The following is a 55,169-nucleotide window of genomic DNA, read 5'->3' as shown; positions in this document are numbered from 1 at the left end:
CAGGACGGTGCCGCCGGGAACGGCGCAGGGCTCCATCCGCCCCCGCAGCGCCGTGGCGGCGGCGTCGTCGAGCCCGTCGAGGAAGGGGACGCGGTAGGCGGGATCGGCGGCGGTCATGGGCGGCGCCGGCCGACGATGCGGGTTGACGGCGGCGGCAACTCGGCACGGATCATGGCACCCGACAGCCCACGCGACGCCTCGCTGGCGTGCGGAGCCGTTGGCGGCTTCCGGCCGAGGCGCGGGCGAGTGTATCAGCCCCGCGCCGGGATCGTCGGAAAAGAATCGGCCGCCGGCGGCCGACCCCGGCGGCCATGCGCGGCATTCCCGCGACGGACCTGTGGCCCGAACCTCGCTATGCACCGCTCAGGCGCCGCCGCCGCACCGGCCTTCTCAGCTCCGTCACATGGCTGTGATCCAAGGGCCGTGATCGAATGGAAAACACGGATCGGGACATGGACGGGCAAGGCGCGGACGGGCACGGGGCGGCGGTGGAGGCGATCCGGCGCGATCTCATGGACAGCTTCGACGAGGAGCTGGAGATGGAGATGGAGGAGGAGCGTCTCGAGCGCCTCGCCCTCGAACATGCGGCGGCCGGACGTGAGGCCGGGCTCGATCGCAAGACCTATTTCCGCGAGCTGCTGCGCCTCCAGCACGAGCTGGTGCGTCTCCAGAGCTGGGTGCAGGCGCAGAAGCTGCGCGTGGTCGTGATCTTCGAGGGGCGCGATTCCGCCGGCAAGGGCGGCGTCATCAAGCGCATCACGCAGCGTCTCAACCCCCGCGTCTGCCGGGTAGCGGCGCTGCCGGCGCCGAACGAGCGCGAGCGCACACAGTGGTATTTCCAGCGCTACGCGGCGCATCTGCCGGCCGCCGGCGAGATCGTGCTGTTCGACCGCTCTTGGTACAACCGCCCCGGCGTCGAGCGGGTGATGGGCTTCTGCACCGAGGCCGACGTGGAGGAGTTCTTCCGCTCCGTGCCCGAGTTCGAGCGGATGCTGGTCCGCTCCGGCATCGTGCTGCTGAAATACTGGTTCTCGATCACCGACGAGGAGCAGGAATTCCGCTTCAACATGCGCATCCACGATCCGCTGAAGCAGTGGAAGCTCAGCCCCATGGACGTGGAATCGCGCCGCCGCTGGGAGGACTACACCCGCGCCAAGGAGGACATGCTCGCCCGCACCCACATCCCCGAGGCGCCCTGGTGGGTGGTGGAGGCCGTCGACAAGAAGCGCGCCCGCCTCAACTGCATCAGCCACCTGCTGAAGCAGATCCCCTATGGCGACGTCGAGCATCCGGCCGTGCACCTGCCGGAGCGGATGCGGCACGACGACTACGCCCGTCATCCGGTTCCGCCGGAGATGTACGTGCCGGCGCTCTTCTGAAGCGCCGCGAGGGAGAGGGATCGGCGTGCCGCATCCGAACAGCCTGCGGCGCGCCGTCCTCGGCGCGGCCCTTCTCCTGCAAGCGAGCGCCCTGCCGGCGCTCGGGCAATCCCTGACCCTCCCGGTCGGGGCGGCGCCGAGCTTCTTCGCCTCGCTGCCGCCCTCGACCGGCGCCGGCGGCGATCCCCAGACCGCCGTCGCCCAGTCGCAGACCTCGGATCAGGTCTCCGTCACCATCGGCGGCTCGATCCAGTCCTCGCTCGGCCCCTACGGCGACCCGTTCGGGCTGCGCGCCTATCTCGCGCAGCGCGGCATCACCTATGTCGTGACCTATATCGGCGAGGGGCTCGGCAACGTGCATGGGGGCCTGCGCCGGGGCGCGACCTATGGCGGCCGCCTCGACACCTCGCTCGACATCGATCTCGAACAGTTCGCCGGCTGGACCGGCGCCCGCTTCCATACGGATTTCTTCCAGATCCACGGGCACGGCATGTCCCGGCGCTACGTGGACAACCTGACCACGATCAGCGGCATCGAGGCCCTGCCGGCCACCCGGCTGTTCGAGCTCTGGATCGAGCAGCGCTTCCTCGACGACCGTCTCTCCGTGAAGGTCGGGCAGGTCTCCGCCGATACCGAGTTCGCCATCGCGCAGTCGGCCGTGGTGTTCCTCAACGCAGGCTTCGGCTGGCCCAATATCGGCGCCGTGGTGCTGCCGAGCGGCGGCCCGATCTATCCGCTGGCGACGCCGGCCGTGCGCGTGAAATACGTGCCCACCGACAGCCTCTCCTTCCAGGCCGGGATCTTCAACGGCGACCCGGCGGGAGTGCCGGCGCAGGGTGACGACACCGATCCGCAGCGGCGCAACCGCCACGGCACCAGCTTCCGGGTCGACGATCCGGCCCTGGTGATCGCGGAGGTCGCCTACGCCTACAATCACCAGTCCGGCGCGACCGGCCTGCCGGGAACCGCGACGCTGGGCGCCTGGGGGCATTTCGGCCGCTTCGACAGCCCCCGCTTCGACAGCGTCCAGGGCCGCCTGCTGGCCGATCCGGCGGCGAGCGGCATCGCCCGGCGGTTTCGCGGCGACCACGGCCTCTACGCGATCCTCGACCAGACCATCTATCGCGAGCCGGACAGCCCGAGCGAAGGTGCCAGCGCCTTCCTGCGCTTCTCCAGCGTGCCGGGCGACCGCAACCTGATCGACCTCTACGTGGATGCCGGCATCGCCTACAAGGGGCTGCTGCCGGGGCGGCCGAACGACACGGCGGCGGTGGGCGTGATCCATTCGCGCATCGGCCCGGCCGCGCGCGCCTACGATCGCGACACCCTGATGCTGGGGCAGGGGACCGGGCCGATCCGCAGCAGCGAGACCGTGATCGAGGCGACCTATCAGGCCGAGGTGGTCCCCGGCCTGACCGTGCAGCCGGATTTCCAGTACGTCTTCCGCCCCGGCGGCGGCATCGCCGACGATGCCGGGCGCCGCATCCGCAACGCCGCCGTGTTCGGGCTGCGCGCGACCGTCAACTACTGAAGGCCCAGGCGCCGCGCCGCCTTCGGACCGATCGCGTCGGTCCGAAGGCGCGCCGGTCTCAGTCCTTGGGCGCCCGGATGCCGAGCACGCGGATCACCACGAAGACGAGGACCGCCGAAATCACGGCGACCGCGATGGCGATGTTCGAGCCGGCCTCGTTGTCGGCGAGCGGCAGCCCCTTGGTGTTCATGCCGAACAACCCCGTGATCAGGGTCGGCGGCAGGAACAGGGCGGTCAGCACGGAGAGCGTGTAGAGCTGCCGGTTCGACTGCTGGGCGAGGTTTGCCGACAGCTCCTCCTGCATCAGGCGGCTGCGGTCGGCGAGCACGATCATATCGCGGTCGAGCGCGTCGAGCCGCTGCGCGATCCGCGCCGCCGTGGCGAGCGCCGTGGGTGACAGCCCCTCGTCCTCGCCGTCAGCCTCCAGACGATGAAACACGGCGCGCAGCCCGAGGAGCTGCCGGTGCAGCCGCACGGCGTCGCGGCGGATCGGGCCGAGGCGGCGGCGGTCGTCGCGCAGCCGCTCGTCGAGGATGTGGTCCTCGATGGCGTCGAGCTCGTCGGCGAGGCGGCCGCCGGTCGCGGACATCGCCGCGACGACATGGCCGACGAGAGCCTCCAGCAGCACGATCGGCTCGGCGATGCTGCGGCCCTCGGCTGCCGCCTCGCGCGCCGCTTCCGGGGCGAGGATGGGATGGCGCCGGCCGCTGGCGAGGAAGCTCGGCCCCATGACGAAATGCAGCCGGCCGCCCGCGTCGGCGTTGGCGCTCTCGCAGAAGTCGCGCACGAGATCGGCCACCACCCCGCCGACATAGCCGTCCTCGACGGTGATGCGCTGGTGCGGATCGGGGGCGAAAGCGGCCGCCGCGAGCGCCTTGGGCCCGAGCCGCCCCTCCGCCACCATCTCCATGAGCCGCGCGTCGTTCAGGTTGAAATGCAGCCAGAAGAAGCCTTCGCCGAAGGTGCCCGGCAGGGGGATCTCCTCGCCGTGCTCGACGAGGCGGCCGCTGCCGCTCTCGTCGAAACGCATGGCCCAGAGCAGGCCCGGCAGCGCGGGAGGATCGCTGAGAAGCTGGGTCATGTGGCCGGAACGGGCTCCTGCAAGATGCGCGATGCGAGCGATCTCGGATCGACGGCGCCGCCGAGGGCGGGCCGAGCACGAAGCGGACCGCTCGGGATCCCGGAAGCGCCCGGAGCCGTTACAGCCCGCCTGCCTCACCACTGTGACAGCCGGACCGGCGAACGGGATTTCTCCGCGGTCCTCCAGTTGGGTGACGGAAAGGAAACGGATCGAGGCCGCCTTCGTCCGCGTGGCGGGCGGTTCCGTATCGCTCGGCCGCCGCGTGCCTCACGCAGCCTCGTCGGCTTTCCGCGAACCGGACTCGAGGACATGGGCCTCGCCCCATGCCTTGAGGGCCAGGATCACCGGCTCGAGGCTGCGGCCGCGTTCGGACAGGCTGTATTCCACCTTCGGCGGGACCTCCGGATAGACGGTGCGGATGACGAACCCGTCGCTTTCCAGCTCCCGGAGCTGATTGGTCAGCATCCGCTGGGTGACGTTCGGCAGGCGGCGGCGGATCTCGTTGAAGCGCAGCGTGCCCTGAAGCAGGTGCCAGAGCACGATGCCTTTCCACTTGCCGCCGATCAGCACGAGCGTGGCCTCCACCGGACATCCGGGGCTGCAATCGAAACGATCGTGGCGGGTGCGGGGCACGAGCGGTATCCTTTTGGGTACTATATGCGCTTTATGTGCGTTCTTGCGAAGAATACGCCAGGGCTTAACTCGTTGCGGGACGAGACGGTCCGAATCGAGCGGGAGTCTTCCCCTTGCACCCCGATACCCCGATCCGCGTGGGACATATCGCGCTCAGCTTCCACGACGCCAGCGCACGGCAAGTCGAGCAGGTGCTGGAAGCGCATGGTCACGGCGTCGAGCGTTCCGCCGCCTCGCACGAGGAGATGTTCCGGCGGTTGGGCGCCGGCGATGTCGACATGCTCGTGTCGGCCTGGTTGCCGTCGAGCCACGGACGGTATCTCGCTCCGATCGAGGACCGGGTCCGCAAGGTAACGATCCTCTACGAGCCCTACTGCATCTGGGGTGTGCCCGAGCATGTCCCGGAGGAAGCCGTGGCGAGCGTCGCGGATCTCCTCAAGTCGCCCGCCTCCGAGCGAATGGAGCGCCTGATCCAGGGAATCAATCCGGGCGCCGGCATCAGCCGCTTCTCCGCTGCGATCGTCGAGCGCTACGGCCTGGCTGACGCCGGTTATCACTTCCGCAGCGGAACCGAGGCGGATTGCTTCGACCGCTTCGAGGACGCGGTGCGCGAGGGCCGCTGGATCGTCGTGCCGCTGTGGCATCCGCAATTCCTCCATGCCCGGTACCGCATACGGGCGCTGGAGGAACCCCTGGGTCTTCTCGGTGGCGTCGACCATGCGACGTTGCTGGTGCGCCGCGACGCGGAAGAGCGGATCGGGGGGGCCGCGCTCGACGAGTTGTCCCGGCTCCATCTCGGCAACGTTCGAGTCAGTGAGCTCGACGACAAGATCGTGAAGGAGAACGTCGCATGAAAGCCGTTGGCTATTCCGTGCCGGGCCGTATCGACCGCCCGGATTCACTGGTCGATCTGGATCTGCCCGTGCCGACGGCGGGCCCGCGCGATCTGCTGGTCCAAGTGAAGGCCATCTCGGTCAACCCGGTGGACACCAAGGTCCGCGCCAACGCGAAGCCGGACGGCGAGGCCTGGAAGGTGCCCGGCTGGGATGCCGCCGGCATCGTGGCCGCGACCGGGGCGGAGGTGACGGGGTTCGAGCCCGGCGACGAGGTCTTCTACGCCGGATCGCTCACGCGGCCGGGGAGCTATGCCGAGTTTCATCTGGTCGACGAGCGCATCGTCGGGCGCAAGCCGGCGACGCTCGGCTGGGCGCAGGCGGCGGCGCTGCCGCTGACCGCCATCACGGCCTGGGAGGCGCTTTTCGACCGCCTCGACGTCAAAGGCCGCGCCGTGCCGGGGGCCGCGCCGGCGATCCTCGTCGTGGGCGGTGCCGGCGGCGTCGGCTCGATCGCGATCCAGCTTGCCCGCACGCTGACGGACCTCACCGTGATCGCCACGGCCTCCCGTCCTGAGACCGCCGCCTGGGCGACCGATCTCGGCGCGCACATGATCGTCAACCATGCCAAGCCGCTGGCGCCTCAGGTCGCGGCGCTGGGGCTGGGCGCACCGGCTTTCGTCTTCTCCACCACGAACACGATCCGTCACCTCGCCGACATCGTGGAGATGATCGCCCCACAGGGCCGCTTCGCGCTGATCGACGATCCGCCGTCGCTCGACATTATGCCCTTCAAGCGCAAGAGCGTGTCGGTGCATTGGGAGTTCATGTTCACGCGCTCGATGTTCGGCACCCCCGACCTTGCGGAGCAGGGTCGCCTCCTGAACGAGGTCTCCCGCCTCGTCGATGCCGGCGCGCTCCGCACGACCCTGGCCGAGACGCTCGGCCCGATCGACGCCGCCACCCTCAAGCGCGCTCACGCGCTGATCGAAAGCGGGCGTGCCCGCGGGAAGATCGCGCTGGAGGGGTTTTGAGAGGCCGAGCACGCGGGATTCGATCGCCGGACGTCCCAAGCCGATCGACCGACTTCCGAGAACAACGAATAACGGCCCTTCCGGCAGGTAGCGGCAGCCGGTGCCCGGACCGTGAACTCGGATGCACCGGCGGGTGAACGGATGCGGTGGCATCGTCGGGATCGGCGCCCCGATCGTCCCGCTCCGACCGCATGTGTACCGGGGCGGCGATATACCGGGATCGACCCAGGAGCCGCCGGCACCGGCACCCGCCCCGCACCCGTGGTAATCGCCGGTCGACGACGAGGCGCGATATATCGGCCTACTCGCTGGTCTGCCCCGCCGGATCGCTCATCAGTATCGCCTGGTCGCGGCGCATGGTGTCGTTGATGAAGGTGATGGCGGCCCGGATGCGGGGCACGTTCTGGAGATCCGCGTGCACCACCAGCCACCAGTCGCGGACGAGATCGATCTGCGTCGGCATCACCCTGACCAGCCCCCCGCGCCGCCGTGCCATGAAGGTCGGGAGCATGGCCAGTCCCGCTCCCTCGACGGTGGCCTCGTACTGCGCGACGAGGCTCGTGCAGGCGAAGCGGGATCTGGGATCGGCGATGATGTCGGGGAGCCAGCGGACATGGGGTACGGAGATCAGTTCGTCGACATACGTCACGAACTCGTGCGACCGGAGGTCCGCCAGAACCGACGGCACGCCGGCGCGCTCGAGATACGCGGGCGATCCGTAAAGCCCGACGCCGAAATAGCCCGCTCGGCGCACAATCAGGCGTCCTCGCCGCGGCCGAACCATGTTGAGCGAGATGTCGGCTTCCCGCTCCGACAGGTTCAGGATCGTCTGGGACGCGACCAGTTGGATCGACAAGCCGGGATATTGTTGGATGAACTCGTTCAGGCGCGGGGCCAGAAAGTAGCTTCCGAAGCCCTCCATCGTCGAGACGCGGACGACGCCGACCAGATCGCGTGACGCATCCGTCACGTCACGGGAGATGGCACGGCTGAGCTCTTCCATCTGCGAGACGATGGCGAAGATGCGTTCGCCGTCCCCGCTGAGCTGCGAGACCCGCCCGGACCGCACGAAGAGGCTGAGGCCGAGCGCGTCCTCCAGCGACGCGACCCGCCGCCGGACCGTGGTGGCATCGACGCGCAGCATCTCGGACGCCCGAGTGGCGCTGCCGCCGCCGCGAGCGACCACGAGGAAGGTGTGCAGACTCGTCCAATCGAAGGCGGTGAGCGGGTTCGCGATCATCACATGCCCAGGACGTGAGCAGATTGTCGTAAGCTGCAAATTTGCATCGAACGAACGCGAAAATCTACATTTTCAAGCGTTTTTGCGCTGTTCATCCTCCGCTCCGCACTCGGACGTCGGCCCGTGCACGGCCACTGTCCCGACAGGGGAGCACGGTGATGCGGATGTGGTGGCAGGACCTGACGAAGCGTGAACGGCGGACGATGACGGCCTGCTTCGGCGGCTGGGCCCTCGACGCCTTCGACGTTCAGATCTACTCGTTCGCGATTCCGACGCTGATCGCGACCTGGGGGATGACCCAGGTCCAGGCCGGCTATGTCGGGACTGTGGCGCTCCTCTTCTCCGCGATGGGGGGATGGATCGCCGGTGCCCTGAGCGACCGTTTCGGCCGGGTGCGCACGCTGCAGATCACTGTGGTCTGGTTTGCGTTCTTCACATTCCTGAGCGGGTTCGCGACCGACTACTGGCACCTCCTCGTTCTGCGCAGCTTGCAGGGGCTGGGCTTCGGGGGTGAGTGGGCAGCCGGCGCGGTCCTGATCTCGGAGGTGATCCGGCCGGAGTTCCGCGGCCGGGCCGCCGGCACCGTCCATAGCGGCTTCGCCGTGGGGTGGGCGGGGGCGGCCCTCCTGTTCGCGCTGCTCTTCTCGCTCCTGCCACAGGAGCAGGCGTGGCGGGCCATGTTCTGGATCGGCGTCCTGCCGGCCCTGCTCGTCATCTTCATCAGGCGCTACGTGACGGAGTCGGATGTCTTCGAGGCCTCGGCCCGCGCCAGGTCCGCGACCGAGCGCCGGTCGGGGGGACGACAATTCCTGCGGATCTTCCACCGCGACCTGCTGCGGACCACCGTGCTGTCGTCAGTGTTCGCCGTCGGTCTCCAGGGCGGCTACTACGCCGTCGTCACCTGGTTGCCGACCTACCTGAAGACCCAGAAGGGCTTGTCCGTCCTCGGGACCGGATCCTATCTCGCGGTGATCATTCTCGGCGCCTTCTGCGGCTTCCTGGCGGGTGCCCATCTCGCGGACTGGATCGGACGCCGTCGCACGTTCCTGCTGTTCGCCGTGCTGTCGACGATCGTCGTCTGCCTCTACACCCTCGTGCCGATCGACAACGGGCTGATGCTCGTCCTCGGCTTCCCGCTCGGCTTCTGCGCGAACGCCATGTTCGCTCCCACGGGCGCCTATTTCGCCGAACTGTTCCCCACCGAGGTACGGGGCACCGGGCAGGGCTTCTGCTACAATATCGGCCGCGGCATCGGCGCGCTCTTCCCGGCGCTCGTCGGCCTGCTGAGCACGTCTCTGCCTCTCGGCACGGCGATCGGCCTCTACACGGCCGGGGCATACGGCCTCGCGATCCTCGCCCTGCTGTTTCTGCCCGAGACGCGCGGTCGCGACATCACGCAGGCGGCGCCTTCGACGAGGGACGAACTGCCTCCGCTGCCCGCCGCCGCCACGAGCGCCTGACGCGGCGCCGTCGGCCTCGCCTGCCTTAGCCCGGCAATTCCCCCTTTCTCGACACTGCGAGACGAACGCCCATGATCGCCGCCCCTATCGGCCTGGAGCCCCCGATGCCGATCGACCACGCTACGCTGAGCCCTCAGAAGGAGGTCGTGCGAAAATTCTACAAGGATATGTGGGACCATGCCGACGTCCGGCTGATTCCCGAGATCTTCCACGCCGACTTCAGCTTTCGCGGCTCCCTGGGGCCGGTCCTGATCGGCCATGCCCAGTTCGCCGAGTACGTGCGCTGGGTGACGGACTCCCTGGAGCACTACACCTCCGACATCCTCGACCTCGTCGAGGAGGGCGATCGGGTCGCGGGCAAGCTGCGGTTCCACGGCATCCACCGCAAGCCGCTCTTCGGTCGGCCGCCGAGCGGTCGCCACGTCTGGTGGTACGGCGCGCCGGTCTTCACCTTCGCGCAGGGCAAGGTCCGGGATCTATGGGTGCTGGGCGACATCCACGGGCTGATCGGACGCATCGAGAGCGGTGCGGTCGAGCATCCGGAGTTCGGTCTCGCATCCTGAGAGTCTGTCCGGGAGAAGCGGGTCCCGGCTCTCCGTCCGGACAGGCGGCAGACCTTGGATCGCTCCTCGCCGAAGGGGCTACCGGTTCGGCGCAAAAGAGCGCACCAAGAAAAGAGCGCACCAAGACTTGGAGCCGCGCCTGATCGCGAGGTGTCTGGCACGGCTCTGGCGCGGGGGGCACCACACTCGTCACCGTATGGATGACGCCGGGATCACAGGTTCGGGACGGCGTCCGCGCTGGCCGAGCTCGGCGCGCCGGCGGCACGCGACGGCCCTCGAGAAGGATAGCCGATGCAAGACGACCACAAGCACGATCATCACGGTCACGACGACGGTCACGGCAGCGCCCTGTCGGACACCGAGCTGCGGGTCCGCGCGCTCGAGTCGCTGCTGGTGGCCAAGGGCTATGTCGATCCGGCTGCGCTGGCAGCGATCATCGAGACCTACGAGACTCGTATCGGACCGCGCAACGGCGCCCGCGTCGTGGCCAAGGCCTGGAGCGATCCGGCCTACCGCGACTGGCTCCTGCGGGACGCCACCGCCGCGATCGCGGCCCTCGGCTTCGGCGGCCGGCAGGGCGAGCACATGGTGGCCGTCGAGAACACCGAGGCCACGCACAACCTCGTCGTGTGTACGCTGTGCTCCTGCTACCCCTGGCCGGTGCTCGGCCTGCCCCCGACCTGGTACAAGAGCCCGGCCTACCGGTCGCGCGCGGTCATCGACCCGCGCGGCGTGCTCGCCGAGTTCGGGGTCGGCGTGCCGGCGGACCGCCAGATCCGGGTATGGGACTCGACCGCCGAGACCCGCTACCTCGTCATCCCGCAGCGCCCCCCCGGCAGCGAGGGACTCGACGAGGCGGCGCTCGCCGACCTCGTCACCCGCGACGCGATGATCGGCGCGGGCCTCGCCCGCCAGCCCGGAGGCGACGCGTGAACGGGCCGCAGGACGTCGGCGGCATGATGGGTTTCGGTCCCGTCGTGCCGGAGCCCGAAGCGGTGCGCTTCCACGCGGACTGGGAGAAGCGGGTGCTCGCCGTGACGCTGGCGGCCTCGGCCGCCGGCGTCTGGACCATCGACGCCATGCGCTTCAGCCGGGAATCGCTGCCCCCGGCGGAGTATTACGGCTCGTCCTACTACCAGATCTGGTTGAAGGCCCTGACGAACCGGCTGATCGCGGAGGGGCTGGTCACACCCGAGGAGATCGCGACAGGCACGCCGATGGAGCCGGCCAAGCCGGTGCCGCGGGTGCTGCGCGCGGACCGGGTCGGGCCGGCGCTCGCGGCAGGGACGCGCTACGCGCGGGAGCCGGACGCCGCGGCGCGCTTCGCGGTGGGCGATGCGGTCCGCGCGCGGGTGATCAACCCGCCGACCCACACGCGCCTGCCTCGCTACGTGCGCGGCAAGGTCGGGGTGGTCGAGCGGGTTCAGGGTGTGTTCGTGCTGCCGGATACCAACGCGCACGACCTGGGCGAGACGCCGCAATGGCTGTTCACGGTCCGCTTCAGCGGCACCGAACTGTGGGGGCCGCAGGCCGATCCGACGCTGGACGTCTCGGTGGATGCTTGGGAGAGCTATCTTGACCCCGTCGATTGACCGCGCCGGAGGCGCCGAGGCCCAGGCGTTCCGGGAGCCGTGGGAGGCGCAGGTCTTCGCGATGGCGGTGTCGCTGCACGAGGCCGGGCTGTTCACCTGGCCGGAATGGACCGAGGAACTGGCGGCGGCCATGCGCACCGACCCGTCGGCGGGGCCTTGCGGCGAGGCGAGCTATTACGCTTGGCTCATCGCCCTGGAGGCGATTCTGGTCCGCAAGGCGGTGACGGACCGGGCGGCCCTTGCCGCGCTTCGCGACGCCTGGGACACGGCCGCCCGCGCCACCCCCCACGGGCAGCCCATCGCCCTGGCCGCAAGCGGGACGCGCGGCTGAGCCCACACCGTCCGGCCGTCTGTTTCAGGTCAGAAGGGCCGACATCAGTCTCCCAGGTCGAGAGCGTTCGGTGATCCTCCCCTGGCTCCCAACGGTCCCGAAGTCTCCGCGAAGATGAGCCTTCAAGATTCCCTGTCCGGCGGAGTGGGCGCTCCTCGGTGATCCAACGTTTGCGTGACCGGGCAGCCGCTTGTCCAGCCGGTTGGCCGCCGCGCTCGAGAGCGGACAGCTCCGTCGCGGGCCAGCCGTCGCGAGCGCGCGCAATCCCGGCCCTATGGCGGGATCATCACGCCGGCTCGCAGAAAGAATGAGGGTGGTCGCACATGAGTGGCGGAGACGGAGGGATTCGAACCCTCGATACCCATTTCTGGGTATGCTCATTTAGCAAACGAGTGCCTTCAGCCGCTCGGCCACGTCTCCACAGTGCCCGGCTCTAGAATTTCGCGTGGGGCGGGTCAACCCGCGTCGTGGGCTCGGCGACAGCCGTCGTGAGGCGGCGGCGCTCGTAGTGCTTGGCGACGCGCAGGTGGCGCGAGATCGCGTAGTTCATCGCCGTCAGGAATCCGTAGACGCCGCGCACGAAATGGCGCCGGCCGATATACGCCTTCAGGAAATTCCCCGGCAGTTCCACGAAAACCCGCCACGCCGGGATCTCCACCCCGCGCGCGGAAAGATCGTCGGCCTGCTGGTCCGAGTAGCGGTTCAGCTTGTCGAGCTGGTCGCCGAGCGAGCGCACCGAGAAATGGTGGATTACGCCCTTGAGCCGCCCCGTCGGCGTCCCCGCCGGCAGCTCCACCCGGTCGTGGACAGGGGAGGGCGAGTAGCGGCCGACATCCTTGCGGTAGAGCCGCACCGGCGTCAGCGCGTAGGCCCAGGGATGCGGACGGGTCTCGCCGGGAAAGATCTCGGCGATGGCAAGCCGCCAGGCCGGGATGCTCGGCTCGCCCTCGGCGAACAGGGCGCGGATGCGGGCGGCAAGATCGGGGGGCACGACCTCGTCGGCATCGAGGTTGAGCAGCCAGACATGCCGGCACGCCTCCTCGGCGAAGCGCTTCTGCGGCCCGTAGCCTGGCCACTCGTTGTGGATGACCCGCGCGCCGAGGGAGCGGGCGAGGTCCTGGGTGCCGTCCGTCGACCCGGAATCGACCACCACGAGATCGTCCGTCAGGTCGCGCACCGCGCGGATCGTCGCGCCGATCCGGTCGACCTCGTTGCGGGCGATGATGAAGACGGAGAGCGGCAGGGCGGTCATGCAGGGGTCCGGCCAGCGTCGGGACGCGTCTGAGGCCGCGTCCGGCCGCCCATGGACCGACCCGCGCGCGACAACGCGAGCGGCGCCCCGGACGATGGAACACGCGCGGGCCGCTCTATCGGCTGCTCGCCGCGCGCACAACCGAGGGCGGCACGCGGCTTGGGGAGCGACCCCGCGGATCAGGCGTCGACGGGGGAGCCGCCGCCGGACAGCGCGGACAGGGTCAGGCGGTCCGCGCCGACCTCGTCGGCGGAGTAGCCGAGCAGATAGGCGAGCTGGTCGCGCGCCCGCCAGACCCGGCTCTTCACGGTGCCGATCCGGCAGTTGAGCACCTCAGCCGCCTGCTCGTAGCTGAGGTTCTCGATGGCCACCAGCACCAGGGCCTCGCGCATGGGCGCCGGGAGCCGGGCGAGGGCCTGATGCGCGTCCTGGAGGTCGAGATGTCCGCTCTGCTCCGGCACCGTGCCGACGCGGGCAGCGTAGCTGCCATCGGCATCGGAGACCTCGCGCCCCTGCCGGCGATGGCTGCTGTAGAAGGCGTTGCGCATGATGGTGAAGAGCCACGCGCCCATGTTCGTGCCGACGGCGAAGCTGTCGCGGCTGCGCCAGGCGCGCAGCAGCGTGTCCTGCACGAGATCGTCGGCGGAGGCCGGGTTGCGGGTCAGCGAGAGCGCGAAGTTCTGGAGGCTCGGCACCGCCGCGAGAAAACCCTTGCGGAAATCGGCCTCCGCGCGCGCCTGCGCCCCCGAGAGGGCGCCTTCCAGGCGCGCGATGAGAGCGGTGAACCGCGACGGCGTCTCGGGCTGGCGCTGTCCGGCATAGGCGGTCCTCAGCGCCTCGCCGAGATGCTCCCGGATCGCGGCGGTGAGCTCCGGGCGGCGCGTGAGGGCGGACGCGGCGCCGGGCTTCGGTTGAGGCATGGATGTTCCGCTGACAGAAACGGCGGGAGACGGAGAACGGCCCGTCCCAGGGCCTCGTTCTTGCGGGAGCCGCCGATGGCGCGCTTCAACATGGATCAATGCCGCGCCACGATCGGGACGCGCGGGCAGCCGTGAGGTGCCTCCCCGGCCGACGAAATGCGCCCATGCCGCAGCGCACAAGAAACAGCGCGGGAAATTCGCGTCGCAAAATCGATATGCTCAGGTTCAGCATATCTGGACTCGCGACCCCTTCGCTCCTAAGTTAGGCGGCACAATGCTCAAAGTGAGCATAAAGGAGGACGCCATGGCGGCCACCACGATCCCGCTCTCCCGACCCGGCGCCGCGACCGCCCCGGCGGCCTTCCCGCTGCCCGAGATGTACGAGCGGGTGAGCCGGCACATCCTCCCGATGGAGTGGCCGGCCCTGGCCCCGGACATTGAGGCGATCCTGCGCCTCAAGAAGGAGCGCAACGCCGTCATCCTGGCCCATAACTACCAGGCGCCGGAGATCTTCCACACGGTGTCCGACATCGTCGGCGACAGCCTCGCGCTCGCCCGCGAGGCCGTGACTGTCGATGCCGACGTGATCGTGCTCGCCGGCGTGCACTTCATGGCCGAGACGGCGAAGCTCCTGAATCCGTCGAAGACCGTGCTGATCCCGGACATGGGCGCCGGCTGCTCGCTCGCCGATTCGATCACGGCCGAGGACGTGCGCGGGCTACGCGAAAAATATCCCGGCGTGCCGATCGTGACCTACGTCAACACCTCGGCCGCCGTGAAGGCGGAGTCGGACCTCTGCTGCACGTCGGGCAACGCCGTCGACGTGGTGCGCTCGCTGAACGCGCCGCGCGTGCTGATGATCCCCGACGAGTTCCTGGCGCAGAACGTCCAGGCCGAGGTGCCCGAGGTCGAGATCCTCACCTGGGCCGGGCATTGCGAGGTGCATGAGCGCTTCACCCCCGCCGACATTCGCGAGGTCCGCGAGAGCTATCCGGGCGTGACCGTCATCGCGCACCCGGAATGCCCGCCTGAGGTCGTCGCGGAAGCCGATTTCTCGGGCTCCACCGCGCTGATGATGAACTACGTCGTCGAGAAGCGGCCGCCGCAGGTGGTTCTCGTCACCGAATGCTCGATGGCCGACAACATCGCGGCGGCAAACCCCGACATCGAGTTCATCAAGCCCTGCAACATGTGCCCGCACATGAAGCGCATGAGCCTGCGCAACATCCGCCGCTCCCTGGAGACGCTGACGCACGAGGTCACGGTCGATCCGGCCGTCGCCGACCGCGCGCGGCTGGCGGTGGAGCGCATGCTCGCGGTGCGGCCGCGATGAACGCGCTCTCCCGCAATCCCGCCGACCGGATCGTCGTCGTCGGGGCCGGCGTCGCGGGTCTCGCCACGGCGCTCCGTCTGGCGCCCCGCCCGGTGACGCTGGTCGCCGCCGCGCCGCTGGGAATCGGCACCGCCACCGGCTGGGCGCAGGGCGGCATCGCATCCGCCATCGGGGCGGACGACGCGCCCGCGCTCCACGCCGCCGACACGCAGGCCGCCGGCGCCGGGCTGACCGAGCCGGAGGTGGCGCTGCGCGTCGCGCAAGCCGGCCCCGGCCTGATCGGCTGGCTCGTCGGGCTCGGCCTGCCCTTCGACCGCGACCCGGCCGGCGCCCTGGCGCTCGGGCTGGAGGCCGCCCATTCCCGACGCCGCATCGTGCGGGCCGGCGGCGATGCCACCGGCAAGGCCGTGCTCGACACCCTGAGCCGGGCCGCCGCTCTGGCGCCGTCCGTCGAGGTGGTGGTCGCCACCGCCGTCGATCTCCTGCGCGACGAGAACGGCGCCGTGGCCGGCATCGTCGCCGAGCGCGACGGGGCGCGCTTCCGCATCCCCGCCCGCGCCGTCGTGCTGGCGACGGGCGGCGTCGGGGCGCTCTACGCCTCGACCACGAACCCGCGCGGCGCCACCGGGCGCGGCCTCGCGCTGGCGGCACGGGCCGGCGCGACCTTGCGCGACATGGAGTTCGTGCAGTTCCACCCCACCGCCATCGCGGCCGGCGCCGATCCGATGCCGCTCGCCACCGAAGCCCTGCGCGGGGAGGGGGCGTCGCTCATCGACGAGACCGGCGCGCGCATCATGGCCGGCATCGACGGCGGCGATCTGGCGCCGCGCGACGTGGTGGCCCGCGCGATCTTCCAGGCGCTCGGGCGGGGCGCCACCGTCTTCCTCGACACGCGGGGCGATCTCGGCGCGCGCATGCCGGCGCGCTTCCCCACGGTGGCAGCGCTCTGCGCGGCGGCCGGCATCGATCCGGCCCGGCAGGCGATTCCCGTGCGGCCGGCGGCCCATTACCACATGGGCGGCGTGCTGGTGGACGGCGCCGGCGCGAGCAGCGTGCCGGGGCTCTACGCCTGCGGCGAGGTCGCCTCGACGGGCCTGCACGGCGCCAACCGGCTGGCCAGCAACTCGCTGCTGGAGGCCCTGGCCTTCGGCGGCTGGATCGCGGACGGGCTCGATCCGCCGCCGCCCGGCCGCATCGGCCCGGAGACCACGGTCGCGCCCGCGACCGGCGACATCGCCCCGATCCGCGCGGTGATGGAGACGCATGTCGGCGTCGTTCGCGATGCCGCCGGCCTCGCGCGAGCCGTCGAGACCCTGGAACCGCTGGCCGGGGCGGGATGTCCGGCGGCCCTCACCGGGCTGATGATCGCCCGCGGCGCCCTGGCGCGTCAGGAGAGCCGCGGCGCCCATTGGCGCAGCGATTTCCCTGAGCAGGTCGAGGCGCGGCATTCGCGGATGACGATGCCCGACGCAGCCGTCGCGAAACGGACGGAGCAGGTCCCATGAGCACGTCCAGCCCCAGCACACTCAGCCCCCTGCCGAGGCTCCTGGTGGAGCCCATCGTGCGCGCCGCCCTGCTGGAGGATCTCGGCCGGGCCGGCGACATCACCACCGACGCCATCGTGCCGGCGGATGCCCGGCTCGAGGGAGTCATCGCCGCCCGGCAGGCGGGGGTCGTCGCCGGCACGGACGCGGCCCGCATCGCCTTCGAGCTGATCGACCCGGCGGTGTCCGTCACCGTCGAGCGCGGGGAGGGCGCGCGCATCGCGCCCGGCGACGTGGTGATCCGGCTGTCCGGCCCGGCCCGCGCCATCCTCACCGCCGAGCGCGTGGCCCTCAACCTGCTCTGCCGCATGTCCGGCGTCGCCACGGCCACGGCCTCCCTGGTGGAAGCGGCGCGGCCCCACGGCAAGGCCCGGATCGTCTGCACCCGCAAGACCACGCCGGGCCTGCGGGCGCTCGAGAAGCACGCCGTGCGCGCCGGCGGCGGCTCGAACCACCGCTTCGGCCTCGACGACGCGGTGCTCATCAAGGACAACCACGTCGCGGTGGCCGGCGGCATCGTGCCGGCCATCGAGCGGGCGCGGGCGAATACCGGGCATCTCGTGAAGATCGAGGTCGAGGTCGATACCCTCGACCAGCTCGCCGAAGCGCTCTCCGTCGGCGCCGACGCCGTGCTCCTCGACAACATGACGCCCGACCAGCTCGCCCGCGCGGTGGCGATGATCGACGGCCGCGCCATCGCGGAAGCCTCGGGCCGCATCACCCGCGAGACCGTGGGCGCCGTGGCGGCGTCCGGCGTCGACCTGATCTCCTGCGGCTGGATTACCCACAGCGCCGCGATCATCGATCTCGGCCTCGACGCGCGATAAGGAAAGGCGCGTTCCTCCGGGAGAAGGAACGCGCCCTGGGAAGGTGGCCCATGGTCTCAGGGCACGGGCACGCACAGGTTATCCCCAGCCGGCAGGCTTCCGCATCAGCCTATGCGGAATAATTCATACAATACCGCCCGATTGTTTCGGGGACCGCCCTCCGTGCCGCGACCGCCATGGCCGCGCGCCTGAGGCCGCAGCGAACGCGACCCGCCTCCCGATCTCGGCCCATACTGGTAAAGCCTTGAATCGACAGGGAAGCCGGTCCCTTGCATCGCCGGCTTATGGCAAAGCTGACACAGTGTTGCCACAGCGTCACGACGGCGGCCGATCCGCGCCGTGCGGGCGTTTTGGGCTTGGCTTTGGACGCCCCTCGTTTACCCCTTGGCGACATCCCGCACGGCATCGTGCGTGAGTTGTCCACCGTGTTTCCGCAGATGCCCGCCTGCCTACGAGAGGCTTTGATGCGTCCCTACAGCTCAGTCCTGGCCGGGGCTGCCTGCGCGCTCGTCGCGTTGGTCTCGCCTGTTCTCGCCTACGAGATCGATCCGCTGACCCGTCAGCCGCTCGACAACGCGCTCACCGTGCGCGTGCGCCCGCAGGCCGCCGCCGTCTCTGTGCCGACGGCGAACGCCTCGCTCAACACCGCCGATCCGATGGCCGCCGCCTCCACGGTGCCGCAGATGTCGGCGATCAAGAAGGAGACCGTGGCCTATGACGGTCCCTACGGCGCCGGGACGATCATCGTCTCCACGGCCGAGCGGCGGCTCTACTACGTGCTCGGCGGCGGCCAGGCCCTGCGCTACGGCGTTGGCGTCGGCCGTCCGGGCTTCACCTGGGGCGGCGTGCAGACCATCACCATGAAGCGCGAGTGGCCCGATTGGCGTCCGCCGGCCGAGATGCTGCGCCGCCGGCCCGACCTGCCGCGTTTCATGAAGGGCGGCATCGAGAACCCGCTCGGCGCCCGCGCGATGTATCTCGGCAGCAGCATCTACCGCATCCACGGCTCCAACGAGCCGGAGACCATCGGCACGGCGGTCTCCTCGGGCTGCATCCGCATGACCAACGAGGACGTCGCGGACCTCTACACCTACGCCAAGGTCGGCACGAAGGTGATCGTCCAGCGCTGAGGACGCGTCGCACCGCTTGAGGGGGCGGGAAGGGCCGGCGGCGACGCCGGCCCTTTTTCATGTTGGTTTTGCGGGCGGGCGTCGCGTCCGGCCCGCGCGGCCGTCGATGGCCGGACCCGGCATGGGCCGGCGCGGACCGTCAGTGGCAGCCGCAGCCGCTGCCGCAGCTTCCGCCGCCATGTTCCTTTTGGGGCGCCGCCCGGCCGGGCTCGCGCGCCAGCCCGCGCTCCTTGAGCTCGTCGAGATAGATCGCCCAGCGGTGGCGGTACTCGCGGCCGAGATCGTAGAGGTAGCCCCAGCCGTAGATGCCGGTGTCGTGCATGTCGTCGAAGCGCAGCTTCACCGCGTAGTTGCCGATCGCCTCGACCGCCAGGATCGCCACCTCGCTCTTGCCGCCGATGACCTTGCGCTCGGCGGGCGAGTGCCCCTGCACCTCGGCGGACGGACTCTGCACCCGCAGGTATTCCGCCGGCAGCGCGAAGCGGCCACCGTCCTCGAAGGCCACGTTCAGGGTCCGCTTGTCGCCCGACAGCCTGATCTCCGTGGGCCAGCGCTCGGTGCTCATCCGCGACTCCTCGACACGATCCAACGCCAGGACGGCATGCGCGCTTGCCCGCGCACGCACAAGGCATCATATCGCATGGTATGCCAACGTTGCTACGAGACCGTCCGTCCGTCGTTGCGCCCCGCTATGACGCCGATGTCGCGCGGCGGGCGGCCCCCGCTCCGCTGATCGACCCGTTCCAGCGGGCGATCACCTATCTGCGCATCTCGGTGACGGATCGCTGCGACCTGCGCTGCATCTACTGCATGTCGGAGGAAATGAGCTTCCTGCCGAAGCGCGACCTGCTCACGCTGGAGGAGCTCGACAGGCTCTGCGGCGTGTTCATCGATCGCGGCGTCAGGAAGCTGCGCATCACCGGCGGCGAGCCGCTGGTCCGGCGCGACGTCATGCATCTCTTCCGCCGGCTCTCGCGCCATCTCGACAGCGGCGCGCTCGAGGAGCTGACGCTCACCACCAACGGCACCCGGCTCGCGCTCTTCGCCGACGAGTTGGCGAGCCTCGGCGTGAAGCGCGTCAACGTCTCCCTCGACACGCTCGACCCGGAGAAGTTCCGCGCGATCACGAGACGGGGCGACCTCTCCGTGGTGCTCGACGGCATCCGCGCCGCTCGCGAAGCCGGCATCAAGGTCAAGATCAACGCGGTGGCGCTCGCCGGCGTCAACGAGCACGAGATCGCCGACATGATCGCCTGGGCCCATGGCGAGCAGATGGACATGACGCTCATCGAGGTCATGCCGCTGGGCGAGATCGAGGGCGACCGCACCGAGCAGTTCCTGCCGCTCTCGGTGGCGCGCGCCCGCCTGGAGCAGCGCTACACGCTGACCCCGCTGCCCGACCGCACGGGGGGGCCGGCCCGCTACGTGCGGGTGGAGGAGACCGGCGGACGGCTCGGCTTCATCACCCCGCTGACGCATAATTTCTGCGAGAGCTGCAACCGGGTGCGGCTCACCTGCACGGGCAAGCTCTACATGTGCCTCGGGCAGGAAGATGCCGCCGACCTGCGCGCCGCGCTGCGCGCCTCGCCGGACGACGCGCTCGTCACCCAGGCGGTGATCGACGCCATCGCCCGCAAGCCCAAGGGCCATGATTTCGTCATCGAGCGGGCGCGGGCCGCCGCCGTGCCCCGCCACATGAGCGTCACCGGCGGCTGAGGCCGCGCTCAGTCGGTGATGACGACGCGGTTCGGCAATTCGTCGGGGTTGTCTGGCCCGGCGGGCAGCTTCTCGGACAGGATCCGCCCGACCCGCTCCACGGTTCCGACGAGCCCCGCCTCCGTGTCGCCCCGCGCCAGCGCCGCGACCAGATCCGCGAGCGCGGCGTTCCAGCCTTGGGGATCGACCAGGGCCAGGACGCCCTCGTCGGCGACGATCTCGGCATGCCGCTCGGCCAGGGCGAGATGGATCAGCACCCCCGTGCGCCCCCGCGTGCGGCTGAGGCCCCGCGAGCGGAACGCGCGCCGGGCGGCGTCCCGCGCCTGGGCGCGGCGCGTGCCGGGGGGCGTGAGGACGACGCGGAGGGGGCGGTAGAGGCCCACGGCCAGGACGACGGCGGCGACCAGCACCTGCGCCAGCGCGATGCCGCCCGCGCTCCAGCGCGTCAGCCAGATCAGCGGCCAGGGCAGCGCGAGGCAGGCGAGGAGCGCCGCGAGCAGCGTCGCGGAGCGGTACTGCCCCGCCCGCGCGGCGACGACCACGACGATCTCGGCCGAGGTCGTCGCCTCGGCGCGCCCGATCGCATCGGCAACGCGCTCGCGGGCGGCGGCATCGAGGACGGCGCGTCTACCAGTCACCGGATGCTCCCCCGCCGCCGGACGAGCCGCCGCCGCCCGAGAAGCCGCCGCCCCCTCCGAAACCGCCCGAGGTGCCGCCGCTCCAGCCCCCCGAGGAGGGGCCGGGCAGGACGATGAAGCCGCCCCCGCGCCCGCCGCGCCCCATGCGCGAGAAGATGATCAGGACGATCACGATCAGGACGACGAAGAGCACGACCTGCATCGGGTCGGCCGAGTCGTCGCGGATTTCCGCCTTGCGGTGCCATTCCTCGGCGTCGCCCGCCAGGATCGAGAGCATCGCGTCGACGCCCGCGTTGATGCCGCCGGCATAATCGCCGGTCTTGAAGCGCGGCGCGATCGCGGTGGTGATGATGACCTTGGAGAGCGCGTCGGTGAGCGCGCCCTCAAGCCCGTACCCGACCTCGATGCGGACCTTGCGCTCGTTCGGCGCCACGAGCAGCAGCGCGCCGTTATTCGTCTTCTTCTGTCCGAGCGCCCAGGCGCGGAAGAGCCGGTTGCCGAAATCCTCGATGCTGGTGCCCTGGAGGCTCGGCACCGTCGCCACGACCACCTGGTCGGAGGTCTTGTCTTCATACGCCTTGAGCTTGGCCTCGATCGCCGCTCGGTCCTCGGGCTTGAGGATGCCGGCGGCATCGACCACCCGGCCGGACAGCGCCGGGAAGTCGAGCTCGGCGGCCAATACCCGCGCGGGCACGAGTGCCAGCAGCGCGGCGAGGAGCAGCCACGCGGCCAGCGCCGCGCGAAACCGCGCCGGGATATGCAGAACCGTCGCGCGCCGCGCGGGCATGGCGATTCGAGCCGGAGGCTAGAACTTCACGTTCGGCGGGCGCTCCGAGTTCGGCGTCGCCGTGAAGGTCTCCATGGGCTTCGCCTCGGGATAGAACCACGCGGCGATCCAGCGGCCCGGAATGGTGCGAACCTCGGTGTTGTAGGCCTGGACGGCCTGGATGTAGTCGCGACGCGCAACGGCGATGCGGTTCTCGGTGCCCTCGAGCTGCGATTGCAGGGCGAGGAAGTTCTGGTTCGACTTCAGGTCGGGATAGCGCTCGACGGTGACGAGCAGCCGGCCCAGCGCGCCGGTGAGCTGGTTCTGCGCGTCCTGGAACTGCTTGAACTTCTCCGGGTCGCTCACCGTCGAGGCGTCGACCTTGACGCTCGTCGCCTTGGCCCGCGCCTCGATCACGGAGGTCAGCACGTCCTTTTCCTGCTGGGCGTAGCCCTTCACGGTCTCGACGAGGTTCGGGATCAGGTCGGCGCGGCGCTGGTACTGGTTCTGGACCTCGCTCCACGAGGACTTCGCCTGCTCCTCCAGGGTGGGCACCCGGTTGATCGCGCCGCAGCCCGATAGGCAGGAGGCGACCAGCATGGCGGCGAGGGCGCCGAGGATCTTCGCGATGAGCGGGCTGCGATGAAGCGTTCCGGCGTCGGCGCCTGTCGGCATGGGGTGTCTCTCCTCGGGGCCAGCGTGGCGGTGGGCCGGCCTCCGCGACAGATAGGCACGCGCGCGCCCCGGAACAGCCCCTTGCGCCACGCCGAAAGGGTGGGGCAAGCGTCGAATGGTTGACAAGCGCCGGAGGCCGGGGCCTCTGGCGGCATGGATGAGACGCCGGAAGCTGCGGGCGGCAAGCCGCGGGTCGCCATCACCTACTGCACCCAGTGCAACTGGCTGCTGCGGGCCGCCTGGATGGCCCAGGAGCTGCTCTCGACCTTCCGCGACGACCTCGGCGAGGTGGCGCTGATCCCCGCCACCGGCGGCGCCTTCGAGATCGTGATGGGCTCCGAGAGCGTCTGGGAGCGCAAGCGCGACGGCGGCTTTCCCGACGTGAAGGCCCTCAAGCAGCGCATCCGCGACCGCCTCGACCCGGAGCGCGATCTGGGCCATATCGATCGGCCATGACGCCACCCGCATCCGACCATGCCGGAGGCCGGGACGCCGGCGGACCCGTGCCGCGCGCGGGAGCTTCCGTGGCGGCGTCGTCCGTGATCGAGGGCGCGGACGGGGGCGGCGCGGGGCGCCCAGCAGCCGACCGCGTGCCCCGCCGCGCCAAGCGGCTGGCCCAGCGCGGATTCTCGACGCAGGTCTATCTCGTCGCCCTCGTCGTGGCGCTGATCGGGCCCGGCCTGATCTTCACCGCGATCCTGCTCATGCGCTACGCCTCCACCGAGCGGGCGCGCTTCGAGCAGGACGCGCGCGAGAACGTGCGCGGCATCGCCCTCTCCATCGACAGGGACACCGCCGGCCTCGTCTCGGTGCTCCAGACGCTGGCCACCTCGCCGCGCCTGCGCGAGGGCGAGTTCGACGCCTTCGACGCCCAGGTCAGGCTGGTGCGCGAGGCGATCGACCTCGACATCACGCTGCGCCGGCCGGACGGCCAGCAGCTCGTCAACACCACGATGAAGCGCGGCGGCCCGCTGCCGGTCTCGGCGCTGCCGTTCGACGCCGAGATCGCGTCCGGCAAGCAGCGCGCGATGGTCTCCGGCCTCATCGCCGGGCCGAGCCCGGAGCAGTCCACCTACGCCGTGGCCGTGCCGGTGATGGCCAACGGCGAGGTCGCCTACATCCTCAGCTTCTCCGCGCCCGTGAGCCGTCTCCAGGGCATCCTCGCCCGCGAGTCGGTGGAGGGCTGGACGACGGGCGTCTCCGACCGCGACCACATCGTGCTGGCGCGGCTGCCGGAGATGCCGGGGCTCGTGGGGCAGAAGCGGCTCGCGAGCCTGCGCCAGACGCAGACGGACACCCCCGGCGTCTGGGAGGGCAAGGATCGCCAGAACCGGCCCGTGGTGGTGATCGAGGCGCGCTCCCGCCTCACCGGCTGGACGGTGGGGACGGGCATCCCGCAGACCCTCGTCAACGCGCGCCTGCACCGCTGGCTCTGGGCCTTCCTCGGCTTCGGCCTCTTGGTGCTCGCGACCTCCTCGGCGCTCGCCGTGAGCCTGTGGTCGCGGGTCTCGCGCCCCCTGCGCCAGCTCGCCGCCTCCGGGCCTGCTTTGGCGCGTGGGGAGGCGATCCCGCGCATCGCCTCGCCCGTCCACGAGATCGGACGGCTCGGCGAGGTGATCTCCGACGCCTCGCAGCGCCTGCGCACCCGCGTGGAAGAGCGCGACCGGGCGCTCGCCGACACGCGGCGCGGCCTTTCCGCACTGCGCGAGAGCGAGGCCCGCTTCCGCCACATGGCCGATTCCGCCCCGGCCTTGATCTGGATGACCGACGAAGAGGCCGAGGTCAGCTTCGCCAACCTGCATTTCGACCACATGTTCGGGCTCTCAGCGCCGGACCTGCGCGATTCCGGCTGGCGGCGGATCATCCACGCGGACGATATCGAGGGGTTCTCCGGGATCTTCACCGAGGCTTTCGCCGCGCGCGTCCCCTTCAGGACCGAGGTCCGCGTGATCGACCGCCACGGCGACGTCCGCTGGCTGCGCTGCGAGGGCGTCCCGCGCCTCGACGATGCCGGCACCTTCCTCGGCTATACCGGCTGCAACGTCGACATCACCGACGCCAAGCTCGCCGAGGAGCACCAGCTGCTCCTCATCCACGAGCTGAACCACCGCGTGAAGAACACGCTCGCCACGGTGCAGTCCATCGCCGGGCAGTCGCTGCGGCGGCTCGAAGGGGAGGAGGCGGACGCCGCCCGCGCGGCCTTCGAGGCCCGCCTGCTGGCGCTCGCCCGCGTCCACGACGTGCTCACCCGCGAGAGCTGGGAGGGCGCCGAGCTCGGCACCGTCGTGGCCGACGCCATCCGGCCCCTCGAAGCCGGCGACGGCCAGCGCTCGCGCTTCGGCATCTCCGGCCCGGCGCTGCGCCTGCCGCCGCGGCTGGCGCTCTCCATCGCCATGGCGCTGCACGAGCTCGGCACAAACGCGGTGAAATACGGGGCGCTCTCGCGCGAGGGCGGCACCGTCGACATCACCTGGACGGTCCGGCGCGAGGACGAGATCCGGCTCCACCTGCGCTGGACGGAGAGCGGCGGCCCGCCCGTGGTCAAGCCGACCCGCACCGGCTTCGGCTCGCGCCTGATCGAGCGCAGCCTCGCCCGCGAGCTGGCGGGCGAGGTGCAGCTCCTGTTCGCGCCCTCGGGCGTGGTCTGCACCATCGAGGCGCCTGTGCCCCCTCCGGGGCTGCTGGAGCGCCGGGGTGGAACCCAGGCGCCGCGCGCCACGCCGCTGCCGATGCCCGGCTGAGCCGCGATGCAGGCGGCCGGCCCCTCGACTTCGCTCGCGGGCGGCATCGGCCGGCCGCATCCAGGTGACGGAGGCCGTGCGTGCGGCGCTCGCCGGCCGCTACGCCTTCGACGGCCCCCATCTCGTCGAGGTGAAGGGCAAGGGGCCGGTGCCGGTCTGGCGCCTGCCCGCCTGAACGCTCACTGTACCAGGGTGTTGCGCAGGGTGCCGATGCCGTCGATGACGATCTCGACCACGTCGCGCGGCCCCTTCATCGTGCCGACGCCGACGGAGGTGCCGCAGCAGATCACGTCGCCGGGCTCCAGCGTCATGTCCCGCGAGATCAGGCTGACGAGCCTGGCGGCCGGGAAGACCATGTCCGAGATCGGATAGTTCTGCCGCTCCTGCCCGTTGAGGATCGTGCGCACGCTGAGCGTCTCCGGGCGCAGGTCCGTGGCGACCGCCGGGCCGAAGGGGCCGAAGCCGTCGAAGCTCTTTGCCCGCACCCATTGCGGGAAATTCGGGTCCTTGTTCAGGACGTCCGAGGCGGTGAGGTCGTTGATGCAGGTATAGCCGAAGATGGCCCGTTCGGCCTCGGCCTCGGAGGCATCCCCGCAGCGCGTGCCGATGACGATGCCGAGTTCGCCCTCGTACACGATCCGGCCCTGGTAGGAGGCCGGGCGGCGGATCTCGGTCTCGGGGTCCTGGAAGGAGGAGGCCGCCTTCAGGAGGTAGAGCGGCTCCTCGGGCGCAGCCACGCCGAGCTTCTCCCCGAGCGCCCGGAAGTTGTTCCACAGGGCGATCATCTTGGTGGGCCGCGTCGGCGCCAGCAGCCGCAGGCCGGCGAGCGCGAGCCGCTCCCCGGTGGGCTGGGGCGACGAGAACATGTCGCCTTCATGCACGAGGACGGTCTCGCCCTCCAGCGTGCCGAACCCCGTGCGGTCGGCCTGCGCGAACCTGATCCAAAGCGCCATCTTGTCCTCCCCGTTGTTGTTGTGATGTCCGGCTTACGCCGTCACGGCGCCCGCCGCGAGGGCGTCAGCCGCAATCCCGGCGCCGGGCGTTCCAGCAGGACCTCCCGGCGGAAGCGCACCAGCCGGGCCGGGCGTCCGGCCGCGCCGCTGGTGACGTCCTCCGTCTCCTCGACGAGACCCTGCTGGGCGACGAGGCGCCGGAAGTTCTGCTTGTGCAGCAGCGTGCCCGACAGCGCCTCCACCGTGCGCTGGAGCTGGAGCAGGGTGAAGGTCGGCGGCATCATCTCGAACACCACCGGGCGGTATTTGATCTTGCCGCGCAGGCGCCCGATCGCGGTCGCCAGCACGCGGCGGTGGTCGAAGGCCATGGGGGCGCCCATCGGATCGTTCGGCCGGGCCGCGCCGACATTGCCCTGCGCCTCGGGGATGAGCCCCGCCTCGAACAGAAGCTCGTAGCGCTCCAGGACGCGCTCCTCGTTCCAGGCCGCGCCCCCGAGGCCGAAGGTCAGCCCGATCCGGTCCTCGCGCAGGCGCCGCAGCTTGGCATCCGCCGGCTCGGCCGCCCAGGCGAGCAGCTTCGGCTCGATGGCGTCGAGGGCCGCAGGGCGTCCGCGGCGAAAATCCTCGTAGGGCAGGTAGCCGTACCAGTTGCGCCAAGCGGCCTCCGCCAGCCCCGCCGGCCGCAGCTCGCGCGCCAGGGCCAGATAGGCCACGGACAGCGAGTGGGCGCCCTCCTGGACGCCCGCCGAGCGGTCGCGGTCGCCGAAGGTGTAGAGCTGCTCGACATAGCCGAGACGCTGGTGCGTCTGGCGCTCGACCCAGGCGCGCAGGCCCTTCTCCAGGGTGGCGTGCTCGTGGACGAGGGGGCCGGCGGGCAGGCCGTCCTGGCGCCCTTCCGCCTGCCCCTGCATCCGCACCGTGAGCGAGCGCGGCTCGCCTCCGGTCGCCGCCACGATCACCGCGACGAGACCGACGGAGGAGGGGCTCGGCACGGACCAGCCGGCGTCTCCTTCCTCCGTTGGGGCGTCCGCAGTGGTCATCGAAGCCGGGTGCCGTTTCCTCGGGGGCCGGACGGCGACGGCCCGCCTCCGGTCCCCGCTTTAGCCGCAGAACCGGCCGCCGCGTCAACGCGGAGCCCGCCTCGCGCGGCCACTTCGCGGTTGACCGCGCGCTGGGCGGCGATCCTTGCCAGGGCCGTCCTTGCCGAGGCGATCCTTGCCAATCGCCGCTCCGGCGCTCACACCGGACGGACGACACGCCGGAAGAGCGCCGACAGGGAGCAGCGCATGAACGCCGTCATCGCGACGAGGGCCGCCCCGTGAGCCTGGGAGCGTCTCCTTCGCAGGGTCGGGCGGGGCCGCCCGTGGACCTGCGCCTCTACGGCATCCTCGATGTCGGCGTCTGCGGCGGCGACGGAGCGCGACTCGCGTCGATGGCGGCGGAGGCGGTCTCCGGCGGCTGCACGCTGCTCCAGTACCGCGAGAAGGACATCCCGGATGCCCGCGCCGCGCTGGAGCGCATCCGCGCCATCCGCGCGGCGGTGGCCGGCCGGGTGCCCGTCCTCGTCAACGACCGGGTCGATCTCGCCCTGGCGGCGGAGGCGGAAGGGGTGCATCTCGGCCAGTCCGACATGCATCCCAACGACGCCCGCCGCCTGCTCGGCCCCTTGGGCGTCGTGGGGCTGACCCTGAAGACGGGCGCGCAGGCCGACGAGCTCTACCGCCTGCCCGTGGACTACGCCTGCATCGGCGGCGTCTTCGCCACCACGAGCAAGGACAATCCCGACCCGCCGGTGGGGCTCGACGGGTTCGGCCGCATCGCCTTCCGCGCCCGGCTGGCGCGGGGTCGGGCGCTGCCGGTCGGCGCCATCGCCGGCATCGATTCGAGCAACGCGGCGGCCATCGTCGCGGCGGGCGCCGACGGCATCGCCGTCATCTCGGCGCTGTTCGGCGCGGAAGCCGTGGAAGGCCGCGCGCGCGACCTGCGCCAGCGCGTCGACGCGGCCCTGTCCGAGAGGGGCGCGGCATGAGCGTTCCCATCGCCCTCACCATCGCCGGCTCCGATTCCGGCGGGGGAGCCGGCATCCAGGCGGACCTCAAGACCTTCGCGGCCCTCGGCGTCCACGGCGCCAGCGTGATCGCGGCACTGACGGCGCAGAACACCCAAGGCGTCCAGGCCATCCACGACGTGCCGGAAGCGTTCGTGGCGGCGCAGATGGAGAGCGTCTTCTCCGATCTCGCCGTCGCGGCCGTGAAGATCGGCATGCTGGCGCGCGGCGCCGTCATCGAGACGGTGGCCGACGCGCTTGCCCGCCTGGCGCCGGGCGTGCCGGTGGTGCTCGATCCGGTGATGGTCGCCACAAGCGGCGACCGGCTGATCGCGGACGAGGCGGTGGAGGCCCTGCGCGGCCGCCTGATGCCGCTCGCCGACGTCATCACCCCCAACCTGCCCGAGGCGGCGGCGCTCCTCGGCGAGCCGGTGGCGGCGAGCGAGAAGGAGGCGGTGGCCCAGGCCCGGCGCCTCCTCGGGATGGGCGCGCGGGCGGTCCTCATCAAGGGCGGCCACGCGCAGGGCACCGAGAGCGTCGACCATCTCGTCGCCTCGGACGGAACGCTGCGCCGCTTCGCGACCGCCCGGATCGCCACCCGCAACACCCACGGCACCGGCTGCACCCTGTCCTCGGCGGTCGCGGCGGGGCTGGCGAAGGGGCTCTCCCTCACCGACGCGGCGGCGCAGGCCAAGCGCTACGTCACCGGGGCGATCGCCGCCGCCGACCAGCTCTCGATCGGCCATGGTCACGGCCCGCTGCATCACATGCATGCCCTCTGGCCATAGGACAGGCACCTCTGACGCCTTGCTTTCAGGTCGCGATTTGCGTTTGATGGAACGTACGTTCGTTCGGATAACGGAACGACGCGGCGCGGCGGTTTGATATGCAGGACAGTGCGGAACGGCTCGAGCGGGTGCGCGGCCGCGACCTTCTGACGGGAGCCCAGGTCCTCTCGGGGCAGCTCGGCAAGACCATCCAGCGCCTGCGCAAGGCCTACAACCTCTCGCTGTCCGAGCTCGCCGAGCAATCCGGCGTGGCGAAGTCGATCATCAGCCAGATCGAGCGCAACGAGACCAACCCGACGCTCGCCACCATCTGGCGCCTGAGCCAGGCGCTGGACGTCTCCATCGAGCGGGTGCTCGCCAGCGGCGACGAGGAGCCCTTCCTCGAGAAGTCGTCGCGGGCCGACACGCCGATCCTTCTCTCCGAGGACGGCAAGGTGCGGCTCGCCATCATCGGCTGGATCAAGACCGTCGAGTGGCTGCAATGGTACGAGGTAACGGCCGATCCCGGCGGCGTCCTCGATTCCGATCCCCACCAGCGCGGATCGGTGGAATCGCTCTCGGTGAGCGACGGGGTGTTCGAGGTCGAGATCGGCGGGGTCGTCCAGCGGGCGCGGACGGGCGAGACCTTGCGCTACCGCTGCGACCGGCCGCACAGCGTGCGCTGCGTCGGCGAAGCGCCGGGCAAGGCGACCATGGTCGTCATCATGAAGGCCGCGGTGATGGAGTAGGGCGCGCTCAGCGCCCCGTGTTCACCCAGCGCACCATCTCGGCGAGCACGCCGGCCAGCGCCTGATCGAGCCCCGAGGCCGCCGCGCCCGCCTCGACCTTGCCCACCGGCACCCGCGCCGTGAAGACCTTCGCGGCCACCACCTTGCCCGAGCTCTCCGCGATCAGCTTCGCCGAGAGGTCCACCACCGCCTCGCCCGAGCCGGCCGCGATGTCGAAGGCCCGGATCTCGCTGATGAGCTGATAGTCCGAGGCGACCTTGTCGGCGGGCCGGCTCACGGAGCGCAGGCGGCCGGAATTCTCGAGGCTCTGGATCAGCCGGGTCTGGATCAGCCGGGGCAGGCGGTCCGCCCACTGGCCGCCGCCGAGGAAGGACAGGGAGCCGCCGGGCTCGCGCACGATGATCCGGTCCGACTCGAAGGGTTGGAGGCCGGTGGGCTCGGCGATCACGATGGAGCGCGCCGCGCCTCCCGGCCGCGCCGAGCCGGGGACGGCGGCGAGGTCGAAGGTCAGCGGAGCCGCGCCGCCGCAGCCGCCGAGGGCGGCAGCGATCAGGCTCGCGCCGAGCGCGATCACGGGAAGGCGACGATGCATGCGGACATACCTGTGCCTGACGCCGGCGGAACCGCCGGGCGGGGACAGGGGGACAATACGGCAAAGCTCGAAAGGTGCCGTGCGCCGCCGCACCGACTTTGCCGCGCCGCGGGGTTCAGCGCCCACCGTTGTATTCCGGCAACGACGGCTTGCCGCCGAAGATCACCTGCGAGGGGTCCTTCTCCAGGCTCTTCACCGTGCGGTTCAGCGCGCCGAGGGTGCGCTGTCCGTCGCTCGACAGGGCCTCGACCTCGCGCCGGCTCGATCCCGAGAGGCGGCCGAAGCTCGTGGCGATGTTGGCGGTGCGCTTGTCGAGATTCTCCGAGAGCTGGCGGAACGCCTTGCCGGCATCGCGCACCGATACCGCCGCCTCGCGGATCTCGGCGAAGGTCGAGGCGCCCTGCTGGCCCGAGGCCGAGCCGAGGAAGCCCTGCGCGCCGGTGAGGACGCCGTCGATCTTGTCGGCCGATGCGTTGAGCTTGCCGGCGAGGCTGCGCGCGTCGTGCAGGCCCGCCTCGATGTCGGGGCTGGCCGTGGAGAGCGCCGCCGAGAAGCGGTCGGCATTGTCGATCACCCGGTTGAGCTTGGTCCCGTCCACCGCCTTCACCAGGGCGCTGACGGCGGGGCCGGCCTCGGCCAGGGTCTTGGAGAAGGATTCGACATTGGCGAGCGTGCGGGTGATGGCGCCCTCGTTGCCGGCGACCACCTTGTCGAGGCGCTGGAGCACGTCGTCGGCGCGCTGCGCGATCTGCTTGGCCGCCGCCATCATGTCCTGAATGTCGGAGGAATCGGCGAAGATCGTCGGCATCTCGCCGTTGGAGCCGGCGGCGAGGGCGGGAGCGTCGGCGTTGCCGCCCGAGAGCGCGATCACCGAGACGCCGGTGAGCATCGCGGAATCGAGGCGCGCGCGGGTATCGGCGCGCAGCGGCGTCGTCGGTTCCACATGCACCACCGCGACGACGCGGCGGGGGTCCTGCGGCAGCAGGCGCACGTCGTTCACCTCGCCGACCTTGATGCCGTTGAAGGTGACGCCCGAGCCCTTCGCCAGGCCGCCGACGCTGCCGGAGAAGACGATCCGCACCGCCTGCCGGACCTGGCGCGACGAGCCGCCCTGCAACCAGAACACGAAGCCGAAGGCCGCGAGAATGACGGCGATGGTGAAGCCGCCGACGAGGGCGTAGTTCGCGCGTGTCTCCATCGGATCAGGCGTCTCCCGGTTTCGCGCGCGACGGGCTGTGCGCTGGCGCACGCGCCGTCATCGCGCCGGAGGCGGCGAGGGGATACGGGGCCTCACGCATGGGCGGCCGCCCCCGTGACGATGGAGCGGGCGCGCTTGCCGTGGAAATACGAGCGCAGCCAAGGATGGTCGCTCGCCAGCATGGCCTCGATCGGCCCCTCGGCAATGATCTGGCCGTCGCCCAGCGCCGCGATGCGGTCGCAGGCGGTGTAGAGGCTGTCGAGGTCGTGCGTGACCATGAAGACGGTGAGCCCGAGCGTGCGCTTGAGTGTCGCGACCAGCTCGTCGAACTCGCCGGCGCCGATGGGGTCGAGGCCAGAGGTCGGCTCGTCGAGGAAGAGGATCTCGGGGTCCAGCGCCAGCGAGCGGGCGAGCGCCGCGCGCTTGATCATGCCGCCGGACAGCTCCGAGGGGAACTTGTCGGCGGCATCGGGCTTCAGGCCAACCATCTCGATCTTCAGGCGGGCGAACTCGTCGAGCAGGCGCTCGGACAGATTCAGGTGCTCGCGCATGGGCATCTGGATGTTCTGCTTCACGGTCAGCGCCGAGAAGAGGGCGCCCTGCTGAAAGAGCACGCCCCAGCGCTGCTCCATCTTGCGGCGGCGTGCCGTGTTCAGGCTGTCGGTATCCTCGCCGAAGACCTCGATGGTGCCCGAGCGCTTCGGCACGAGGCCGAGGATGGTGCGGGTGAGGACCGACTTGCCCTGTCCCGACGGGCCGACGAATCCCAGGATCTCGCCGCGGCGGATGTCGAGGTTCAGCCCCTTGAGAACGTTGCGGTCGCGGAAACCCACGACGAGGTCGCGCACGCGGATGATCGCGTCGGCGGGCGCGCCGGCCATGGGGGGAGCGGGTGCGAGCACGGTTCAGAAATCGATGGCCGCGAAGAACACAGCGAAGAGTCCATCAAGCACGATCACCATGAAGATAGACTTGACGACTGAGGCGGTGACGTGGCGGCCGAGGGATTCGGCCGAGCCCTCCACCGCGAAGCCTTCGATGGTGGCGATGATCCCAATGGTGAGCGCCATGAACGGCGCCTTGATGAGCCCGACCATGACGTGCTGCACCGACACCGCCGCCTGGAGCCGGGCCAGGAAGCCCTCGGGTGTGAGCCCGCCATAGAGCATCGCGGTCAGGCCGCCGCCGGCGAGCGCCGCGAGCGAGGCGACGAGCGTCAGCATCGGCAGTCCGATGACCAGCGCCAGGATGCGCGGCACGATCAGGATCTCGATGGGGTCGAGCCCCATGACGCGCAGCGCGTCGACCTCCTCGCGCATGCGCATGGAGCCGATCTCGGCGGTGAAGGCCGAGCCGGAGCGGCCCGCCACCATGATCGAGGTGAGCAGCACGCCGAGCTCGCGCAGGATCAGCAGCCCGATCAGGTTGACCACGAAGGTCTGCGCGCCGAAGCGCTGCAACTGGAAGATGCCTTGCTGGGCCACGATCCCGCCGACGAGGAACGAGATCAGCGCGATGATCGGCACGCCGCGCCAGGCGACCTGCTCGATCTGGTTGACCAGCGCCGTCATGCGGAAGGTGCCGGGCCGGAGCGCCACGCGGCCGCAGGCCGTCACCACCTCGCCGAGGAAGGCGATGCCGGTGACGACGTCGTACTTGCCGCGCATGGTGCGCCGGCCAAAGGCGTCGAGGAACTGGTAGATCGCGCCATGCGTCTCGCGCGGCGGCGGCTCGGGCTCGCGCAGGCCCATCTCGCCGAGCAGGATGCGGTGCTCCGGGCTCGTGCCGGCATAGGCGAGCCGGCCGCCGGCCGCCTCGATCTCCCCGCGCGTCCGCTCCAGCACCCAGGCGCCCAGCGTGTCGAGACGCATGATCCCGCTCAGGTCGATCTGGATCGGCCGGCTCGCCGCCATCGCCGCGATGCGGGCGGCGACCGTCTCGACGCCGGGCGCCTGATCGGCGGTCCAGCGGCCGGCGAGGGCGACGCGGCCGCCGGCCTCGTCGAAGGCGGCATCGGCGCGCCCGTCTGCGATGGTGGCGTCGTCCGTGCGCACGGCCTCAGCGTCTCCGGCGTCCCGGCGGAATTGCCCGTCTCTCTGATCTGAACAGGGTTATCATAGCCTTTCCGTGGCGGCGGCGCCAAACGGCTCCGCTTTGGCCGCGCGCGCGGCCATCGCCACGAAGGCCAATCCGGCGAGGGCGGCCGGTGCCATCAGCGCGAAGGCCAGCGGGCCGCCTGCCCGGTAGACGACGCCGCTGAGCAGGGTGGCGCAGGCGGCCGCGAGCGCGCTCGCGGCGCTGAGCGTCCCCTGGGCCCGGCCGCGCGCACCCTCGGGAGCGAAGCGCGACACCGCCGCCATGGCGCCGAGCTGGGTGGCGCCGAAGGTGAGGCCGTGCAGCGTCTGGAGCGCCACCACCGGCAGCAGTTCGCCCCCCAGCACGGTCATCCCGAGAGCCCGCGCCAGCGCCGCCGCCCCGCCCAGTCCCAGGAGCCGGAACGGGCTCTTCCAGCGCTCCGGCAGGCGCCCGGCGAGGGCGAAGAGCACGATCTCGGCCGCGACCCCCGTCGCCCAGAGCGCGCCCACCGTGGCGGTGGAGAAGCCGTGCGCGGTCCAGTGGATGCTGGCGAAGCCGTAGATGGCGGCATGGCTCGACTGGATCGCCGCGGCGGCGAGAATGGAGAACCACAGGCTCGTCGGCAGGGCGGGGCGGGGGCCCGCGACGGGCGGCGGCGGCCGGGCGGCGTCCCCGAGCCGGATCGCGGCCGCGACGAGCGCCGCGATCAGCGCGAACCCGGTGAGGAAGACCGGCACCGCCACCCGACCGCCGAGCTCCACCAGCATCGCCCCGCCCGCGAGGTTGGCGGCGAGGAAGGCGACGGAACCGGCGACGCGGATGCGGGCATAGTCGAGGCGCGGGTCCCGCCGCACCGCCGAGAGCGTCAGGAAGTCGATGCTCGGCACCAGCGGCGCGGCGGCGACGGCGTTCAGGACGACGACGACCGCCAGCACCGGCCAGCCGAACCCGGCCACGGCCGGCATCGTCGCATAGGTCAGGGCGACGCCGAGGCTCGCGGCGAGCACGAGCCGCTGCGGCCCGATTCCCCGGTCGATCAGGCTCATCAGCGGCGCCGTGGCGAGGATGCGCGTCGCGATGGGCAGCGCCAGCAGCAGGCCGATGACGCGCGCGTCGAGCCCGAGCGCGTCGAGCCAGACGGGCGTGAACGGCATGGCGATGCCGATCTCGACGAACACCACCGCGTAGAGGAGCGACAGCCGGTAGGGGCGCGAGTCTGGCAAGGGCGGGGGCTGGAGGAGGTTTCGGGCCCGGCTCGGCCTCCGGGGAGGCATGCGGGATATCTCCGTAAGCGCCCGTTAAACCGCCTCTGTCAAATTGTCGGCCGTAATGCGTCTGCCGGGCCCGCGCGGCCGTGGCCTCCGAGGACGGGATTGATGTCGGGACCCCATTCCCTGAGCCCCCTCGACCCTTCCGCCTTCGAGATGATCGAGGCGGCGGTGGCCGAGACCTCGCGCGGACGCTGGTTCCTCGCCGAATACGCCCGGCGCAACCGCAACGCCGACACCGAGATGCTGCTCGGCGCCATCGGCAAGCTGGAGAACGCCGTCGCCGGGGAGCGCGCGCCGGAGGGGTTCGGGCGCCTGCGCGGCGACCTCATGGAGATGGCCAACGCCATCGCCCGCACCAAGGCCGAGATGGCCGCGATCAGCGCCCCGAACCAGGACCAGAGCCGGCTCGGCGTGGCGTCCGAGGCGCTCGACGCCATCGTGCGCGCCACCGAGCGCGCGACCTCCGACATCCTCGGCGCCGCCGAGGAGGTGCAGGAAGCGGCCTGGACCCTGCGCGAGAGCGGCGCCGACGGCGCCGTCTGCGACGAGCTCGACCGCCGCGCCACCCAGATCTACACCGCCTGCTCGTTCCAGGACCTGACCGCCCAGCGCACCGGCCGCATCGTCCATACCCTGCGCTACCTCGAGGAGCGGCTGATCGCGATGATCGCGATCTGGGGGGAGGAAGAGGAGGTGCCCCCGGCCCCCGGCGAGCGCCAGGGCGCGGCCGATCCCGTTCTGGACGACCTCTGCCAGAGCGACGTCGACCGCTATATCGACATGGAGCCCGCCGCGCAGGCTCCGGCGCCGCCGCCCGCGCGCGCGCCGCTGCCGATCCACGAGGACCTGATCTTCGTGCCGAGCACCGGCGACGCCGGCATCGCGTTCGAACAGGCCGCGGACCTCGTGTCGTCCGAGCCCGCGCCGGAGGCACTCGAAGAAGAGGCGGCCGGGACCGCCGACCTGTTCGACGTTTCCTTCGACTTGGCGGCGGACGAGGAGGCTCCCGTTCAGGCGGCCGCCCTCGACCATGACGAGGACGCCCCGGCAGCGGCCGTCACGGACGGGGAGGGGGACGCTCCGGCGGCCAAACCGACCTCGGAACCCATGCTGGAATTCGCCGATCTCGACGACCTCACCCTCGAGGAGAAGCTGGCGCTGTTCACCTGATCGGCCGTCCGCGAACGGCTGCACGGGCGGAACCCGCTCTGCTATAGAGACGTCCCCCGGACGCCTCCGCGCCCGGTCTCCACGGAGCGGGCGATTCTCCATCTGTTGAAGCTCAGCGTCGGCCCCGACTCGATGGCGGAGCTACAGGAGTGGCAGATCCGCCGGGGACTCGACGCCCTGGCCGAGGGGCGCGACACCGCGCCGTTCCACGTCACCCGCATGGTCCCGAAGCGCCTCGCCGAGATCGCGGGGCAGGGCTCGATCTATTGGGTGATCCGGGGCACGCTCTGCTGCCGGCAGGCGATCGGCGCCATAGAGCCCTTCACCGGCGAGGACGGCGTGGGCCGTTGCCGCCTGGTCTTCGCCTCGCCCCTCGTGCCCGTGGCGCCGCGCCCGTGCCGACCGTTCCAGGGCTGGCGCTACCTCGCCCCCGCCGACGCGCCGCCGGACCTCGACGCGGCGACGGCGGGAGACATCGCCGAGATGCCGGAGGCCATGCGCCGGGAACTGGCCGGGCTGGGGCTTCTCTGATCCGGTCTCGCCCCGCGCTGTCGGACAGTCCGACAGCGCGGGCGCGCGGGTCTCACACGCCCTCGAACCGGCCGCTGGCATGGGCCAGCATGGTGTAGACCTTGCCGGTCTCGGAGGTGAGATAGGCGTCGGCCCGGCGCGAGTCCTTGTCGTTCTTCGAAACGTCCCCGAGCAGGCGCTCGAACTCGTTGACGTAGCGGTCCACGGTGCGACGGAACTCGGCGTCGGCCCGGTAGCGGCGCTGGAGCTCCTCGAAGGTCTGACGGCCCTGCGCGGTGTAGATGCCGGGCCCGAACAGGTTCGGCTCCCCGCGACGGTAGCGCTCCCACAGGTCCACCGCCGTGCGGTGATCGATCATCCTGGCGATGTCGGTGGCGATGGTGTCGAGCGCCGCGCGGCCGCCGGAGGCCGGTTTCGCGGCGGTGTCCGCCGAAGGTTTGGCGGCGGGAGCGGGCGTGCCGTCCTCGTCCTCGTCGAGGGAGGCGCGGGTCAGCAGGTCGGACAGCCAGCCGCGCTTGTCGCCGCCGGCGGGCGCGCCGGGACGGGGCTGCGTGCCTGCGCGCAGAGCCACCGTCTCGCCGCGCGCGGGCGCCTGCTGGGCGGCCGGGCGGGCGGTGGCGGGCGCCGGGGAGGGCGCGGCCGGTTTCGCGGGAGCCGCAGCGGCCTGTCGCGCGGCGGGCTGCTGGACCGCCGGCCGGGCGGCCTGCGGCTGGCCGCCGCCCTGCGCCGCGACGGCCGCCTGGGGCTGCGCGACGTCAACGCTCCGGGTCGAGCGGGCGACGAGAGCCGAGAGCTCGTTCAGGGCCTCGATCTGCTCGGAGACCACGCGGCGCATCTCGCTGGTGGCGTCCTGGGTCTCCTTCGGGATCTCCAGCACGCCGCGGCTGAGCTCGGCGCGGGTGGCCTCGAGATCGGAGCGGATGGAGGCCGCCATCTCGCGCATGCCGGCGGTGGATTCGCCGAGGCGCGCCTGGGCCGCCTCGAACACGGTGCGCACCTCACGGGTCGCCGCCTCGACGGCCTCCCGGACGGCGCGGGTGGCGCGCTCGCCCTCCGAGCCGGCGCTGGCCTGGAGCTTCTCGAACTCCCCGGTGACGGCGGCCCCGGCGTCCCGCGCCCGGTCCGACAGCTCGGTGCCGACGCTGCGGGCGCGTTCCTCGGCGCCGCGCAGCGCGTCCTCGATGGCGCGGCCGAAGCGCTCGGTCTGCGCCTCGAGGGCGGTGGAGCGCTCCTCGATGCCGGCGAGCGCCGCCGTCAGCGCGCCCTCGCGGCCGGAGATGGTGGCGCCGAGCCGCTCCTCGACCCCCGCCAGGGTGCCGGCGGCGTCGGAGAGCGCCTGGACATGGCCGCGGCTGCGCTCGGACAGGCTGCGGCCGTGGGTGTCGAGGGCACCGGCCAGCGCATTGGCCTCCTTGAGGGCGCCCTGGGCGACGTTCTGGAGCAGGCCGATCTGCGCGCCGACCCCGTCGCTCGCCCGCGCCGTCTCGGCGGCGATGGCCGAGAGCGCCGTCTGGATCTGCTCGACCCGCCCGGCGAGCCCCTGCTCGATGGCGCCGAGATTCTCGCCGGCCCCGGACACGAGCTCGGTCAGCGCGGCATTGGCGGCGCCGATGCGCGAGAGCAGCGCGCCGAGGTCGCGGCGCAGGCGGTCGCCGGTCTCGGCGAGGCCGGACACCGCGCGCGCCGCCCCGTCCTCGACGGAGGCGCGTAGCGTCTGGGCCGCGTTCGCCGACTGGACCGCCAGCTCCTCGGTGCGGCGGCGCAGCTCCTCCACCAGCGGCACGCCGGTCTCGGTGAGCACGCGCTCGATGGCCGCGCCGCGCTCGCCGAGATCGTCGGAGAGCCGCAGCACGGGCCCGTCGACCAGCTCCCGCAGGCGCCGGATGTTGCCGTCGAGCGCCTCGGTCATCGCCTGTCCGCGACCGTCGACGGTCTCGACCAGGGTTCCGCCGCGCTCCTCGATGGCGCGCACGATGCGCTCGGCGCCTTCCGCGAGACGGCGGGCGAGGGCCTCGCCACGGGCATCCACCAGCGCGCCCAGCGCGTTGGCGCGACGCTCGAAGCCCGAGCCCATCCGCTCCGTGCGCTCGTCGATGAGGGCGGCGACGGCGGCGTTGCGCTCGTCCAGCGCCGCCGACAGGGCCGCGATATGGGCTTCGGCCGCGGCGGCATGCCCCTTGGCGCGCTCGTCCAGCGCCACGGCGAAGTTCGCGATGCGCTCGTCCACGAGCCCGGCGAAGGCGTCGTGCCGCTCGTCGAAGGCGGTGGCGAGGGCGTCGCCGCGCGCGGCGACCAGGCTGGCGAAGACCTTCATGCGGCTGTCGATCCGCTGGGTGAAGGCCTCGCTGCGGGTATCGACGGCCTGGGTGAGCGAGGCGCCATGCGCGTCGATGGCCTGCGAGAGGGCCGAGGTCCGGCTCTCCACCAGACCGTCGAGGTCGCGCAGGCGGCCCTCGAACATCTCGCCGATGATGCGGGCCTGATCCTCCAGCGCGCCGGAGGCGCCGCCCAGCGCATGCTCGATGCTCTCCACCAGTTGGCGGCCGCGCTCGCTCAAGGTGTCGTGCAGCGGGCCGACGCGGCCGTCGAGGGTCGCGTCGAGCGCCCGCGCATGCTCGTCGAGAAGGGCGCGGATCTCGCCCGTGCGGCCTTCGAGCAACGAGCCGATGGTGCGGCCGCGATGGTCGAAGACGGAGGAGACGGCATCCGCGTGGGTGTCGAGCAGGCTGCGGATTTCGCCGGTCCGGTTTTCCAGCACCGAGCCGAGGCTGCGGGCGCGGTCGTCGAGAACGGTCGCCACGGCGCCGGCATGGCCGTCGAGCAGGCTACGGATCTCGTCGGTCCGGCCTTCGAGGACACCACCGATGGCATTGGTGCATGTGTCGAGAGTGCCCGTGTAGTCGTCGAGCAGGGCGCGGATCTCACCGGCACGGTTCTCCAGCACCGAGCCGAGGTTGCGGGCACGGTCGTCCATGGCCGTCGCCACGGCGCCGGCATGGCCGTCGAGCAGGCTGCGGATCGCGTCGGTCCGGCCTTCGAGGACGCCGCCGATGGCGTCGGTGCGCGCGTCGAGGGTTCCCGTGTAGTCGTCGAGCAGGGTGCGGATTTCGCCCGCGCGGGCGTCGAGGAGGCCGTGGACCGTGCGCACGCCCTCGTCCAGCAGGGCGTTCATGTCGCCGGCCCGCGCCTGGAGCGCGGAGCCGATGCGGCCCTCGCCGGCGGCGAGCAGGTGCTCGACCTCGGCCATGGCCTCCTTGAGCTTGGCGAGCATGGTCTCGCCACGCCGGTCGATGAGCTCGCCGAGCGCCGCGCCGCCGTGGTCGAAGAGGCGGGCGAGTTCGGTGATGCGCGAGCCGACCGCGCCGAACACCGCGCGGCCCCTCTGGTCGAGCTCGTCGCCCATGGCGGCGGTGCGCTCGTCGATGAGCCGGGCGAGCCCGGTGCCGCGCTCGTCGAAGGCGCCGCGAATGGTCTCCGCCTGCCGGTCGAGGGTCGCGTCGATGGCGCGTCCATGCTCCTGGAGCGCGGCGCCGATGGCTTCCAGCCGGGCGAGCACGTCGGTGTCGAAGCGGCCGGCGGTCTGGTCGAGGCGCAGGACGAGATCGTTGGCGCGGCGGTCGAAGGTGTCGCCGATCTCGGTCGAGCGGGCGGCGATCTCCTGGGCGATGCCGTCGGTGCGCGCGTCGATGGTCTGGACGAGGTCGCGGCTGCCCTCCGTCATCACGCGGGCCATCTCGCCGGTGCGCAGCACCAGCGCCTCGTTGAGGGCCGTGGCGCGGGCGCCGAGATGGGCGTCGATGCGCGAGACGAGGTTGCCGAAGGTCTCCTCGATCTCGCTCGAGCGCCGGGCGGAGCGCTCCTCGAGGGCGCCGAGATGGGTCTCGACGGCCTGCGACGCCTCGCGGGCCCGCTCGCCGATGGTGTCGGCGACCGCCTTGCCCTGGACGGTGACGATCCGGTCCATGGCCTCGAGCTGGCCGAACACGGTCTCGCCGAGGGTGGCGGTGTCGCGCGAGATGCGCTCGGCGAGGATGTCGCCGCGCGCGATGGTGTCGTGGAGCGCGGCGAGACGATCGCCCAGCGCCGTGTCGATGGCGCGGGTGCGGGTCTCGGCGACCTCGGCGAAGGTGGCGCCGGTCTGGTTGAGGGCGTCCGCGACGCGCGCGCCCTGCGTCGCCACGGCGAGCACGATGTCGCGCCCGGTGCCGGCGAGGCGGGTATGGGCGTCCTCGACCTGGCCGGCAATGAGGTCGGTCATGCCGCGCCCATGGATGCCGAAGGCGGTCTCGAGGTCGCCGAGCCGGCCGGTGAGCTCCCGGCCGACGCCGTCGGCGGCATGCGCGATGGACGCGGTCGCGGCTTCCGCGCGGCCGGCGAGCTCGGCGTTGAGCGCCTCGACGGTGCGGCGCAGGGCCTCCACGGCGGTCTCGACGCGGGCGCCGAGCTCCCCGTGCAGCCCTTCCGACGACTGGCGGAAGCGCTCCAGGATGCCGGCGGTGCCCGCCTCGACGGCGCTCAGCACGCCGTCGGAGGAGACGCGCAGGCTCTCGGCCGCCTCGCCGAAGCGGGCGACGGCGTCGGTGGTGCGCCGCGCGACGACGTCCGATACGCCGGCCGTGGTGGCGTGCAGGTGCTCGGCGGCCTGGGCGGCCTGCTGGGCGAGCTCGCTCGCGGTGACGGCGAGGCGGCTCTCGAAGATCTGCACCGCCTCGACGGTGCGCGCCTCCAGTTCGCCCGTGGCGCCGGCCGCCGAGCGGCGGAACGACTGGGCGGCCTCGGCGGTGCTGGCGCCGAGCGCCACGCCGGTCTCCTCGGCGCTGCGGCGCAGAAGCTCGGCGGCCTCGGCGGCACGGCCGGACATCTCGGCACCGAGGGATCCGACGGCCGCGCGCAGGTTCTCGACGGCGCCGTTGGCGCTGCGCTCGAAGCTGTCGCCGAGCGCGGCGAAGGTCTCGACGATGCCGCTGGCGGCGAGCGCCAGCCCAGCCTGGGTGTCGCGGCCACGGGTCTCGATCAGCTCGGAAACGCTGGTGCCGGCGGCCTCGATCTCGGCGCGCAGCGCGGCGCCGCGGGTCGCCATGTCGTCGGAGAGGGCAGCGCCGGTGCTGGCGAAATGGGCGCGTAGCGCGTCGCCGGTCTCGGCGAAGCGGGCGGTGATCTCGCCGCCGGTCGAATGGAATCGCTCGGCCATCTCGCCGCCCCGCGCGAGGAAGGTGGCCTCCAGGTTCTGCGCCGAGCGCTCGAAGGTCTCGCGGACCTCGCCGCCCTGGCGGGTGATGGCGTCCATGACGCCGGCGCCGGTCTCGGCGAGGTTCTTGGCGACCTGGCCGGCGTTGTCGGCCAGCGTCGCGGTGATGAGGCTGCCGGTCTGCTCGAAGGCGCGCGTGACCTCCTCGGCCCGGCCGGACATCACCTCGACCACGCGGTCGCCGGCCTGTCCGAGCGCCGCCGTGATGGCGTCCCCGCGCCCGCCGAGGGCCGTGGTGACGGCCTCGCCGCGCGCGTCGATGGCGCTGGTAACGCGTTCCCCCGCGCCGGTCATGGCGGCGACGATGCGCTCGGCGGCGCCGTCGAGCTCCTGGCTCAGGCTGTGATGCGTGCCGGAGATGGCGCCGCGCACGCGCTCGGCGTTGCTGACGATGGACTCGCGCTGCGCGACCAGCTCGTCGACGAGGGAGCGGATGCGGATCTCGTTGTCGGAATAGGCGCGCTCCAGGGTGGCGATCTCGCCGCGCACCAGGGTCTCCAGCTCGCCGGCCCGCGCCAGGGCGCGCTCGACGCCGTCGCCGACGGCGGCAACCTCGCGGCGGACCGTCTGCGACATGGTGAGCACGGCGTCCGTCGAGAAGCTCTCGGGCTCGGCGAGCCGCACGGCGACCTCGCCCACGGCGCGGGCGACCATGCGCATCTCCTGGGCGCGCACGGCGAGCATGGCCGTGATCAGGAAGAGCACGATCGGCCCGACGATGGCGGCGGCGGCCACGGACGCCTGGAGCGCGGTCAGGCCGAGCAGGAAGGTCTTGAGGTCGCCCCCCGACTGGTGCCAGGCCAGCGCGGCGATGCCGTTCAGCCAGAGCAGCGCGACGGCCCCGGCGATCACGTAGGGCTTGCGCGAGGGGCGCACCCGCAGGGTCTGCTGGAGGATCCCGATATTGCGGCGGTCGTCGTTGGCGACGAGGGAGCGGTCCGGCGGCAGCAGGCCGCCCTCGCGGGCCGGGCGCGGCTGGTCGGGCGGCGGGATGTCGGAGGCGAGCGGCGCGTCGAGATCGAGGCGGGGCGGGGTCTGGCGGCCCGCGCTCTCGGTCAGCAGGTCGCCGTCGCCGACATCGGGAAGGCGCGGCTCGTTCCGCTTTGCGGCGTCGGGCGCGAGGATGTCGAGGCTCAAAGCCTGCTCGATCGCCGTCAGCGCCGCCTCGGCCGGGTCCTTGAGCTTCTTCTCGGTGGCCATGCAACGCCTCTGTACGCGTGGTCCAGCCTGTCCGTCCGCGCCCGGACAGGAAGACACAAATACCCGTTTACCAAGGAAGTTTAGACCCGGCCGCCCCTCGAAGACACCCGGACCGGGGCCGCTCGCCAAAAAACCTTAACGGAATGGTTACCACGCGCGCCCGCGCCGCTCCGGCGAGGACCTTTCCCATGCTGCGGCAAGGCTTAACCCCGCCCCGGCGATGCGGGGGCGACTGTGGACAGGCCCCGCCGCCCGGCGCTAACGGAGCCTGCGAACAGCCGGGAAGGAGCCCGTTTTGCCAGGACCGACAGCGGACGAGACGGTGCGCGAGATCGACCACGCCTTCCTCGCGGAGCAGACGGCCGGCGACGCCGATCTCGCGCGCGAACTTCTCTCCCTGTTCGCCGGCCAGTGCCGCGCCCTGGTGCCGGGCATCGCCGACGCGGCGCTCGACCCGGCCGACCGGGCGGACAAGGCCCACACCCTCAAGGGGTCGGCGGCGGGGATCGGGGCGCTTCGAATCCGCGACCTCTGCGCCCCGATCGAGGACGGCCTGCGCCGGACCGGCGCGGCGGATGCGGCGGCGCTCGCCGAGCTCGATGCCGCCGCCAACCGGGTGCTCGCGGAAATCGAGGCCGGCGGCTGACGCAATCCGCCTTCCGACGCGCGGTTTTCGCGGGCGCGGCACCGGCGCGCTTGCAATCCGATGCCGGCCCCTCCAATCAGGCGGCGCCGGACGACGTTACACCCACCTGACCGGTCGAGCCCGGAGCCGCCGATGCCGAAGATCACCTATGTCGACCATGCCGGCACGGCGCGAACCGTCGAGGGCGCGGTCGGCGCGACCGTCATGGAAACGGCTCTGCGCAACAACGTGCCCGGCATCGACGCCGAGTGCGGGGGTGCCTGCGCCTGCGCCACCTGCCATGTCTACGTGGACGAGGCCTGGGCCGAGGTCGTGGGCAAGGGCGAGCCCATGGAGCAGGACATGCTCGATTTCGCCTCCGACGTGCGCGCGACCTCGCGCCTGTCCTGCCAGATCCGCATCACGCCCGAGCTCGACGGGCTGATCGTGGCGACCCCCGCCCGCCAGGGCTGACGGCGCTCGCTCACCGCAGCAGCGCGCGCATCGCCCCGTCGAGCCCGTCGAGCGTCAGCGGGAACATCCGGTTCTCCACCAGGGACCGGACCATGCCGATGGATTGCGTGTAGCCCCAGTGCGCCTCCGGCACGGGGTTCAGCCAGACGGCCTTGGGGAAGTGCTCCAGCACCCGCTGGAGCCAGACCGCGCCGGGCTCCTCGTTCCAGTGCTCCACGGAGCCGCCGGCCATGGCGATCTCGTAGGGGCTCATCGAGGCGTCGCCCACGAACACCACCTTGTAGTCGGGCGGATAGGTGCGGATCACGTCGGTCAGCGCGATGCGCTCGTCGTGGCGGCGATGGTTCTGCGTCCACACGGCCTCGTAGGGGCAGTTGTGGAAGTAGAAATGCGTCAGGTGCTTGAACTCCGAGCGCGCGGCGGAGAAGAGCTGCTCGGCCTGCTCGACATGCAGGTCCATGGAGCCGCCGATGTCGAGAAAGAGCAGCACCTTCACGGCGTTGCGCCGCTCCGGCCGCAGCTTGAGGTCGAGATAGCCGCGCGCCGCGCTCGACCGGATGGTGCCGTCGAGGTCGAGCTCCTCGGCCGCGCCCGAGCGGGCGAAGCGGCGCAGGCGCCTCAGCGCGATGCGGAGGGTGCGGCCGCCGAGATCGGCGCCGTCGTCGAGATCGCGGAACTCGCGCTTGTCCCAGACCTTCACCGCGCGGAAGTTGCGGTTGCCGTCCTGGCCGATGCGGATGCCTTCGGGGTTGTAGCCGTAGGCGCCGAAGGGCGAGGTGCCGCCGGTGCCGATCCATTTCGAGCCGCCCTGGTGGCGCTCCTTCTGCTCGGCGAGGCGCTGCTTCAACGTCTCGAACAGCCTGTCCCAGCCGAGCGCCTTCAACTCGGCCTTCTCCTCCTCGGTGAGGTACTTCTCCGCGAGCTTCCTCAGCCATTCCTCGGGGATCGCGGCCGGCTCCACCGCCTCGCCGACGCTCTCGATGCCCTTGAACACCGTGCCGAAGACCCGGTCGAAGCGGTCGAGGTTGCGCTCGTCCTTCACCAGGGCGGCGCGCGAGAGATGGTAGAAGTCCTCCAGCCGCTTGTCGGCGAGGTCGCGCTCCAGGGCGCCGAGCAGGGTCAGGTACTCCCGCAGCGTGACGGGGACTCGCGCCTCGCGGAGCGCCGTGAAGAACTGGAGCAGCATCGGCGGAATTGGCGGCAGGCCGCCGCCGGGGTCAAGGCGTGCCGCCAATTCCGCCGGGGCGCCCCGAAGCGCGGTCGCGCGCGAGGAAAGCCAAGTCGTTTCCCGCTGTCCCGGAATCGACGCCGGCTCACCGGAGGACGAGCCCGAGTCGAGCGCGGGGCCGATGGTTCGCCCGCAAGGTTGTGGATGCTGGGTATAAGTCCCGTTTTCTGTTGATACGTCGGCGAAGTCGCCTGTTCAGGGCACCTGCACTGTCATGGGAATCATGAGAGCGTGTGATCGGTGTCGCTGTCAATGCCGGAACGGTTGTTGTCCGGCTAAGTCGAGGAGGAGCGTTGTGGCCGTCGTCTTGCGTTCCCTCGCCGACTTCAAGCGATTCCTCGCTCAGCCCGGCGCGACGATTCAGATTATCCAGAACACGTTTATCGATCGTCAACCGGAATCGGCACGCGCCGCCTACCGCGACAAGGGCATGTACGAGTTGCGCTCGGTCCACGCGCTCTCGCGCAAGGCGGCGGTGTTCAGCCTGCGCGGCCACCCGACGACGGTCTGGCTGTACTGGGACAAGGGGACGCGGCGCTGGAAGTTCTCCGGCGACACCGTGCGCATCCCCCTGGACACGTCCCTCGGACCGCCCGACGAGATCGTCTACCGCTGCTTCTTCGCGCCGGGCTACGAGCCCAAGGAGCGCAGGGCCGCCGCTCCGGCCCCCGCGCCCGTGACCGCCGGCTGCCCGCGCTCGCGCGACGCCGACGAGACCGCGCCTCCCCCGTAGAGCTTTACGCGCGCTTGCCGACGGCGTCCTTGGCCGGCGTCTCGGGTTTCTCCTTGGCCGGATCGCGCGGCGCGTCGACGGCCTTGCCCACCGTGCGGCGGGCCCGGAACACCGGCCGCGAGTCGCTCTCCTTGCGCTTGAGCATGACGCGGTACTCGTCCCGCCGCTCGTGGATCGAGGCGATGACGAGCCCCATCGGCACCCCGACATCGACGAGCACCGCTTCCGAGAGCTGGAGGGAGGCCTCGATGGTCTCCGGCACGGCGTCGTCCACGCCCATCTCGTAGAGCGCCGTGGCGTGGCGGGCATCGCGGGCGCGGGCGACGATGGTGAGGTCCGGGCGCTCGGCGCGGGCGGCCTGCACCACGGCCTCGACGCCGAGCGCGTTGTCGAGGGTCACGACGAGGGCGCGGGCGCTGGCGATGTCGCAGCGGCGCAGCATCTCCGTGTTGGAGGAATCGCCGAAATAGACCGGGTTGCCGAGACGGCGCAGCTCCGTCACCCGCAGCGGGTCGGAATCGAGTGCGATGAACGGGATCTTGTGGCGGGTCAGCATCTCGCCGACGAGCCGCCCGACGCGTCCGTAACCGGCGATGATGACGCGGTTCTGCTGCTTGTCCGGCGGCGGCTCCGCCCGCGCCCGGCCGAGCTGGGCCTTGGTCATCCGCTTGCCCGCGCGCCGGCCGATGGCGGCGAGGAGCGGGATCGCGATCATCGTCACGGTGGTGACGATGAGGGCGGCGCCCGCCACGGGCTCGGGCACGAGATTGCCCGCGACCGCCCCGCCGATCAGCACGAAGGCGAACTCGCCCCCCGGCGCGAGCAGCAGCGCGGACTCGACCGCCACGGCGCGCGGGATGCGCAGCGCCGGCGCGGCGAGCATCACCAGCACCCCCTTGATCATCAGCAGCGCCAGCGAGAGCCCGAGGATCGCCCCCGGCGCGGCAACGAGCTGGGCCGGATCGAGGCTCATGCCCACGGAGACGAAGAACACCCCGAGCAGCAGGCCCTTGAACGGATCGATGGTCGCCTCGATGGCGCGGCGGTACTCGGTCTCGGCGAGCAGCAGGCCGGCGACGAAGGCGCCGAGCGTCATCGACAGGCCGCTCGAGGCCGCCATCAGCGCCGTACCGACGATGACCAGCAGGCAGGCCGCCATGAACAGCTCGGGCGAGCGCGTGCGGGCGACGAGCTGGAACAGCGGCCGCAGCGCCAGACGCCCGGCGACCACGATCACCACGATGGCCACCGCCGCCTGTCCGAGGGCCAGCGCCAGGGCGCCGCCGACATCGGCGCCCTCGCTGCGTCCGAGCACGGCGATGGCGAACAGCACGGGGGCGACGGCGAGGTCCTGGAACAGCAGCACCGCGAAGCTCGCCCGTCCGGCCGGGGTGTTGAGGCGCCGCTGCTCGGCCAGCACCGGCAGCACCACGGCGGTGGAGGACAGGGCGAGCGCCAGGCCGACGATGGTGGCGGCGGCGAGCGGCACCTTGAGCCCGTAGAGGATCGCCCCGATGACCAGGGCCGAGGCCAGCACCTGGATGGAGCCGAGCCCGAAGACGAGCCGCCGCAGGGTGCGCAGCCGCTCCCAGGACAGCTCCACCCCGATCATGAACATCAGGAAGATCACCCCGAACTCGGCGAGATGGGCGATCTCGGTGCGGTTGCCGATGGTGACGGGCGACAGCCAGTGATGCTGCTCGGCGAGCCGCCCGAGCCCGAACGGCCCGAGCAGCGCGCCCGCGCCGATGAAGCCCAGCACGGGGCTGATCTTCAGGCGGTGGAACAGCGGGACGACGATCCCGGCCGTCACCAGAAAGAGGATGGCTTCCTTGTAGGAGCCGGCGTGGACCTCTGGCATCGGTGGTGCGCTCGAACCTTTCGGTATCGTGGGCCGGGCTTCCGGCCTGGCGGGGCCGGTGCCGCGATCGGGGTTCTGAAGGGGGAGGGGGCAACCGCCTCAGCGGGCCGCGCTCCCTCCATCCCGGCTTCCCACGCTCGGGCCCCCCGCGCAACCGAAAGGCGGGGTATCCGCACGGCACCCTGGGACATTTTCGCCACCGGCGCGCGCTTTGCCGTGGACGGCGATGGCGCGGCGCAAAATCGGCACAATGCGCGCCTAGCCGAGCCGGTTAAGGAAGTGTGAAGCGGGGCCGTTCCTCCCGCGGAGTGATCCCGAGGTCGCCATGGCGAAGACGATCCCGAACCGGGAAGCCCAGCGCGAGAAGCGCGACTGGGCGCTCGAATCCGCCCGGTGGACCCAGGAGCGGCATATCGAGAAGGGCTACCGCATCAAGTGGGGCTATGTCGGGATCGCGTATCTCGTCGAGTTCATGGTCATCGGCGCCTCGCTGTGGGGGGCGTGGTTGTTCGCGGGCTACTACAGCGACGGCGACGTGCGCAGCTTCTACTTCATGCTGCTCGCCCCGCTGGTCTACGCGGCGGTGGAGCTCTGCCGGGTGCCGCTCGGCATCCTCGCCCGCACGCAGCGCTCGTATTTCGTCCGCTGCCTCGCCATCGTCGGGATCGTGTTCGCGGCGGGCGTGACCACCAAGTCGGTCTCGCAGCTCGGCGAGATGATGTTCCATCCTCGCCTGATGGACGCGGCCAAGGCCAAGACCGCGATGAAGGACGCCCAGTCCGACCGCGCCAGCATCGACACCCGCATCGCCGCCGCCGACGCCCGCGTCGGGCAGTACACGACGGAGCTCGACCAGATCGAGAAGCGCTCCGCCGAGAACGCCTCGCAGCTCGCCGGCCTGCCGGCCCAGCGCTGCGAGCGCATCTCGGGCACCAACAGCAGGGGCGTGAAGTACTCCAACCTCAAATGCATCGCCGATCCGCGCGTGGCGACGCTCTCCGCCAGCGTCACCAAGGCGTCCGCCGATCGCGCCGCCGTCACCAAGGACCTGGAGACGGCCCGCGCCGCCCGCGCCCAGCTCGACCGGGGCGCCGCCGACCGCAAGGTGGCCGATACCGAGCAGACCTACCGGAACGCCGTGAACCGCTCGCAGCTCCACTCCTTCACGGCCATGGTCTACGGCGTCGACCCCATCGACGTCACCGACGCGCAGGTCCACGCCTTCCTGCGCATCTTCGTGTTCGTGCCCGCGCTCTGCGCCGCCTTCGCCTCCACCATCCTGGCGCTCTGCGCGGTCTCCGTGCGGAAGACCTTCATGGACGAGGACGACCTCGGCGCCGCCATCAACCAGGAGGCGACGCCTTACATGCTGGCGCCCTTCGCCGAGGGGATCGTCCAGGAGGTCAACACCGCGCTCCACAAGACGGTGCGCGAGGCGGTGGCCTCCGGCGCGGCGATTCCCCTCGAGCAGCGGCGGCCGGCGACGACGGGCGCCGTCGTCCCGCCTGTCGCCGCCAACGCGGGAGCCGGCGCATGAGCTACCTCGCCCCCGGATCACCTGAGAACATCGCCCTCGCGCAGCACGTCAACGGCCGGCTGCGCGCGGAATCGCGCATCATAGCTGCCCGCGCCTTCCTGTTCCGCGCCCTCGGGGCCGGCGCCTTCGCGGCGCTCGCCGGCATCGGCATCGGCGCGGCCTCCTACGGCTATTCCTACGTCACCGAGTATTCCTCGGCCGCAGAGCGCATCGCCACCGCCCTCCAGACGGCGCTTTCCGACGTGACCCTGAAGACCAAGGGCGAGGTCACGCTCACCGACAACACCCTGAAGCTCGAGGGACTGCCCAAGCAGGGCGGCGGCGCGCCGACTCCGACCCAGGCGCAGCTCGGCACCGACGCTTCGCCGGCCTCCAAGGCCCCCGTGAACACCACCTTCACGGTGTTCAAGCAGGTGCCCTATCTCGACGGGCAGATCGTCTCCGGCTGGAACTTCCGCGCCAACGAGGACAGGCCGTTCCAGCAATACTGCTACTTCTCCCGCCGCACCAACGAGGCCAAGGGCCAGGTCGAGATCAAGATCGACGTCGCCATGGACGGCAAGGTGCTGCCGCAGGCGCAGAAATCCGACGTGAACCTGTCGGTGCTCGCGCAGAACTGCGTCTGGCACGACGGCAAGTCGCTCTGAAGCTGGAGGCGCGGGGGGCGGCGGACGACGCGTCCTCCCCGTCCGGCACCGGACTTGCCCCTGCGGGGCGTCGCGCTTAACTCCGCGACGCCTTGTCCAGACGCCAGCGAGACGTGGATGCGCTTCACCGGAACCGACGCCTACATCGCGACCTCGGACCTCACCGTCGCCGTCAACGCGGCGGTGGTGCTGGAGCGCCCGCTTCTGGTGAAGGGCGAGCCCGGCACCGGCAAGACCGTGCTGGCCGAGGAGATCGCCAGGGGGCTCGGCGCGCCGCTCCTCACCTGGAACATCAAATCCACGACCAAAGCCCAGCAGGGGCTCTACGAATACGACGCCGTGTCGCGCCTGCGCGATTCCCAGCTCGGCGACCCGCGCGTCTCCGAGATCGCCAACTACATCCGGCGCGGCAAGCTGTGGGAGGCGTTCGCTGCGCCGACCCGGCCGGTGCTGCTCATCGACGAGATCGACAAGGCCGACATCGAGTTCCCGAACGATCTTCTCACCGAACTCGACCGCATGGAGTTCCACGTCTACGAGACCGGCGAGACGGTGAAGGCGGCACTTCGCCCCATCGTCGTCATCACCTCGAACAACGAGAAGGAGCTGCCCGACGCGTTCCTGCGCCGCTGCTTCTTCCACTACATCCGCTTCCCCGACACCGAGACCCTGAAGGCCATCGTCGAGGTCCATTATCCGGGCATCAAGCACCGGCTGGTGGAGGAGGCGCTGCGGGTCTTCCTCGAGATCCGCGAGACGCCCGGCCTCAAGAAGAAGCCCTCCACCTCGGAGCTGCTCGACTGGCTGAAGCTCCTCGTCTCGGAGGATATCGCGCCCGAGCAGCTTCGCGAGCGCGACCCGCGAAAGCTGATCCCGCCGCTGCACGGCGCGCTCCTCAAGAACGAGCAGGATGTCAGCCTGTTCGAGAAGCTCGCCTTCATGATGCGGCGCGAGGGCAGGGGCGGCTAGCAAGCGGAGCCGCTACTTGGCCTTGCTCCGCTCCGACCCACATAGGGCGCATCCGCCGCACTCAGGAACAGCGGGCTTCGTGCCATGAAGATGAAGAAACTCGGCCGCACCGGCATGGACGTGTCGGCGCTCTGTCTCGGCTGCATGACCTACGGCACGCCCGAGCGCGGCCGGCACCCCTGGACCCTGCCGGAGGAGGAGAGCCGGCCCCTGATCCGCAAGGCGCTCGACCTCGGGATCAACTTCTTCGACACCGCCAACTACTATTCCGACGGCACCAGCGAGGAGATCGTCGGCCGTGTCCTCAAGGAGGACGCGCGGCGCGATTCCATCGTGCTGGCAACGAAGTGCTTCTATCCGCTCACGAACGAGCCGAACTCCGGCGGCCTCTCGCGCAAGGCGATCTTCTCCGCCCTCGACGCCTCTCTGAAGCGGCTCGGCACCGATTACGTCGACCTCTACCAAATCCACCGCTGGGACTACGCCACGCCCATCGAGGTGACGCTGGAGGCCCTGCACGACGTGGTGAAATCAGGTAAGGCGCGCGCCATCGGCGCCTCCTCGATGTTCGCCTGGCAGTTCGCCAAGGCGCTGTTCACCGCCGACATCAAGGGCTGGACGCGCTTCGCGACCATGCAGGACCACTACAACCTGCTCCACCGCGAGGAGGAGCGCGAGATGCACCCGCTCTGCGCCGACCAGGGCGTCGCACTGCTGCCCTGGAGTCCGCTGGCGCGCGGCCGCCTGACCCGCGACTGGGACGAGAGCACCCGCCGCACCGAAAGCGACGATTACGGCCAGACCCTCTACCGCTCGGCGGAGGACGCGGACCGCCGGATCGTCGAGAAGGTCGCCGAGATCGCGAGCCTTCGCGGCGTCAGCCGGGCGCAGGTGGCGCTCTCCTGGGTGGCGAGCCGGCCGGGCGTCGCCGCGCCGATCATCGGCGCCTCGAAGCCGCAGCATCTCGACGACGCCGTCGCTGCGATCCGCCTGCGCCTCAACGAGCAGGAGACCGAGGCGCTGGAGGAGCTCTACGTGCCCCATCCCGTGGTGGGCTTCACCTGATGCTGCGCCTCCTCCTGCTGCGCCACGCCAAGTCCGATCGTCCGCCGGGCGTGGCCGATCTCGACCGGCCGCTGAATCCGCGCGGGCGGGCGGCGGCGCCGCGCATGGCGGCCTATCTCGCGGAGGAGGGGCTCGTGCCCGGACTGGCGCTGGTCTCGCCCTCTGCGCGCACGCGCCAGACCTTCGCGCCCGTGGCGGAGACCTTCGCGGATCTGCCGGTGCGCTACGAGCGCGGCATCTACGAGGCTCCGGCCTCCGCGCTCCTCACGGCGATCCGGGGCGTGGAGGAACCGGCCTGCCTCATCCTCGTCGGCCACAATCCCGGCATGCAGGATCTGGCGACCAACCTCGTCGGCTCGGGCACGCACGCGGCGCGGGTGGCGCTGGCGACGCAGTTCCCCACGGCGGCGCTCGCGGTGATCGATTTCGACGCCTCGGCCTGGGGCGAGATCGGCTGGGGCGGGGGCCGGCTGGAGCGCTACGTGCGGCCCCGCGACCTCTCCCCCGCCCTGGCGGAATAGGCCCTATTCGGCCGCGACCGGCGCGGCCGCCTCCAGCACCGGCTCGCTGCCCGGCACGAAGGCATCGAAGGCCGCCCAGAAATCCTCCCGGATCGCCGCGCGCTCGGAAAGGATCTCGTGGCGGGCGTCGGGCAGGACGATGACGTTCCCGGAGCGCAGGCGCGCGGCGAAGCGCTCGGTGGTCCGCGTGCCGACCACCGGATCGGCCCCGGCGGCGAGGATCAGCACCGGCAGGTCGATGCGCGGCGGCACGCGCGGATCGCGCAGGCGCGCCATGGCCCGGAAGGCTTCGGCGAGCCACGCCACGGTCGGATCGCCCACCGCGCCGGCGCCGACCGTCCGCGCGGCCTCGGCGTTGCGGGCGTAGCGGGCGGGATCGCGCGATAGCCGGTTGCCCGCGAAGGGCTTCGTCGCGATGGAGACGGCGCTGCCGAAGGGCACGTAGCGCTTGCCGAATCCGAGTCCGTGCAGGAGCCGGGCGAGCACGGAGACGACGGCCGGCCAGCGCACCATGCGGATCGAGAGCATCGGCGCCACGATGACGAGCCGCGAGAAGGGCAGCCAGCCGTCGAGGGCGCCGGCGAGCGCCACGCAGCCGCCCATGGAATGGGCGAGCGCCATGTGGGGCTCGGGCATCAGCGGCGCCAGCACCGTGTCGGCCACCGCCTTGAGGTCGAGGCGGTAGTGATCGAAGCGGCCGACATGGCCCTTATGGGCGTCGGCGACGTCGCGGGCCGATTCCCCCTGGCCGCGCCAGTCGAAGGCGACCACCGAGAAGCCGCGCCGGCGCAGGTCGGCGATGGTCTCGTAGTATTTCTCGATGAACTCGGCCCGCCCCTGGAGCAGGCAGACGGTGCCCTTGTTGCGGCGCGTCTCCGTCCGCCAATAGGCCGCGCGCAGGTCGCGCCCATCCGCCGTGCGCACGGGAACGACGACACCGCCGGGAGGCACCGGGTTGCCGGGGGTGGAGAGCAGCGTCAGCATCGCGAACTCGCTTTCAGGCATCGGCGCGAAAAAAATCGCTCGGCGCCCCGTGACACGGACTTGAACGGCGGCGAACGCATGACAAAATCAGGTCTGCGCCGGCCATCAGGCGGCGCGTTACGGGTCCGGCCCGCGGGCGGACCTTGTTGTCACTACATGTTGCTCTTGAAGAGGATGTGTCATGCGTCAGTTCGATCTTGCTCCCCTCTACCGTTCCACCGTCGGCTTCGACCGGCTCTTCTCGGCCCTCGACCAGTTCGTGAGCGCCGACGCCGTGCCGACCTACCCGCCCTACAACATCGAGCGCACCGGCGAGAACGCCTACCGCATCACCGTGGCGGTGGCCGGCTTCACGGACTCCGATCTCTCCATCGAGGTCAAGGAGAATGCGCTGACCCTGAAGGGCGAGCGCAAGGCCGACCCGGAGAAGCGCAGCGAGGTGCTGCATCAGGGCATCGCCGCCCGAGGCTTCGAGCGCCGTTTCCAGCTCGCCGACTACGTGCAGGTGACGGGCGCCTCGCTCGAGAACGGCCTCCTCCATGTGGATCTCGTGCGCGAGATTCCCGAGGCGAAGAAGCCGCGCACGATCCAGATCGCCTCCGGCCGCGCCTCCGCGACGCCGACGATCGAGGGTTCGGTGCAGCAGGCCGCGTAACCCACGCCGACCTCGCGTGAGAGGGAGCGCCCCGGCCGCCATCGGCCGGGGCGTTTCGATGTTCGGAAGGCGATTTCCTACCAGCCGGACGACTTGGCGATGCCGGGTTCGTAGCAGGTGAAGCCGACCATGCAGTTCTGGTCGGTGCGCGTCGGGGCGAAGGCGGCCTTGGTGATCTCCGTCGGTTCGCAGAAGCTGCGGTCGCGCACGAAACGGTCGTAGGTCATGCCGCCTGTGCCGAGGACGATGCCGCCCGCCTGGCGCACGGCCGCTTGAGCCTGCGGGCAGGACATCTCCGTCGTGGACAAGCGCTGCGCCTCGGCGCCCGTCGCGGCGCAGACCAGGGCGAGGGCGAGGACGGCCCGTCTCATCGAAAGTCTCCATCGAAGGCGTATGACAACGCCGCCTGGCGGATAGCGCTCCGCCGGGGCGTCCGTCAAAGATCGCCGAAGGACAACTGCCCCTGCCGTCCCGGCTTGGCGGGCGCCGGCTCGCCGGCCTTTCGAGGCGCGGCGACCTTCTTGCGGGGGGCCGTCTTGGCGCGCGGCGCCGAATCGCCCCGGATGCGCGCCACCGCCTTGTCGCGGGCGACCTGTTCCGGCGCGGTCGGGTCGTCGTCGAGCCACTTGCCGTGCTTGATGACCTCGTTCACCCGGCCCTGGTTCACCCCCACCTTGAAGGCGATCTCCTGCTGGGTCATCCCGGTGGTGGCGTGCAGCTCCAGCACCGCGCGGGCGAGCTCCGGCGTCATCTTGCGGCCGGTGATGCGGCGCGCCGGGCGGGTGGTCCGCGTCGCCCGGTCGCGCTCGCGCAGACGCTCCAGCAGGGCCAGCGCCATGTGCATGCCGT

General features: G+C 71.3%; 53 protein-coding genes and 1 tRNA gene (2 of these 54 only partly in view). 30 read left to right on the top strand and 24 right to left on the bottom strand.

All coding sequences use genetic code 11. From position 1 onward, the window contains the following. Positions 1-117, bottom strand: partial view of a patatin-like phospholipase family protein gene (locus ACP56T_RS03585; protein WP_430910731.1) — the start only. 1,617 nt of this gene lie to the left of the window's left edge; only the first 117 of its 1,734 coding nucleotides appear in the window; its start codon is at positions 115-117; the stop codon falls past the left edge of the window. A 335-nt stretch (positions 118-452) separates the two neighbouring features. Here ACP56T_RS03585 and ppk2 point away from each other — a divergent pair, with 335 nt between their 5' ends. Beyond that, a complete protein-coding gene (gene ppk2, locus ACP56T_RS03580; protein ID WP_430910730.1) occupies positions 453-1,379 on the top strand; it encodes a polyphosphate kinase 2 in 927 nt (308 codons plus the stop codon). A 25-nt stretch (positions 1,380-1,404) separates the two neighbouring features. Beyond that, positions 1,405-2,910, top strand: a complete 1,506-nt coding sequence (locus ACP56T_RS03575) for a carbohydrate porin (RefSeq protein WP_430910729.1) — start codon at positions 1,405-1,407, stop codon at positions 2,908-2,910. Between the two features lie 58 nt (positions 2,911-2,968). Here the strand turns inward: ACP56T_RS03575 and ACP56T_RS03570 are convergent, their stop codons facing one another. Both ACP56T_RS03570 and ACP56T_RS03565 read right to left on the bottom strand, forming a co-directional pair. Next, on the bottom strand, positions 2,969-3,991 hold the full coding sequence (locus ACP56T_RS03570) for a CorA family divalent cation transporter (protein WP_430910728.1): 1,023 nt from the start codon (positions 3,989-3,991) through the stop codon (positions 2,969-2,971). Between the two features lie 267 nt (positions 3,992-4,258). Next, complete coding sequence (locus tag ACP56T_RS03565) at positions 4,259-4,624, bottom strand: winged helix-turn-helix transcriptional regulator (protein ID WP_430910727.1); 366 nt, start codon at positions 4,622-4,624, stop codon at positions 4,259-4,261. 113 nt (positions 4,625-4,737) lie between these two features. Here ACP56T_RS03565 and ACP56T_RS03560 point away from each other — a divergent pair, with 113 nt between their 5' ends. Both ACP56T_RS03560 and ACP56T_RS03555 read left to right on the top strand, forming a co-directional pair. Beyond that, entirely contained in the window at positions 4,738-5,478 is a 741-nt protein-coding gene (locus ACP56T_RS03560) for a glycine betaine ABC transporter substrate-binding protein (protein WP_430910726.1), read from the top strand. Next, positions 5,475-6,491, top strand: coding sequence for a zinc-binding alcohol dehydrogenase family protein (locus ACP56T_RS03555; RefSeq protein ID WP_430910725.1), 1,017 nt, complete (start codon positions 5,475-5,477; stop codon positions 6,489-6,491). Before ACP56T_RS03560 ends, ACP56T_RS03555 begins: the two co-directional genes overlap by 4 nt. Positions 6,492-6,792: 301 nt before the next feature. On the opposite strand, the gene ACP56T_RS03550 is transcribed toward ACP56T_RS03555, so the two are convergent. Next, positions 6,793-7,731: a LysR family transcriptional regulator gene (locus ACP56T_RS03550; protein WP_430910724.1), complete on the bottom strand. Its 939-nt coding sequence runs from the start codon at positions 7,729-7,731 to the stop codon at positions 6,793-6,795. A 164-nt stretch (positions 7,732-7,895) separates the two neighbouring features. Between ACP56T_RS03550 and ACP56T_RS03545 the strand changes: the two genes are divergently transcribed. The 5 genes from ACP56T_RS03545 to ACP56T_RS03525 all read left to right on the top strand — a co-directional run bounded on the left by ACP56T_RS03545 (position 7,896) and on the right by ACP56T_RS03525 (position 11,677). Next, positions 7,896-9,191: an MFS transporter gene (locus ACP56T_RS03545; RefSeq protein ID WP_430910910.1), complete on the top strand. Its 1,296-nt coding sequence runs from the start codon at positions 7,896-7,898 to the stop codon at positions 9,189-9,191. A 71-nt stretch (positions 9,192-9,262) separates the two neighbouring features. Further along, positions 9,263-9,754 (top strand): ester cyclase, encoded by a 492-nt coding sequence (locus ACP56T_RS03540; protein ID WP_430910723.1) that lies wholly within the window; start codon positions 9,263-9,265, stop codon positions 9,752-9,754. Between the two features lie 291 nt (positions 9,755-10,045). After that, on the top strand, positions 10,046-10,687 hold the full coding sequence (gene nthA / locus ACP56T_RS03535; RefSeq protein WP_430910722.1) for a nitrile hydratase subunit alpha: 642 nt from the start codon (positions 10,046-10,048) through the stop codon (positions 10,685-10,687). After that, positions 10,684-11,346: a nitrile hydratase subunit beta gene (gene nthB / locus ACP56T_RS03530; protein ID WP_430910721.1), complete on the top strand. Its 663-nt coding sequence runs from the start codon at positions 10,684-10,686 to the stop codon at positions 11,344-11,346. Before nthA ends, nthB begins: the two co-directional genes overlap by 4 nt. Continuing rightward, positions 11,330-11,677, top strand: a complete 348-nt coding sequence (locus ACP56T_RS03525; protein ID WP_430910720.1) for a nitrile hydratase accessory protein — start codon at positions 11,330-11,332, stop codon at positions 11,675-11,677. Before nthB ends, ACP56T_RS03525 begins: the two co-directional genes overlap by 17 nt. Before the next feature lie 328 nt (positions 11,678-12,005). Here the strand turns inward: ACP56T_RS03525 and ACP56T_RS03520 are convergent. The 3 genes from ACP56T_RS03520 to ACP56T_RS03510 form a co-directional block, all read right to left on the bottom strand. Continuing rightward, a tRNA-Ser gene (locus ACP56T_RS03520) sits at positions 12,006-12,097 on the bottom strand. 13 nt (positions 12,098-12,110) lie between these two features. Beyond that, positions 12,111-12,929, bottom strand: coding sequence for a glycosyltransferase family 2 protein (locus ACP56T_RS03515; protein WP_430910719.1), 819 nt, complete (start codon positions 12,927-12,929; stop codon positions 12,111-12,113). A 179-nt stretch (positions 12,930-13,108) separates the two neighbouring features. Further along, complete coding sequence (locus tag ACP56T_RS03510) at positions 13,109-13,849, bottom strand: sigma-70 family RNA polymerase sigma factor (protein ID WP_430910718.1); 741 nt, start codon at positions 13,847-13,849, stop codon at positions 13,109-13,111. A gap of 304 nt (positions 13,850-14,153) precedes the next feature. Here ACP56T_RS03510 and nadA point away from each other — a divergent pair, with 304 nt between their 5' ends. The 4 genes from nadA to ACP56T_RS03490 all read left to right on the top strand — a co-directional run bounded on the left by nadA (position 14,154) and on the right by ACP56T_RS03490 (position 18,683). Continuing rightward, positions 14,154-15,182 (top strand): quinolinate synthase NadA, encoded by a 1,029-nt coding sequence (gene nadA / locus ACP56T_RS03505; RefSeq protein WP_430910717.1) that lies wholly within the window; start codon positions 14,154-14,156, stop codon positions 15,180-15,182. Then, positions 15,179-16,687: an L-aspartate oxidase gene (locus ACP56T_RS03500; protein ID WP_430910716.1), complete on the top strand. Its 1,509-nt coding sequence runs from the start codon at positions 15,179-15,181 to the stop codon at positions 16,685-16,687. The genes nadA and ACP56T_RS03500 overlap by 4 nt, the downstream gene beginning before the upstream one ends. Continuing rightward, on the top strand, positions 16,684-17,553 hold the full coding sequence (nadC, locus tag ACP56T_RS03495) for a carboxylating nicotinate-nucleotide diphosphorylase (RefSeq protein WP_430910715.1): 870 nt from the start codon (positions 16,684-16,686) through the stop codon (positions 17,551-17,553). The genes ACP56T_RS03500 and nadC overlap by 4 nt, the downstream gene beginning before the upstream one ends. 464 nt (positions 17,554-18,017) lie before the next feature. Continuing rightward, the gene (locus ACP56T_RS03490; protein WP_430910714.1) at positions 18,018-18,683 is read left to right on the top strand and encodes a L,D-transpeptidase; all 666 of its coding nucleotides are present in this window, start codon (positions 18,018-18,020) and stop codon (positions 18,681-18,683) included. Positions 18,684-18,822: 139 nt separating this feature from the next. Here ACP56T_RS03490 and ACP56T_RS03485 read toward each other — a convergent pair whose 3' ends face one another. Continuing rightward, a complete protein-coding gene (locus ACP56T_RS03485; RefSeq protein WP_430910713.1) occupies positions 18,823-19,248 on the bottom strand; it encodes a gamma-butyrobetaine hydroxylase family protein in 426 nt (141 codons plus the stop codon). Positions 19,249-19,412: 164 nt separating this feature from the next. Between ACP56T_RS03485 and moaA the strand changes: the two genes are divergently transcribed. After that, positions 19,413-20,399 carry a GTP 3',8-cyclase MoaA gene (moaA, locus tag ACP56T_RS03480; protein ID WP_430910909.1) on the top strand — a complete coding sequence of 329 codons (987 nt, stop codon included), beginning with the start codon at positions 19,413-19,415 and terminating at the stop codon, positions 20,397-20,399. 8 nt (positions 20,400-20,407) lie between these two features. Here moaA and ACP56T_RS03475 read toward each other — a convergent pair whose 3' ends face one another. Genes ACP56T_RS03475 through ACP56T_RS03465 form a run of 3 tightly spaced genes read right to left on the bottom strand, consistent with a single transcriptional unit; the run spans position 20,408 to position 22,478 of the window. Next, the gene (locus ACP56T_RS03475; RefSeq protein WP_430910712.1) at positions 20,408-21,037 is read right to left on the bottom strand and encodes a TPM domain-containing protein; all 630 of its coding nucleotides are present in this window, start codon (positions 21,035-21,037) and stop codon (positions 20,408-20,410) included. Further along, positions 21,027-21,824, bottom strand: a complete 798-nt coding sequence (locus ACP56T_RS03470; RefSeq protein ID WP_430910711.1) for a TPM domain-containing protein — start codon at positions 21,822-21,824, stop codon at positions 21,027-21,029. Before ACP56T_RS03470 ends, ACP56T_RS03475 begins: the two co-directional genes overlap by 11 nt. A gap of 18 nt (positions 21,825-21,842) precedes the next feature. Continuing rightward, the gene (locus tag ACP56T_RS03465; protein ID WP_430910710.1) at positions 21,843-22,478 is read right to left on the bottom strand and encodes a LemA family protein; all 636 of its coding nucleotides are present in this window, start codon (positions 22,476-22,478) and stop codon (positions 21,843-21,845) included. A gap of 153 nt (positions 22,479-22,631) precedes the next feature. Here ACP56T_RS03465 and ACP56T_RS03460 point away from each other — a divergent pair, with 153 nt between their 5' ends. Beyond that, positions 22,632-22,934, top strand: a complete 303-nt coding sequence (locus ACP56T_RS03460) for an Rdx family protein (protein WP_430910709.1) — start codon at positions 22,632-22,634, stop codon at positions 22,932-22,934. Positions 22,935-23,068: 134 nt separating this feature from the next. Further along, positions 23,069-25,219, top strand: coding sequence for a sensor histidine kinase (locus ACP56T_RS03455; RefSeq protein ID WP_430910908.1), 2,151 nt, complete (start codon positions 23,069-23,071; stop codon positions 25,217-25,219). Between the two features lie 179 nt (positions 25,220-25,398). On the opposite strand, the gene ACP56T_RS03450 is transcribed toward ACP56T_RS03455, so the two are convergent. Beyond that, on the bottom strand, positions 25,399-26,172 hold the full coding sequence (locus ACP56T_RS03450; protein ID WP_430910708.1) for a fumarylacetoacetate hydrolase family protein: 774 nt from the start codon (positions 26,170-26,172) through the stop codon (positions 25,399-25,401). 41 nt (positions 26,173-26,213) lie between these two features. Beyond that, complete coding sequence (locus ACP56T_RS03445; protein ID WP_430910707.1) at positions 26,214-27,212, bottom strand: NUDIX hydrolase; 999 nt, start codon at positions 27,210-27,212, stop codon at positions 26,214-26,216. Between the two features lie 278 nt (positions 27,213-27,490). Between ACP56T_RS03445 and thiE the strand changes: the two genes are divergently transcribed. The 3 genes from thiE to ACP56T_RS03430 all read left to right on the top strand — a co-directional run bounded on the left by thiE (position 27,491) and on the right by ACP56T_RS03430 (position 29,735). Further along, positions 27,491-28,201 carry a thiamine phosphate synthase gene (gene thiE / locus ACP56T_RS03440; RefSeq protein WP_430910706.1) on the top strand — a complete coding sequence of 237 codons (711 nt, stop codon included), beginning with the start codon at positions 27,491-27,493 and terminating at the stop codon, positions 28,199-28,201. Next, positions 28,198-29,007, top strand: a complete 810-nt coding sequence (gene thiD, locus ACP56T_RS03435; RefSeq protein WP_430910705.1) for a bifunctional hydroxymethylpyrimidine kinase/phosphomethylpyrimidine kinase — start codon at positions 28,198-28,200, stop codon at positions 29,005-29,007. Before thiE ends, thiD begins: the two co-directional genes overlap by 4 nt. A 98-nt stretch (positions 29,008-29,105) precedes the next feature. Beyond that, positions 29,106-29,735 (top strand): helix-turn-helix domain-containing protein, encoded by a 630-nt coding sequence (locus ACP56T_RS03430; RefSeq protein WP_430910704.1) that lies wholly within the window; start codon positions 29,106-29,108, stop codon positions 29,733-29,735. A 7-nt stretch (positions 29,736-29,742) separates the two neighbouring features. On the opposite strand, the gene ACP56T_RS03425 is transcribed toward ACP56T_RS03430, so the two are convergent. The 5 genes from ACP56T_RS03425 to ACP56T_RS03405 form a co-directional block, all read right to left on the bottom strand. Continuing rightward, the gene (locus tag ACP56T_RS03425; RefSeq protein ID WP_430910703.1) at positions 29,743-30,327 is read right to left on the bottom strand and encodes an ABC-type transport auxiliary lipoprotein family protein; all 585 of its coding nucleotides are present in this window, start codon (positions 30,325-30,327) and stop codon (positions 29,743-29,745) included. A gap of 115 nt (positions 30,328-30,442) precedes the next feature. Then, positions 30,443-31,525 (bottom strand): MlaD family protein, encoded by a 1,083-nt coding sequence (locus ACP56T_RS03420; RefSeq protein ID WP_430910702.1) that lies wholly within the window; start codon positions 31,523-31,525, stop codon positions 30,443-30,445. Positions 31,526-31,617: 92 nt separating this feature from the next. Further along, a complete protein-coding gene (locus ACP56T_RS03415; RefSeq protein ID WP_430910907.1) occupies positions 31,618-32,406 on the bottom strand; it encodes an ABC transporter ATP-binding protein in 789 nt (262 codons plus the stop codon). A 24-nt stretch (positions 32,407-32,430) separates the two neighbouring features. Then, positions 32,431-33,579: an ABC transporter permease gene (locus tag ACP56T_RS03410; RefSeq protein WP_430910701.1), complete on the bottom strand. Its 1,149-nt coding sequence runs from the start codon at positions 33,577-33,579 to the stop codon at positions 32,431-32,433. Between the two features lie 60 nt (positions 33,580-33,639). After that, the gene (locus ACP56T_RS03405) at positions 33,640-34,875 is read right to left on the bottom strand and encodes an MFS transporter (protein ID WP_430910700.1); all 1,236 of its coding nucleotides are present in this window, start codon (positions 34,873-34,875) and stop codon (positions 33,640-33,642) included. A 102-nt stretch (positions 34,876-34,977) separates the two neighbouring features. On the opposite strand from ACP56T_RS03405, the gene ACP56T_RS03400 reads away from it, so the two are divergent. Together ACP56T_RS03400 and ACP56T_RS03395 are read left to right on the top strand one after the other, a co-directional pair. Further along, entirely contained in the window at positions 34,978-36,042 is a 1,065-nt protein-coding gene (locus ACP56T_RS03400) for a hypothetical protein (protein ID WP_430910699.1), read from the top strand. Between the two features lie 93 nt (positions 36,043-36,135). Next, complete coding sequence (locus tag ACP56T_RS03395; protein WP_430910906.1) at positions 36,136-36,573, top strand: DUF1489 family protein; 438 nt, start codon at positions 36,136-36,138, stop codon at positions 36,571-36,573. Positions 36,574-36,625: 52 nt separating this feature from the next. Here the strand turns inward: ACP56T_RS03395 and ACP56T_RS03390 are convergent, their stop codons facing one another. Next, positions 36,626-43,021 (bottom strand): apolipoprotein A-IV repeat region-like domain-containing protein, encoded by a 6,396-nt coding sequence (locus ACP56T_RS03390; protein WP_430910698.1) that lies wholly within the window; start codon positions 43,019-43,021, stop codon positions 36,626-36,628. 295 nt (positions 43,022-43,316) lie between these two features. Here ACP56T_RS03390 and ACP56T_RS03385 point away from each other — a divergent pair, with 295 nt between their 5' ends. Then, on the top strand, positions 43,317-43,667 hold the full coding sequence (locus ACP56T_RS03385) for an Hpt domain-containing protein (RefSeq protein ID WP_430910697.1): 351 nt from the start codon (positions 43,317-43,319) through the stop codon (positions 43,665-43,667). Between the two features lie 132 nt (positions 43,668-43,799). Continuing rightward, the gene (locus ACP56T_RS03380; protein WP_430910696.1) at positions 43,800-44,120 is read left to right on the top strand and encodes a 2Fe-2S iron-sulfur cluster-binding protein; all 321 of its coding nucleotides are present in this window, start codon (positions 43,800-43,802) and stop codon (positions 44,118-44,120) included. Between the two features lie 10 nt (positions 44,121-44,130). Here the strand turns inward: ACP56T_RS03380 and ACP56T_RS03375 are convergent, their stop codons facing one another. Continuing rightward, a complete protein-coding gene (locus ACP56T_RS03375) occupies positions 44,131-45,306 on the bottom strand; it encodes a vWA domain-containing protein (RefSeq protein WP_430910695.1) in 1,176 nt (391 codons plus the stop codon). 337 nt (positions 45,307-45,643) lie between these two features. On the opposite strand from ACP56T_RS03375, the gene ACP56T_RS03370 reads away from it, so the two are divergent. Next, positions 45,644-46,081, top strand: a complete 438-nt coding sequence (locus tag ACP56T_RS03370; protein WP_430910694.1) for a hypothetical protein — start codon at positions 45,644-45,646, stop codon at positions 46,079-46,081. Between the two features lie 4 nt (positions 46,082-46,085). On the opposite strand, the gene ACP56T_RS03365 is transcribed toward ACP56T_RS03370, so the two are convergent. Continuing rightward, the gene (locus ACP56T_RS03365) at positions 46,086-47,942 is read right to left on the bottom strand and encodes a cation:proton antiporter domain-containing protein (RefSeq protein ID WP_430910693.1); all 1,857 of its coding nucleotides are present in this window, start codon (positions 47,940-47,942) and stop codon (positions 46,086-46,088) included. Between the two features lie 325 nt (positions 47,943-48,267). On the opposite strand from ACP56T_RS03365, the gene ACP56T_RS03360 reads away from it, so the two are divergent. The 5 genes from ACP56T_RS03360 to ACP56T_RS03340 all read left to right on the top strand — a co-directional run bounded on the left by ACP56T_RS03360 (position 48,268) and on the right by ACP56T_RS03340 (position 52,681). Beyond that, positions 48,268-49,479 (top strand): ATPase, encoded by a 1,212-nt coding sequence (locus tag ACP56T_RS03360; RefSeq protein ID WP_430910692.1) that lies wholly within the window; start codon positions 48,268-48,270, stop codon positions 49,477-49,479. Then, complete coding sequence (locus ACP56T_RS03355) at positions 49,476-50,126, top strand: hypothetical protein (RefSeq protein ID WP_430910691.1); 651 nt, start codon at positions 49,476-49,478, stop codon at positions 50,124-50,126. The genes ACP56T_RS03360 and ACP56T_RS03355 overlap by 4 nt, the downstream gene beginning before the upstream one ends. 117 nt (positions 50,127-50,243) lie before the next feature. Further along, entirely contained in the window at positions 50,244-51,095 is an 852-nt protein-coding gene (locus tag ACP56T_RS03350) for an AAA family ATPase (RefSeq protein ID WP_430910690.1), read from the top strand. An 84-nt stretch (positions 51,096-51,179) separates the two neighbouring features. After that, the gene (locus tag ACP56T_RS03345) at positions 51,180-52,160 is read left to right on the top strand and encodes an aldo/keto reductase (RefSeq protein ID WP_430910689.1); all 981 of its coding nucleotides are present in this window, start codon (positions 51,180-51,182) and stop codon (positions 52,158-52,160) included. Further along, positions 52,160-52,681 (top strand): SixA phosphatase family protein, encoded by a 522-nt coding sequence (locus tag ACP56T_RS03340; protein ID WP_430910688.1) that lies wholly within the window; start codon positions 52,160-52,162, stop codon positions 52,679-52,681. Before ACP56T_RS03345 ends, ACP56T_RS03340 begins: the two co-directional genes overlap by 1 nt. A gap of 3 nt (positions 52,682-52,684) precedes the next feature. On the opposite strand, the gene ACP56T_RS03335 is transcribed toward ACP56T_RS03340, so the two are convergent. After that, the gene (locus ACP56T_RS03335; RefSeq protein ID WP_430910905.1) at positions 52,685-53,665 is read right to left on the bottom strand and encodes an alpha/beta fold hydrolase; all 981 of its coding nucleotides are present in this window, start codon (positions 53,663-53,665) and stop codon (positions 52,685-52,687) included. A 181-nt stretch (positions 53,666-53,846) separates the two neighbouring features. Here ACP56T_RS03335 and ACP56T_RS03330 point away from each other — a divergent pair, with 181 nt between their 5' ends. After that, positions 53,847-54,320, top strand: coding sequence for an Hsp20 family protein (locus tag ACP56T_RS03330; RefSeq protein ID WP_430910687.1), 474 nt, complete (start codon positions 53,847-53,849; stop codon positions 54,318-54,320). A 77-nt stretch (positions 54,321-54,397) separates the two neighbouring features. Here ACP56T_RS03330 and ACP56T_RS03325 read toward each other — a convergent pair whose 3' ends face one another. Both ACP56T_RS03325 and ACP56T_RS03320 read right to left on the bottom strand, forming a co-directional pair. Continuing rightward, positions 54,398-54,691 (bottom strand): hypothetical protein, encoded by a 294-nt coding sequence (locus ACP56T_RS03325; RefSeq protein WP_430910686.1) that lies wholly within the window; start codon positions 54,689-54,691, stop codon positions 54,398-54,400. A gap of 65 nt (positions 54,692-54,756) precedes the next feature. Beyond that, on the bottom strand, positions 54,757-55,169 hold the 3' portion of the coding sequence (locus ACP56T_RS03320; RefSeq protein WP_430910685.1) for an RNA polymerase subunit sigma-70. The gene runs 40 nt beyond the window's last position; only the last 413 of its 453 coding nucleotides appear in the window; its start codon lies beyond the right edge, outside the window; it ends in the stop codon at positions 54,757-54,759.

It is taken from the genome of Methylobacterium endophyticum (genome assembly GCF_050591105.1).
Classification (GTDB): Bacteria; Pseudomonadota; Alphaproteobacteria; order Rhizobiales; family Beijerinckiaceae; genus Methylobacterium.
Note: the sequence above shows the minus strand (reverse complement) of the source record. Positions and strands in the feature narration are given on the sequence as shown.

What these genes read in the sequence shown, in the direction of transcription:
- ACP56T_RS03415 (WP_430910907.1), bottom strand. Translation starts at nt 32,406, where the DNA reads ATGGCCGGCGCGCCCGCCGACGCGATCATCCGCGTGCGCGACCTCGTC.
- ACP56T_RS03360 (WP_430910692.1), top strand. Translation starts at nt 48,268, where the DNA reads ATGGCGAAGACGATCCCGAACCGGGAAGCCCAGCGCGAGAAGCGCGAC.
- ACP56T_RS03350 (WP_430910690.1), top strand. Translation starts at nt 50,244, where the DNA reads ATGCGCTTCACCGGAACCGACGCCTACATCGCGACCTCGGACCTCACC.
- ACP56T_RS03570 (WP_430910728.1), bottom strand. Translation starts at nt 3,991, where the DNA reads ATGACCCAGCTTCTCAGCGATCCTCCCGCGCTGCCGGGCCTGCTCTGG.
- ACP56T_RS03515 (WP_430910719.1), bottom strand. Translation starts at nt 12,929, where the DNA reads ATGACCGCCCTGCCGCTCTCCGTCTTCATCATCGCCCGCAACGAGGTC.
- ACP56T_RS03430 (WP_430910704.1), top strand. Translation starts at nt 29,106, where the DNA reads ATGCAGGACAGTGCGGAACGGCTCGAGCGGGTGCGCGGCCGCGACCTT.
- ACP56T_RS03325 (WP_430910686.1), bottom strand. Translation starts at nt 54,691, where the DNA reads ATGAGACGGGCCGTCCTCGCCCTCGCCCTGGTCTGCGCCGCGACGGGC.
- ACP56T_RS03355 (WP_430910691.1), top strand. Translation starts at nt 49,476, where the DNA reads ATGAGCTACCTCGCCCCCGGATCACCTGAGAACATCGCCCTCGCGCAG.
- ACP56T_RS03465 (WP_430910710.1), bottom strand. Translation starts at nt 22,478, where the DNA reads ATGCCGACAGGCGCCGACGCCGGAACGCTTCATCGCAGCCCGCTCATC.
- ACP56T_RS03420 (WP_430910702.1), bottom strand. Translation starts at nt 31,525, where the DNA reads ATGGAGACACGCGCGAACTACGCCCTCGTCGGCGGCTTCACCATCGCC.
- ACP56T_RS03330 (WP_430910687.1), top strand. Translation starts at nt 53,847, where the DNA reads ATGCGTCAGTTCGATCTTGCTCCCCTCTACCGTTCCACCGTCGGCTTC.
- nadC (WP_430910715.1), top strand. Translation starts at nt 16,684, where the DNA reads ATGAGCACGTCCAGCCCCAGCACACTCAGCCCCCTGCCGAGGCTCCTG.
- ACP56T_RS03450 (WP_430910708.1), bottom strand. Translation starts at nt 26,172, where the DNA reads ATGGCGCTTTGGATCAGGTTCGCGCAGGCCGACCGCACGGGGTTCGGC.
- ppk2 (WP_430910730.1), top strand. Translation starts at nt 453, where the DNA reads ATGGACGGGCAAGGCGCGGACGGGCACGGGGCGGCGGTGGAGGCGATC.
- ACP56T_RS03460 (WP_430910709.1), top strand. Translation starts at nt 22,632, where the DNA reads ATGGATGAGACGCCGGAAGCTGCGGGCGGCAAGCCGCGGGTCGCCATC.
- ACP56T_RS03400 (WP_430910699.1), top strand. Translation starts at nt 34,978, where the DNA reads ATGTCGGGACCCCATTCCCTGAGCCCCCTCGACCCTTCCGCCTTCGAG.
- ACP56T_RS03550 (WP_430910724.1), bottom strand. Translation starts at nt 7,731, where the DNA reads ATGATCGCGAACCCGCTCACCGCCTTCGATTGGACGAGTCTGCACACC.
- ACP56T_RS03490 (WP_430910714.1), top strand. Translation starts at nt 18,018, where the DNA reads ATGCGTCCCTACAGCTCAGTCCTGGCCGGGGCTGCCTGCGCGCTCGTC.
- ACP56T_RS03380 (WP_430910696.1), top strand. Translation starts at nt 43,800, where the DNA reads ATGCCGAAGATCACCTATGTCGACCATGCCGGCACGGCGCGAACCGTC.
- ACP56T_RS03555 (WP_430910725.1), top strand. Translation starts at nt 5,475, where the DNA reads ATGAAAGCCGTTGGCTATTCCGTGCCGGGCCGTATCGACCGCCCGGAT.
- ACP56T_RS03365 (WP_430910693.1), bottom strand. Translation starts at nt 47,942, where the DNA reads ATGCCAGAGGTCCACGCCGGCTCCTACAAGGAAGCCATCCTCTTTCTG.
- ACP56T_RS03340 (WP_430910688.1), top strand. Translation starts at nt 52,160, where the DNA reads ATGCTGCGCCTCCTCCTGCTGCGCCACGCCAAGTCCGATCGTCCGCCG.
- ACP56T_RS03390 (WP_430910698.1), bottom strand. Translation starts at nt 43,021, where the DNA reads ATGGCCACCGAGAAGAAGCTCAAGGACCCGGCCGAGGCGGCGCTGACG.
- ACP56T_RS03485 (WP_430910713.1), bottom strand. Translation starts at nt 19,248, where the DNA reads ATGAGCACCGAGCGCTGGCCCACGGAGATCAGGCTGTCGGGCGACAAG.
- ACP56T_RS03510 (WP_430910718.1), bottom strand. Translation starts at nt 13,849, where the DNA reads ATGCCTCAACCGAAGCCCGGCGCCGCGTCCGCCCTCACGCGCCGCCCG.
- thiD (WP_430910705.1), top strand. Translation starts at nt 28,198, where the DNA reads ATGAGCGTTCCCATCGCCCTCACCATCGCCGGCTCCGATTCCGGCGGG.
- ACP56T_RS03335 (WP_430910905.1), bottom strand. Translation starts at nt 53,665, where the DNA reads ATGCTGACGCTGCTCTCCACCCCCGGCAACCCGGTGCCTCCCGGCGGT.
- ACP56T_RS03345 (WP_430910689.1), top strand. Translation starts at nt 51,180, where the DNA reads ATGAAGATGAAGAAACTCGGCCGCACCGGCATGGACGTGTCGGCGCTC.
- nadA (WP_430910717.1), top strand. Translation starts at nt 14,154, where the DNA reads ATGGCGGCCACCACGATCCCGCTCTCCCGACCCGGCGCCGCGACCGCC.
- ACP56T_RS03540 (WP_430910723.1), top strand. Translation starts at nt 9,263, where the DNA reads ATGATCGCCGCCCCTATCGGCCTGGAGCCCCCGATGCCGATCGACCAC.
- ACP56T_RS03470 (WP_430910711.1), bottom strand. Translation starts at nt 21,824, where the DNA reads ATGCCCGCGCGGCGCGCGACGGTTCTGCATATCCCGGCGCGGTTTCGC.
- ACP56T_RS03500 (WP_430910716.1), top strand. Translation starts at nt 15,179, where the DNA reads ATGAACGCGCTCTCCCGCAATCCCGCCGACCGGATCGTCGTCGTCGGG.
- ACP56T_RS03405 (WP_430910700.1), bottom strand. Translation starts at nt 34,875, where the DNA reads ATGCCTCCCCGGAGGCCGAGCCGGGCCCGAAACCTCCTCCAGCCCCCG.
- ACP56T_RS03425 (WP_430910703.1), bottom strand. Translation starts at nt 30,327, where the DNA reads ATGCATCGTCGCCTTCCCGTGATCGCGCTCGGCGCGAGCCTGATCGCT.
- nthA (WP_430910722.1), top strand. Translation starts at nt 10,046, where the DNA reads ATGCAAGACGACCACAAGCACGATCATCACGGTCACGACGACGGTCAC.
- ACP56T_RS03445 (WP_430910707.1), bottom strand. Translation starts at nt 27,212, where the DNA reads ATGACCACTGCGGACGCCCCAACGGAGGAAGGAGACGCCGGCTGGTCC.
- ACP56T_RS03375 (WP_430910695.1), bottom strand. Translation starts at nt 45,306, where the DNA reads ATGCTGCTCCAGTTCTTCACGGCGCTCCGCGAGGCGCGAGTCCCCGTC.
- ACP56T_RS03545 (WP_430910910.1), top strand. Translation starts at nt 7,896, where the DNA reads ATGTGGTGGCAGGACCTGACGAAGCGTGAACGGCGGACGATGACGGCC.